General features: G+C 54.4%; 53 protein-coding genes, 5 tRNA genes and 3 pseudogenes (1 of these 61 running past the window's edge). 36 read left to right on the top strand and 25 right to left on the bottom strand.

What is annotated here, in order from left to right; genetic code table 11:
- A protein-coding gene (locus tag ON072_RS15805) for an MFS transporter (RefSeq protein ID WP_234506087.1) crosses the window boundary here: on the top strand, positions 1 to 221 show its final stretch. It extends 1465 nt beyond the left edge of the window; 221 of the gene's 1686 nt are visible here — the last part of the coding sequence; its start codon lies beyond the left edge, outside the window; the stop codon is at positions 219 to 221.
- Here the strand turns inward: ON072_RS15805 and ON072_RS15800 are convergent.
- Entirely contained in the window at positions 218 to 703 is a 486-nt protein-coding gene (locus ON072_RS15800) for a YajQ family cyclic di-GMP-binding protein (protein WP_062793931.1), read from the bottom strand. The genes ON072_RS15805 and ON072_RS15800 overlap by 4 nt on opposite strands.
- Positions 704 to 875: 172 nt before the next feature.
- Here ON072_RS15800 and ON072_RS15795 point away from each other — a divergent pair, with 172 nt between their 5' ends.
- Positions 876 to 1208 (top strand): VanZ family protein, encoded by a 333-nt coding sequence (locus tag ON072_RS15795; RefSeq protein WP_210736175.1) that lies wholly within the window; start codon positions 876 to 878, stop codon positions 1206 to 1208.
- A 4-nt stretch (positions 1209 to 1212) separates the two neighbouring features.
- On the top strand, positions 1213 to 2130 hold the full coding sequence (locus ON072_RS15790; protein WP_261753079.1) for a ketopantoate reductase family protein: 918 nt from the start codon (positions 1213 to 1215) through the stop codon (positions 2128 to 2130).
- Here the strand turns inward: ON072_RS15790 and ON072_RS15785 are convergent.
- The 3 genes from ON072_RS15785 to ON072_RS15775 form a co-directional block, all read right to left on the bottom strand.
- Positions 2116 to 3327 (bottom strand): DUF819 family protein, encoded by a 1212-nt coding sequence (locus ON072_RS15785; RefSeq protein ID WP_028779727.1) that lies wholly within the window; start codon positions 3325 to 3327, stop codon positions 2116 to 2118. The two genes, ON072_RS15790 and ON072_RS15785, sit on opposite strands and share 15 nt — an antisense overlap.
- Positions 3324 to 4232, bottom strand: coding sequence for a LysR family transcriptional regulator (locus ON072_RS15780; RefSeq protein ID WP_261753080.1), 909 nt, complete (start codon positions 4230 to 4232; stop codon positions 3324 to 3326). Before ON072_RS15780 ends, ON072_RS15785 begins: the two co-directional genes overlap by 4 nt.
- A gap of 112 nt (positions 4233 to 4344) precedes the next feature.
- On the bottom strand, positions 4345 to 5361 hold the full coding sequence (locus ON072_RS15775) for a porin (RefSeq protein WP_259663542.1): 1017 nt from the start codon (positions 5359 to 5361) through the stop codon (positions 4345 to 4347).
- A 285-nt stretch (positions 5362 to 5646) separates the two neighbouring features.
- Between ON072_RS15775 and ON072_RS15770 the strand changes: the two genes are divergently transcribed.
- Together ON072_RS15770 and ON072_RS15765 are read left to right on the top strand one after the other, a co-directional pair.
- The gene (locus tag ON072_RS15770; protein WP_028779725.1) at positions 5647 to 7416 is read left to right on the top strand and encodes a flavocytochrome c; all 1770 of its coding nucleotides are present in this window, start codon (positions 5647 to 5649) and stop codon (positions 7414 to 7416) included.
- A gap of 85 nt (positions 7417 to 7501) precedes the next feature.
- Entirely contained in the window at positions 7502 to 8287 is a 786-nt protein-coding gene (locus tag ON072_RS15765) for a substrate-binding domain-containing protein (RefSeq protein ID WP_045283501.1), read from the top strand.
- A gap of 1 nt (position 8288) precedes the next feature.
- Here the strand turns inward: ON072_RS15765 and ON072_RS15760 are convergent.
- The 8 genes and pseudogenes from ON072_RS15760 to hemA form a co-directional block, all read right to left on the bottom strand.
- Positions 8289 to 9047, bottom strand: a pseudogene (locus tag ON072_RS15760) (EamA family transporter); the annotation flags it as partial.
- Between the two features lie 549 nt (positions 9048 to 9596).
- The gene (kdsA, locus tag ON072_RS15755; protein WP_025011695.1) at positions 9597 to 10445 is read right to left on the bottom strand and encodes a 3-deoxy-8-phosphooctulonate synthase; all 849 of its coding nucleotides are present in this window, start codon (positions 10443 to 10445) and stop codon (positions 9597 to 9599) included.
- Positions 10446 to 10489: 44 nt separating this feature from the next.
- On the bottom strand, positions 10490 to 11761 hold the full coding sequence (locus tag ON072_RS15750) for a DUF819 family protein (RefSeq protein ID WP_371872575.1): 1272 nt from the start codon (positions 11759 to 11761) through the stop codon (positions 10490 to 10492).
- Positions 11762 to 11840: 79 nt separating this feature from the next.
- Positions 11841 to 12632 carry a transglutaminase family protein gene (locus tag ON072_RS15745; protein ID WP_025011693.1) on the bottom strand — a complete coding sequence of 264 codons (792 nt, stop codon included), beginning with the start codon at positions 12630 to 12632 and terminating at the stop codon, positions 11841 to 11843.
- Positions 12632 to 13027: a SirB2 family protein gene (locus tag ON072_RS15740; protein ID WP_025889918.1), complete on the bottom strand. Its 396-nt coding sequence runs from the start codon at positions 13025 to 13027 to the stop codon at positions 12632 to 12634. The genes ON072_RS15745 and ON072_RS15740 overlap by 1 nt, the downstream gene beginning before the upstream one ends.
- Positions 13028 to 13183: 156 nt before the next feature.
- Positions 13184 to 14029 carry a peptide chain release factor N(5)-glutamine methyltransferase gene (gene prmC / locus ON072_RS15735; protein ID WP_109248760.1) on the bottom strand — a complete coding sequence of 282 codons (846 nt, stop codon included), beginning with the start codon at positions 14027 to 14029 and terminating at the stop codon, positions 13184 to 13186.
- Between the two features lie 11 nt (positions 14030 to 14040).
- Positions 14041 to 15126, bottom strand: a complete 1086-nt coding sequence (gene prfA, locus ON072_RS15730; protein ID WP_025011691.1) for a peptide chain release factor 1 — start codon at positions 15124 to 15126, stop codon at positions 14041 to 14043.
- A gap of 14 nt (positions 15127 to 15140) precedes the next feature.
- A complete protein-coding gene (gene hemA / locus ON072_RS15725; RefSeq protein ID WP_028779720.1) occupies positions 15141 to 16391 on the bottom strand; it encodes a glutamyl-tRNA reductase in 1251 nt (416 codons plus the stop codon).
- A 238-nt stretch (positions 16392 to 16629) separates the two neighbouring features.
- Between hemA and lolB the strand changes: the two genes are divergently transcribed.
- The 3 genes from lolB to ON072_RS15710 all read left to right on the top strand — a co-directional run bounded on the left by lolB (position 16630) and on the right by ON072_RS15710 (position 19203).
- The gene (gene lolB, locus ON072_RS15720) at positions 16630 to 17301 is read left to right on the top strand and encodes a lipoprotein insertase outer membrane protein LolB (RefSeq protein ID WP_107005975.1); all 672 of its coding nucleotides are present in this window, start codon (positions 16630 to 16632) and stop codon (positions 17299 to 17301) included.
- A complete protein-coding gene (ispE, locus tag ON072_RS15715) occupies positions 17298 to 18176 on the top strand; it encodes a 4-(cytidine 5'-diphospho)-2-C-methyl-D-erythritol kinase (protein WP_261753082.1) in 879 nt (292 codons plus the stop codon). The genes lolB and ispE overlap by 4 nt, the downstream gene beginning before the upstream one ends.
- A gap of 79 nt (positions 18177 to 18255) precedes the next feature.
- Positions 18256 to 19203 carry a ribose-phosphate pyrophosphokinase gene (locus tag ON072_RS15710; protein WP_028779717.1) on the top strand — a complete coding sequence of 316 codons (948 nt, stop codon included), beginning with the start codon at positions 18256 to 18258 and terminating at the stop codon, positions 19201 to 19203.
- 664 nt (positions 19204 to 19867) lie between these two features.
- On the opposite strand, the pseudogene ON072_RS15705 reads toward ON072_RS15710, so the two are convergent.
- Positions 19868 to 19966, bottom strand: a pseudogene (locus tag ON072_RS15705) (transposase); the annotation flags it as partial.
- 176 nt (positions 19967 to 20142) lie between these two features.
- Positions 20143 to 20625 (bottom strand): hypothetical protein, encoded by a 483-nt coding sequence (locus tag ON072_RS15700; RefSeq protein ID WP_208164126.1) that lies wholly within the window; start codon positions 20623 to 20625, stop codon positions 20143 to 20145.
- 3137 nt (positions 20626 to 23762) lie between these two features.
- On the opposite strand from ON072_RS15700, the gene ON072_RS15695 reads away from it, so the two are divergent.
- The 3 genes from ON072_RS15695 (at position 23763) to ON072_RS15685 (ending at position 25847) form a co-directional block, all read left to right on the top strand.
- Entirely contained in the window at positions 23763 to 24896 is a 1134-nt protein-coding gene (locus tag ON072_RS15695) for a pyridoxal phosphate-dependent aminotransferase (protein WP_261753083.1), read from the top strand.
- An 82-nt stretch (positions 24897 to 24978) separates the two neighbouring features.
- Entirely contained in the window at positions 24979 to 25437 is a 459-nt protein-coding gene (locus ON072_RS15690; RefSeq protein WP_025012151.1) for a hypothetical protein, read from the top strand.
- Positions 25434 to 25847, top strand: a complete 414-nt coding sequence (locus tag ON072_RS15685; protein WP_093982420.1) for a hypothetical protein — start codon at positions 25434 to 25436, stop codon at positions 25845 to 25847. Before ON072_RS15690 ends, ON072_RS15685 begins: the two co-directional genes overlap by 4 nt.
- 286 nt (positions 25848 to 26133) lie before the next feature.
- Here the strand turns inward: ON072_RS15685 and ON072_RS15680 are convergent.
- The 8 genes from ON072_RS15680 to ON072_RS15645 all read right to left on the bottom strand — a co-directional run bounded on the left by ON072_RS15680 (position 26134) and on the right by ON072_RS15645 (position 30119).
- Positions 26134 to 26245 (bottom strand) — tRNA-OTHER (locus ON072_RS15680).
- Positions 26246 to 26312: 67 nt separating this feature from the next.
- Positions 26313 to 26389 (bottom strand) — tRNA-Met (locus tag ON072_RS15675).
- Between the two features lie 25 nt (positions 26390 to 26414).
- Positions 26415 to 26489: transfer RNA gene (locus tag ON072_RS15670), tRNA-Gln, on the bottom strand.
- Positions 26490 to 26524: 35 nt separating this feature from the next.
- Positions 26525 to 26609, bottom strand: a tRNA-Leu gene (locus tag ON072_RS15665).
- A gap of 32 nt (positions 26610 to 26641) precedes the next feature.
- Positions 26642 to 26718, bottom strand: a tRNA-Met gene (locus tag ON072_RS15660).
- A gap of 175 nt (positions 26719 to 26893) precedes the next feature.
- Entirely contained in the window at positions 26894 to 27985 is a 1092-nt protein-coding gene (gene ychF, locus ON072_RS15655) for a redox-regulated ATPase YchF (RefSeq protein WP_261753084.1), read from the bottom strand.
- 85 nt (positions 27986 to 28070) lie between these two features.
- A complete protein-coding gene (gene pth, locus ON072_RS15650; RefSeq protein ID WP_221055363.1) occupies positions 28071 to 28658 on the bottom strand; it encodes an aminoacyl-tRNA hydrolase in 588 nt (195 codons plus the stop codon).
- Between the two features lie 192 nt (positions 28659 to 28850).
- The gene (locus ON072_RS15645) at positions 28851 to 30119 is read right to left on the bottom strand and encodes an FAD-dependent oxidoreductase (RefSeq protein ID WP_144167843.1); all 1269 of its coding nucleotides are present in this window, start codon (positions 30117 to 30119) and stop codon (positions 28851 to 28853) included.
- A gap of 152 nt (positions 30120 to 30271) precedes the next feature.
- On the opposite strand from ON072_RS15645, the gene ON072_RS15640 reads away from it, so the two are divergent.
- From ON072_RS15640 to ON072_RS15590, 11 genes are all read left to right on the top strand, one after another.
- Positions 30272 to 30595 carry a hypothetical protein gene (locus tag ON072_RS15640; RefSeq protein WP_025889590.1) on the top strand — a complete coding sequence of 108 codons (324 nt, stop codon included), beginning with the start codon at positions 30272 to 30274 and terminating at the stop codon, positions 30593 to 30595.
- Between the two features lie 97 nt (positions 30596 to 30692).
- Positions 30693 to 32117, top strand: a complete 1425-nt coding sequence (gene miaB / locus ON072_RS15635) for a tRNA (N6-isopentenyl adenosine(37)-C2)-methylthiotransferase MiaB (protein ID WP_025011684.1) — start codon at positions 30693 to 30695, stop codon at positions 32115 to 32117.
- Between the two features lie 129 nt (positions 32118 to 32246).
- Positions 32247 to 33293 carry a PhoH family protein gene (locus ON072_RS15630; protein WP_025011683.1) on the top strand — a complete coding sequence of 349 codons (1047 nt, stop codon included), beginning with the start codon at positions 32247 to 32249 and terminating at the stop codon, positions 33291 to 33293.
- Complete coding sequence (gene ybeY / locus ON072_RS15625; RefSeq protein WP_261753085.1) at positions 33283 to 33744, top strand: rRNA maturation RNase YbeY; 462 nt, start codon at positions 33283 to 33285, stop codon at positions 33742 to 33744. The genes ON072_RS15630 and ybeY overlap by 11 nt, the downstream gene beginning before the upstream one ends.
- Positions 33745 to 33776: 32 nt before the next feature.
- Positions 33777 to 34658 carry a CNNM family magnesium/cobalt transport protein CorC gene (corC, locus tag ON072_RS15620; protein ID WP_025011682.1) on the top strand — a complete coding sequence of 294 codons (882 nt, stop codon included), beginning with the start codon at positions 33777 to 33779 and terminating at the stop codon, positions 34656 to 34658.
- Positions 34655 to 36208: an apolipoprotein N-acyltransferase gene (gene lnt, locus ON072_RS15615; protein WP_261753086.1), complete on the top strand. Its 1554-nt coding sequence runs from the start codon at positions 34655 to 34657 to the stop codon at positions 36206 to 36208. Before corC ends, lnt begins: the two co-directional genes overlap by 4 nt.
- 112 nt (positions 36209 to 36320) lie before the next feature.
- The gene (locus ON072_RS15610) at positions 36321 to 37040 is read left to right on the top strand and encodes a thermostable hemolysin (RefSeq protein ID WP_261753087.1); all 720 of its coding nucleotides are present in this window, start codon (positions 36321 to 36323) and stop codon (positions 37038 to 37040) included.
- A complete protein-coding gene (locus ON072_RS15605; protein ID WP_261753088.1) occupies positions 37037 to 38668 on the top strand; it encodes an AMP-binding protein in 1632 nt (543 codons plus the stop codon). The genes ON072_RS15610 and ON072_RS15605 overlap by 4 nt, the downstream gene beginning before the upstream one ends.
- The gene (locus ON072_RS15600) at positions 38668 to 39339 is read left to right on the top strand and encodes a TenA family transcriptional regulator (RefSeq protein WP_101059431.1); all 672 of its coding nucleotides are present in this window, start codon (positions 38668 to 38670) and stop codon (positions 39337 to 39339) included. Before ON072_RS15605 ends, ON072_RS15600 begins: the two co-directional genes overlap by 1 nt.
- A 14-nt stretch (positions 39340 to 39353) precedes the next feature.
- Positions 39354 to 40199, top strand: a complete 846-nt coding sequence (locus ON072_RS15595; protein WP_107353565.1) for an SDR family oxidoreductase — start codon at positions 39354 to 39356, stop codon at positions 40197 to 40199.
- Positions 40186 to 40839, top strand: a complete 654-nt coding sequence (locus ON072_RS15590; RefSeq protein WP_261753089.1) for a tetratricopeptide repeat protein — start codon at positions 40186 to 40188, stop codon at positions 40837 to 40839. Before ON072_RS15595 ends, ON072_RS15590 begins: the two co-directional genes overlap by 14 nt.
- A gap of 163 nt (positions 40840 to 41002) precedes the next feature.
- Here the strand turns inward: ON072_RS15590 and ON072_RS15585 are convergent, their stop codons facing one another.
- A complete protein-coding gene (locus ON072_RS15585; protein ID WP_039034319.1) occupies positions 41003 to 41503 on the bottom strand; it encodes a zinc ribbon-containing protein in 501 nt (166 codons plus the stop codon).
- Positions 41504 to 41625: 122 nt separating this feature from the next.
- Here ON072_RS15585 and leuS point away from each other — a divergent pair, with 122 nt between their 5' ends.
- From leuS to ON072_RS15525, 12 genes are all read left to right on the top strand, one after another.
- A complete protein-coding gene (leuS, locus tag ON072_RS15580; protein WP_144133335.1) occupies positions 41626 to 44205 on the top strand; it encodes a leucine--tRNA ligase in 2580 nt (859 codons plus the stop codon).
- Positions 44206 to 44222: 17 nt separating this feature from the next.
- The gene (locus tag ON072_RS15575; RefSeq protein ID WP_025011678.1) at positions 44223 to 44732 is read left to right on the top strand and encodes an LPS-assembly lipoprotein LptE; all 510 of its coding nucleotides are present in this window, start codon (positions 44223 to 44225) and stop codon (positions 44730 to 44732) included.
- Positions 44732 to 45763 (top strand): DNA polymerase III subunit delta, encoded by a 1032-nt coding sequence (gene holA / locus ON072_RS15570; RefSeq protein ID WP_144133336.1) that lies wholly within the window; start codon positions 44732 to 44734, stop codon positions 45761 to 45763. The genes ON072_RS15575 and holA overlap by 1 nt, the downstream gene beginning before the upstream one ends.
- 9 nt (positions 45764 to 45772) lie before the next feature.
- Positions 45773 to 46465, top strand: a complete 693-nt coding sequence (gene nadD / locus ON072_RS15565) for a nicotinate-nucleotide adenylyltransferase (RefSeq protein ID WP_101059427.1) — start codon at positions 45773 to 45775, stop codon at positions 46463 to 46465.
- A 91-nt stretch (positions 46466 to 46556) separates the two neighbouring features.
- Positions 46557 to 46886 carry a ribosome silencing factor gene (gene rsfS, locus ON072_RS15560; RefSeq protein WP_025011675.1) on the top strand — a complete coding sequence of 110 codons (330 nt, stop codon included), beginning with the start codon at positions 46557 to 46559 and terminating at the stop codon, positions 46884 to 46886.
- Positions 46886 to 47356 carry a 23S rRNA (pseudouridine(1915)-N(3))-methyltransferase RlmH gene (rlmH, locus tag ON072_RS15555; protein ID WP_039034324.1) on the top strand — a complete coding sequence of 157 codons (471 nt, stop codon included), beginning with the start codon at positions 46886 to 46888 and terminating at the stop codon, positions 47354 to 47356. Before rsfS ends, rlmH begins: the two co-directional genes overlap by 1 nt.
- Before the next feature lie 87 nt (positions 47357 to 47443).
- Positions 47444 to 49288, top strand: a complete 1845-nt coding sequence (mrdA, locus tag ON072_RS15550) for a penicillin-binding protein 2 (protein WP_025011673.1) — start codon at positions 47444 to 47446, stop codon at positions 49286 to 49288.
- Entirely contained in the window at positions 49272 to 50375 is a 1104-nt protein-coding gene (gene rodA, locus ON072_RS15545) for a rod shape-determining protein RodA (protein ID WP_025889581.1), read from the top strand. Before mrdA ends, rodA begins: the two co-directional genes overlap by 17 nt.
- A gap of 11 nt (positions 50376 to 50386) precedes the next feature.
- Positions 50387 to 51382 carry a lytic murein transglycosylase B gene (gene mltB, locus ON072_RS15540; protein ID WP_144133337.1) on the top strand — a complete coding sequence of 332 codons (996 nt, stop codon included), beginning with the start codon at positions 50387 to 50389 and terminating at the stop codon, positions 51380 to 51382.
- On the top strand, positions 51369 to 52160 hold the full coding sequence (locus ON072_RS15535; protein WP_115389893.1) for a septal ring lytic transglycosylase RlpA family protein: 792 nt from the start codon (positions 51369 to 51371) through the stop codon (positions 52158 to 52160). Before mltB ends, ON072_RS15535 begins: the two co-directional genes overlap by 14 nt.
- Before the next feature lie 128 nt (positions 52161 to 52288).
- On the top strand, positions 52289 to 53470 hold the full coding sequence (locus ON072_RS15530; RefSeq protein ID WP_025011671.1) for a serine hydrolase: 1182 nt from the start codon (positions 52289 to 52291) through the stop codon (positions 53468 to 53470).
- A gap of 272 nt (positions 53471 to 53742) precedes the next feature.
- Positions 53743 to 55044, top strand: coding sequence for a DEAD/DEAH box helicase (locus tag ON072_RS15525; protein ID WP_039034330.1), 1302 nt, complete (start codon positions 53743 to 53745; stop codon positions 55042 to 55044).
- 94 nt (positions 55045 to 55138) lie between these two features.
- On the opposite strand, the gene ON072_RS15520 is transcribed toward ON072_RS15525, so the two are convergent.
- Positions 55139 to 55459: a ribbon-helix-helix domain-containing protein gene (locus ON072_RS15520; protein ID WP_054745756.1), complete on the bottom strand. Its 321-nt coding sequence runs from the start codon at positions 55457 to 55459 to the stop codon at positions 55139 to 55141.
- 77 nt (positions 55460 to 55536) lie between these two features.
- Positions 55537 to 56094 (bottom strand): DJ-1/PfpI family protein, encoded by a 558-nt coding sequence (locus ON072_RS15515; protein WP_025889577.1) that lies wholly within the window; start codon positions 56092 to 56094, stop codon positions 55537 to 55539.
- Between the two features lie 295 nt (positions 56095 to 56389).
- Between ON072_RS15515 and ON072_RS15510 the strand changes: the two genes are divergently transcribed.
- Together ON072_RS15510 and ON072_RS15505 are read left to right on the top strand one after the other, a co-directional pair.
- Positions 56390 to 57022, top strand: a complete 633-nt coding sequence (locus ON072_RS15510; protein ID WP_208164137.1) for a DUF2913 family protein — start codon at positions 56390 to 56392, stop codon at positions 57020 to 57022.
- A gap of 291 nt (positions 57023 to 57313) precedes the next feature.
- Positions 57314 to 57671: pseudogene (locus ON072_RS15505) on the top strand (transposase); the annotation flags it as partial.

Raw genomic sequence — 57671 nt, 5'->3', positions numbered from 1 at the left:
CTCAGTATGCACTGCTGTCTTCGGTGATGTTACTGTTTCCCAAGTTTATTGCCGGCTTCTCCGGCGCCTGGGTCAACGCCTTTGGCTATGTGAATTTCTTTGTCAGCGCCAGCATCATAGGCTTGCCCGTGCTGCTGCTGATTTGGCTGGTGCAAAAAAACAGCCCGCCGAAGCGGGCCGATACTGCTCAAGATACGCTCAAGTCGCAGATTAACGACTAGTCGCGGAAGTTATTGAACTGGAACGGCTGGCCCAGCTCGGCATTACGGGCCAGCGCCATCACGGCCTGCAAGTCGTCACGCTTCTTGCCTGTGACCCGTACCGAGTCGCCCTGGATTTGCGCCTGCACCTTTACTTTGCTGTCTTTGATCTGTTTTACCAGCTTCTTGGCCACATCGGCTTCGATGCCTTGTTTGAACTTGACCTTCAAAGAAAACATCTTGCCACTGTGAATCGCTTTCTCATCCACTTCCATCGCCTTGGGATCCACATTACGACGGCTCAGTTGGGTTCTTAAAATATCCACCATCTGATTACACTGAAAGTCAGACTCTGCCGACAGGGTCACTACAAAGTCTTTATACTCCACCGCAAATTCCACCCCGCGGAAATCGAAGCGGGTATCCAATTCACGTTTGCTGTTATCCACTGCGTTACGCAGTTCAACGGCATCTACTTCTGACACTATATCGAATGAGGGCATTTCGTCGCCTTTTACTTATCAGTCAAACCAATAGCGCCAGTCTACCCTAAGTTGAAGCAGAGCTGAATAAATCCAAGTCTGCTGATGACAGCCAGGCTTTATTTTGACTATGATGTTCGCCAAGCTTTCCAACCCTGCGTGATTTGTGATTAACCGACAGTTGCTGTTTAAAATGGCTTTGTTGATTGCCCTGGCGGTGATCAGCTACCTGGTTTTTTCCAAGCCTAACTATCCACAGAGCATCCCTAATCTGGATAAAGTGGGTCATATAGGTAGTTTCTTTGCCCTCGCCTGGCTGACCTATCTGGCGTTCCGCCCCCGCTGGTACTTGATGTTTGCTACCCTGGCCGGCTACGGCATTCTGATAGAGATGGTGCAATCCCGTCTGCCCTACCGCAGCGCAGATGTGGCCGACTTTGTCGCCGATATGGCCGGAGTCGTACTCTTCTACTTCTCACTCTGGGGCTATCGCAGATATTTTCGCGCCGCCATGTTGAGGGAGTAACGGGATGCAGATAGGGATCCTCGGCGTTGGAGCCATAGGGCAACTGCTGGCACAGCAACTGGCCGCAGCCGGGCTTGAACCTTGGTTATTACCAAGAGCCAACACCCCGTCATTGGCTGAGCAGGGCGAAGAGCAAGTCTATACCCTGGAGCTTGGCGACCAGAGTCTGCAAACATCCTTTCTGTGTCTGGCGCAGGACTCGAGCAAGCTCAAGCAGCTCGAGCTCTTGCTGGTCACAGTCAAAGCCTATCAGGTTGAAGCGGCGCTGGAGCCTTTGCTGCCAAGACTTCACCCGAATTGCCGCATCCTGCTGCTGCACAATGGGCTTGGTCCCCATCAAAGCCTGGCCGCCAAGCTGAATGGCCGGCCGCTGAGCCTGGGCACCACCAGCCAGGGAGCGCTGAAACTCAGCAGCAATCATATTCGCCAAACCGGCAGCGGCCTGACCCAGATAGGTGACTTAAGCGGCGCCCCCATGCCAGAGGCGATGAAAACCGTTCTGCTCAATGCCATTCCCGGCAGTCAGTGGAGTGATGCCATTCTCGAAGCCCTGTGGCAAAAGCTGGCGGTCAATGCCGTTATCAATCCGCTGACTGCCATTCACAGAGTCAACAACGGTGCCCTGGCCGCCCCCGAGTTTGAGGGAACAATCTGCGCCATTCTCGATGAGCTGTTACAGGTAGCCAAGCAGGAAGGCATAGCGCTGACGTTCGATACGCTGCACGCCAGAGTCAAGGAAGTGATACGGCTAACCGCCGCCAACTACTCCTCCATGTATCAGGATCTCAAGCACGGCCGCAAGACGGAAATTGACTATATCAACGGTTACCTGCAGCAGCGCGCCGAGCAATATGGGCTCACACTGCCAATCAACAGCGAACTGCTGGCCCAAATAAAGGTGCTTGAATCAAATCTGCTTTAACCACTGGCCGCAGGCCCAGGCAATAAAGTTGGCCCAGGCATAGCCAAATACCGCGATCAGAACCGCAAGAGGCACCAATGCCTGGCGATAGGCGCTGGTGACCACAGGCGCCGAAGCCGCCCCGCCAAGATTGCACTGACTGGCAATGGCGAGATAACCGAATGGAAGTCTCAACACTCTCGCCGCCAGCAGCAACAAGAAGACATGCACCAACAACCAGATAGCCCCGATAACGAAAAACCAGGGCAAAGACCAGAGCATACCGATATCCATCTTCAGCCCCATGATAGCCAACATAAGATAAAGACAGGCATTACCGACTCTGTCGGCGCCATAGGCCGCCAGCCGCCGCGCCGGTGTCAGCGACAGGAGCACGCTGGCCGTCGTTAACCAGACCACCAGCCAGATAAAGGGAGTATGCAGGTGATAGGCTCTGGCCATAGGCCAGTGGCGGACAATCAGCTCCGCCGTCCAATCGGCGCCCCAGTGTGCCAAGCCGCCCAGCATCAGCGGCAGGCAAAAGATCAATAACCAGTGATGGCTCTGTGCCAGGCGCCGTTCCGGCAAGGGCGTATCCAGCATAGTCGCCTGCGGCTCGCGGCTTCGAAGCCAGCGATTAATTTTGGCCTCGTGGGGCGCCAGCGCCAGCAATATTGCCATCCAGATCCCTGAAAGCACCACATTCACAGTAACAAAAACCGCAAAGATACTGTCACCGGCACCGAACAGTTCTTTCATCGCCATCTGATTGGCTGTACCACCGACCCAATTACCTGCCAGGGTCGCCATGCCGCGCCAGAGGCTATCCTCCCCCTGCGGCAGCAAGAGCTCAGGCTGTATGTATCCCACCAACCACAGCGCCAGCGGCCCCCCGACAAAGATCCCCAGGCTGCCGATAAAAAACAGTAGCAGCAGCTTACCGCCACAGCGCCAAATACTGCCGATATCCAGCCCCAGTAGCATCAACACCAGACACATGGGCATAAGGTAATCGACGGCAAACTTGGGTAACTGAGAGTCTTTTACCGCAATCAGCCCCATGGTGTTGAGCAGTGATGGCACGAAATAACAGGCCACCATCACGGGTAAGAACCGATAACAGCGACGCCAGAAAGGGCTATTGAGACCGCTGGTGTAGAATATGCCTCCCAAGATCAGGCAAAGAATGCCAAACAGCTGAAAATCGGTTTGGATCATGCCGGCCGTTGCTCATCGAACTCGCGTTGATCCAACATAAATTCCAGAAAATTGGCCGGTAAAGGGGCAAGCACTTCCTCGGCCCGGCGGATCACCCAATAGTTACGTTCAAAGTCCCAGCCGGGCAGTTCCAACTCCACCAGATCGCCACGCTCCAATTCGGCATCTATCGCCATAAAGGGCAAGATACTGACCCCATAGCCAGTGGCCGTGGCGCGCTTGATGGCCCCCAGAGTTCCCATGGTGATGGTTTGCGATGGCACAATGCCGACGCTGTGCAGTAACTGCAAAGCCCTGACGCGGGCAACCGTCGCGCTTTCATCCAGATACCAGACTTCACGCGACAGGCGCTCGGTATCGACAACCTCTTTAGCCAGAGGGTTATCGGCGCCGCAAACAATGCAGATCCTGTCTCTGAGCCAAGGCTCACAGCAGAGATTGGCCAGCGACGGCTTGGCGTCAACAAAGGCCAGGTCCAGTTCCCGTTCAGAGACCATCCTCTCTATGTGGCTTGAATCTTTGATCATCAAGCGAATTCCTGTGGCCGGAAAACATTGATGGAACACAGGCAAGCGCCGCGATAACACATAGTTTCCCGCAGTTTTACTGGCACCGACCGTCAGTGTGCCACATACGCCACTGGCACTGGCGTGAAATAACTGCTGTACCTGCTGCTCTGACGCCAACATCCCGTTGGCGTATGGCAGCAACAACTCCCCTTGCGGGTTGAGCAGCAAACCTGTAGCACTGCGTTCAAACAGGCGGCACCCCAGCGCTGACTCCAACTCTTTCAGCGCCATACTGACGGCCGGAACCGACATATGCAGCTTCCTGGCAGCACGGGAGATCTGCCCTTCGGCATGTATGCACTTGAATACCAGCAGTTGTTTGAGAGTTATCTTCATCAGGGGAATCGCCGCGGTTTGGGTTGGCGTATTTTAGCAATCCCGTTACCGGGAAAAGTTGATCCAGCCGAGCCTGCGATAAGGCTCGGAAACCAGCTACAAATACTGTGACTCAGAACATGTGTTTCATCGCCAGAGTCACCAGCTTGTCGTCATACTCCGTATAACCTCCTGCGTCGGTAAAATCGCCATCCAGATAGGTGGTTATCAAGCTGAACGTGGTGCTTTTGGAAGCTCGATAGTCCAACCCCAAAGACGCCTGCCAACTGGAGGCATCTGTCACACTGGCTTTATCAGCCAGGCTGGATACCACCTTGCCATTGCCTGAGTTGTCATACAGATATTGCGCCTTGAAACTGTATTGCTGCCAAGGGATCTCCATGCTGGCAAGCAAACTGTTACCACTGAGGTTTTGATATTTCTGCGACTCGGAATGCTGATACATAAACCCCAACTTGGCACCGGCCAAGCGAGCACCGGCAACGGCTCGCACCGCATCCAAGGCATTGAGACTATCGGCATAGGCCAGCGCCAAATACCAAGCCTGTCGTTTCAATTTGGCATCACCCGCTGTCAGGCTCAGTGCATAATTGCCGTTTGAGCCATTTTGCTCCGGCAAGTTATCGGCAAATTGATAGCTCACGCCCAGCTGCACTCCATACCATTTGGGTGAGTAATAAGTAGCTGAATCTCCCAGGCGGTCATTCCCGGCGATAATTTTTGCCATATCACTGGAAGTGATATTGAATAAATCCACCTTACCTTCCGTCTTTTTAAATACAGTATCATTACGACCAAATACCAGTGTACCCAATTGGCTTTCGACACCCAGGTAAGTATTACGGGATTTAAACAGCGAAGAAGTATCAAAGTAGCCGCCGTTATTACCAAATTCCATCACATAAACAATATTGATATTATCGTTGAGTTTTTCTTTACCCTTGACACCGATAAAGGAGGCATAGTTTTCCAGATAAGCACCGTTTTCCTTTCTATCTGACAGCAAACCGCTGTCCGAGTGACTCAGCCCAAGCCAAGCCCGGCCATAAAAGTCGGGTGCAGCCTGGCTGACCAGCGGCAACAGCGAGCAGGTAATTCCAGCAATAATCGTTTTTCTTAGGTTCATCATTTTGTCTCTTTATATTTATGAGTTGAGATATGAGTAAGCGCCGAAATATAGTAAAAACTTTTATACCCATTTGAGCATTGACTGGATCACACACTCATAACAGAGGCATCACTTTCAATTTTATTGAAAATGAATTAAGCGAATTCAAAACCATGAATTAAGAAAACTTGAAACCTATTTCAACAATTAATAACTCGACATCAAACTTGAGCCGCCTCACCTTTTTTTACATTTTATTTGCTCATGCTAATAACGAATCCAATAACAAATATTTTAGGGAGCAATATGAAACTCACTTATCTCAGCGGTCTGCTGGCCTGTTGCCTTTTCGGTGCAGCCGGAGTGCAGGCGGCACCTCAGGATCTAGGCAAATTTCACAGCGACAGCCAGCAAGGCTGCAAAACCTGCCATGTTTCGCCTAACAAGATTGACGACAGCGAGGCCCATGAAAATCAACAGTGCCGCAGCTGTCACGGAGACTACAGCGACCTGAAGAACCCTGCCCTGGAGATAGATCCCCACGGCTCTCACCTGGGTGATATCGCCTGTACCAGTTGCCACAAGGGGCACGAAGCACCCAAATTTTACTGCAATGAATGCCACTCTTTTGAACATAAACCCATGCCCTTTGCCGATGTCAAAGCCAAACCGGCCTGGGACAAAGAATGGGATCAGCAAAAAATTCAGCAGGCTATCGCCGCGGGACCAAAACAAAGCACAGATGTGGTGGTAATAGGTGCCGGCAGTGCCGGCTATAACGCTGCCATCAGCGCCAAACAGGCCGGGGCCAAGGTAGTTTTGCTGGAAAAAGCCCCCTTCTCCGGCGGCAACTCCATGCTGGCGGCCGGTGGCTATAACGCCGTGGGTACCAAACAACAAGCCGCCCACAAGGTGGACGACCAAGTGGCCTGGTATGTGGAAGATACGATGAAAGGCGGTCGCTACGCCAACGATCCCAAGCTGGTGCAAATTCTGGCGCAGCAGTCAGCCGACGGTATCAAATGGCTTGAATCCCTCGGCGCCAATATGGATGACCTCAAACGCTCCGGCGGCGCCCGGGTGGACAGGACACACAGACCATCAGGCGGGCTCAGCGTCGGGCCACATATCATAGATGTACTGCGTAAGGCCGCAGACAAAAATCAGGTGGAAACCCGCCTCAATTCACGGGCAGTGAAACTGGTAGTGAATGACGAGCAGCAGATACTCGGGGTAGTGATCCACGGTAAACACTCTGGCTATTACATGTTGGGCGCCAAATCCGTGGTGCTGGCAACCGGTGGCTATGGCATGAACAAAGAGATGATCGCCTACTATCGCCCAACCTTTAAAGGCATGACCAGTTCCAACAATATTACCGCAACCGGCGATGGCATCGAAATGGCCAAGTCCATAGGCGCCAGCATGACAGATATCGACTGGATCCAGGCACACCCAACCATAGGCAAAGACAGCCGCATCTTAATCTCTGAAACCGTGCGCGGTGTCGGGGCTATCATGGTCAACAAGGATGGCAAACGTTTTATCAACGAGTTGACCACCCGCGACCGGGCATCGGATGCCATTCTCAAGCAACCCGAACAGTTTGCCTGGTTGGTGTTCGACAACCAACTGTACAAAAAAGCCAAAATGGTACGCGGCTATGATCACCTTAAGATGTTGAAAAAGGCCGATAATGTAGCCGAGTTGGCCAAACTCACCGGCATGCAACCTAAGGCACTGGAGCAAACAGTGAGTAGTTACAACCGCTCTTTCAAAGTCGGCAAAGACAGCGAATTCAACCGTGAAAATATGCCGCTTGATCTGACTCAGGCTCCCTTCTATGCGGTGAAAGTTGCTCCAGGCATTCATCACACCATGGGTGGGGTCGCCATAGATGAGAAAGCCGAGGTACTGAACCTGCAAAGCTGGCCCATCAAAGGCCTGTATGCCGCCGGAGAGGTGACGGGTGGGGTACATGGCTACAACCGTCTGGGCGGGAATGCGGTGGCCGATACGGTTATCTTCGGTCGTATCGCGGGTAAGAATGCTGCCGACAATGCGTTAGCCAAATAGGCTCCCTGCAAAGAGTGCCCTCGGCACTCAGAGCCGGCTCGCTCCCGGGCCGGCTCACTCCCAAATACACTAAGGACACACAGATATGAAGCATAAGTTCAAGAGCAAGTTACTGCTGTTGGCCCTGGGCTGTACCCTGAGCTTCGGCAGTTGGGCAGAGACATTGAAAGTGATCACTTCCGGCGGTTTTGCCGGCACCCTGACCGCGATGGAGAAGCAAATAGAACAGGATACCGGGCTGGATTTGATCATCTCATATGGCTCGTCATCCGGTGGTGCCCATGACTCCATTCCGGAGCGGCTCAAACGCAACGAAGCGTTCGATGTGTTGATCCTGTCCCAAAGCTCACTCAACAAGCTGACAGAAAAGGGCTATGTGCTCAGTGACAGCCACAGGGATCTGGTGCGTTCCCGCATAGGCATGTGCGTTAAAGCGGGCACAGCCAAGCCGGACATCAGCACAGAGGAAGCTTTTATCAAGGTGCTGCAACAAGCCGATTCGATAGGTTACTCGGCCAGCGCCAGTGGCACTTATCTGGCCAGCAAACTCTGGCCAGAGATGGGGCTGTGGCAAATGATAGAACCCAAGAGCAAAAGGGTTTTGAGTGAAAGGGTCGCCACCGTGGTCGCCAGAGGAGAATTACAGATAGGTTTTCAGCAGATAAGTGAAATACTGCCTATCGCAGGCGCCGAATTTGTCGGGCCGATCCCGGACAAATTCCAGAAGGTAACCACCTTCTCGAGTGGTATCACCCAAAGCAGCCTGCAACCTGAAGCAGCCAAACGTCTTATTGACTACCTGGCCTCGGATAAACCTTATGTACTCAGCAGCATACGCCACTCAGGGCTGGATCCTGTGGCAGCAGAGTAAATCATCCCCAAAGCACCAATACCGCGGCCAGGGCAATCAGTACCAGGCCGCCCATATCCTTGACCTTGACCCGCTGCTTGAGCCAAAGGCTGGAGATCAGCATCATAAAGAAGACTTCCACCTGCCCGAGCGTTTTCACATAAGGCACGGCCGTGAGCGACATGGCACTGAACCAACCTATTGAACCCAGACAACTGCTGATACTGATGACCAGGGTCAACCTGGGCCTATGCCAGAGTTTTTTAAGGGTCTCTTTATCTTTGATAAGAAGCCAGGCGAGCAGCAACAAGGTCTGCAGCAAAATAACCAACAAGAGTACCCAGGCGGCGCGGTGAGGAAACGGCAAACCCAGCACCAGGCTTGCTTCCCGAACCCAGAGCGAAGTCAGCGCAAAGGCGCTGCCGCACCCCAACCCCAGCAACAGCGTCTTGAAGGACAAGCCTTTGAGCCCGCCGTGGGTACTGAGCAGAAAGACCGCCACTGTACCGACAAGTACCCCCAGCCAGCCGGTGACAGTCAACGCAGTGCCGAAGAACAGACTGCCGAGCACGGCCGCGACCAAGGCTTCACTCTTGGCCAGCCCGGCGCCGACAGCGAAATTCTGCAATTGGAACAGTTTTACCATCAGGGCGGTCGCGAGGATCTGCGCCAAGGCCGCCCCTATGATGTACTGCAGCGCGCCATGCCCAAGCTGCGGCAATCCTGCGTCCTGCCAGGCATAAAGTGACAACAGATATACAGCAGCCAACGGGCCGGCATAGCTAATACCATTCCGCATAGGAGTTTACTCACTCAGCGAGAATGAAAAAACGGGGAGGCAAGTAGAGCGATGGAAGATTCATTGGGATAAATCGACATTGGCCTACGCCGCATACGCGCTTTTTCAACTCGCCCTACGGGAGCTTGTCAGCCACCCGATTACTGCGCCAACTTGCCTCGCCGTAGAATCACTATGTCATCGCCAATCTGGCTTGAACTCGAATGGCTGACACAGCTCTGAGTAGCCCAAACTTCTATAAGGAATGGTATGAACGCGCCAGCGTCACCCCGACAACGACTGAGACGGCTCTGAAACGCGTTGCGCCACGCCTGCATAAAGGCGGCCATCAGGGTAAAGAAGATCCACATGGGTGGCTTGTCCTTAAAATTTGCGCCCGAGAATGCTTGCCCGATGAACCGCAAGCCATGACTGAAACGAAAAACGCCCGCGATTGCGGGCGTTTGAGACTAACACGCTAGCCAGGTGATTCGCTATTCCACCAAAGGCGCAGCTTGCAGCAGCTTAGGTAAGGTTAACCAAGTACTTGGCTCAGCGACTGGTATCCAGCGCCGGGAAAGACTTCACCAGATCATCAACGGCCTTCATCTGGCTCAGATACCCTTCCAGTTGCTGCAGTGGCAAAGCACAAGGGCCATCACACTTGGCATTGTCCGGGTCCGGGTGCGCTTCAATAAACAGCCCGGCCAGTCCCAGCGCCATACCGCTGCGGGCCAGTTCGGTTGCCTGGGCACGACGACCACCGGCAGAATCTTCACGGCCGCCAGGGCGCTGCAGCGCATGGGTGGCATCGAAGATCACCGGGTAGCCGGATTGCTTCATCTCATCCATGCCCAGCATGTCCACCACCAGGTTGTTATAACCAAAGCAGCTGCCACGCTCACAGAGAATGATCTCATCATTACCCGCTTCGTTGAATTTCTTGATGATATGCCGCATCTCATGGGGCGCCAGGAACTGAGGCTTTTTCACATTGATGATAGCCCCTGTCTTGGCCATGGCCACCACAAGATCTGTCTGGCGCGCCAGGAAGGCCGGCAACTGGATGATGTCGACCACTTCGGCCACAGGCGCGCACTGGTAGGGCTCATGTACATCGGTAATCAATGGCAGCTTGAAGGTGTCCTTGATCTCCTGGAAGATTTTCAAACCTTCTTCCATGCCTGGGCCACGATAGGAGTTGACGGATGAGCGGTTGGCCTTGTCGAAGGAGGCCTTGAACACATAAGGGATCCCCAGCTTCTGAGTGACTTCCGCGTAGGTTTCGGCAATGGTCATCGCCAAGTCCCGCGACTCGAGTACATTCATGCCACCGAACAGCACAAAGGGCTTGTCATTGGCTATCTCAATAGCCCCCAGATGTATGGTTTTATTACTCATCGCAACTTCTCTCTTGAATGCCGCTCATGCGGCGTTAACTTAAATCAGCCGGCCACGGCCTGCAGCAACTGGCCACAGAGCCAGGCCATATAAGTGCCTAAAGCATAGCCGAATACCGCCAGCAGTACACCTACGGGTGCCAGTGCCGGATGGAAGGCCGCAGCCACTACGGGCGCAGACGCCGCGCCGCCAACGTTGGCCTGGCTGCCCACCGCCATGTAAAACAGCGGTGCACGGATAAGCTTGGCCACCAGCAGCATCAATCCCGAATGCACCAGCATCCAGATAATGCCCACCAGGAAGTAAATCGGCGTATCCAGAATTTGGGATACATCCATATGCAAACCGATTGTAGCCACCAGTATGTAGAGGTAGGCCGAGGCTATCTTGGAGGCTCCGGCCGCTTCCAAATGACGGGCCGGGCTGAATGACAACAGCAAACCTATGGTGGTCACTATCACCACCAGCCAGAAGAATCCAGAGGTCAGACTGTATTGCTCGGTCCAGGGATAGTTGGTTGCAAACCAGGGAGCCAGCAGGTCGGCGCCGACATGGGCCAGACCGGTAATACCAAAGCCCACAGCCACTATCAGCATAATGTCGCGCAGGCTGGGAATGCGGGCGTTTTCGGCATGATATTGCTCCACCTTGGCCTTGAGGCTTTCAATGGCGCTGGTATCTGCACCTGTCTTGGCATCTATCTCCTTGGCCCTGGATGCCATAAACAGCAGCACGGCCATCCAGATGTTGGCGACTATCACATCGACAGTGACCATCACGGAGAAGATATTGCCGCCCACTTCATAAATCTCTTTCATCGCCGCCTGGTTGGCACCACCGCCAATCCAGCTGCCGGCGAGTGTCGTCATGCCGCGCCAGACTGCGTCCGGGCCGTGGCCAGCGGTCAATGTCGGGTCGATTGCCGACATGATAAGCAGGGCAATCGGGCCACCTATGACAATGCCCATGGTGCCGGTCAAAAACATCACTACCGCCTTGGGACCCAGCCCCAGAATGGCTTTGAGGTCGACGCTGAGGATCAACAATACCAAACAGGCAGGCAGCAGATAACGGGACGCCACATAGTAAAGTTTGGAGGTACTGCCATCGACAATCCCAAAGGTATTGAGCAAGGATGGCAGGAAGTAACACAGCAACAAGGCCGGGATGAAACGGTAAAACTTTTGCCAGAAAGGATGGCTGCTGCTGTTGGTGTAAAAAACGAAGCCGAGAATGGCGGCCAGAATGCCGAGCGCGGTGGCGTCATTGGTCACCAACGCAGTCATTTCAGTGGCCGCCTGTGAGGTACTGCTCATAGGTCCTATCTCCCTTGCGATTGCAATTTATTGTTTTATTTTAATATTTATATTTTTCTCACTGCCCTCACGGGCAGGTTCAATGGAAGGTTTGAGGGTCGTCTCCCAATTCTCTGAGTTGCATCTTCACCAGCTCGACCACGGGGTCGTGCGGGCTGTTGTCGACAAAATACTGCAGATCGGCGCTGGCGACATGAATCGCCCCCAGTTGCTGGGCAATAAAGGCGCGCTCCCGGTGCAGGCTGAGATCGTCGGCATGCCATTCAAGCAGCAAATTGCAGCACTCCATCGCGACTTCAAATTCATGGGCGACTATGGCGCCGGCCTTGAGTTCATGCAGCATGCGGGTCATCAGCCTTTGGGTGCCAACCGGCTTGAGGTAAGACGCCTTCAGCGGTGCACTGTTGCCCAGCTCGCCGCGAACCAGGGCATGCAAGCGCTCTTTGCTGAGGCGCTCCCCCCGAAGCGGGTCGAGATAGATGAGTTCACCGGCCACGTGGCAGGCCAGCACTGTGGTGCCCGGCAGCAGTACAGGGTCGAATTTCAAGTCCAGCTGTTTGCCAAGCAACATAAGCACAGTTGCCAATGTGGTGCTGTTCCCCTGGCGGCTGAGAATACACTGGCCGAGATCGGCCGCCTGCCGGGAAAAATAATCTTCTCTGGGGGCAAACCCCAGATCCTTGTAAAACCAGTTCAGCAGCGCCTGAAAGCGCCGCTGCTGATCGACCAGATAGTGGCTGAGCACTGAGCCGGACAGTTCCAGCCAGGCCCAGTTGGCCTGTTTGGCCAGGCCAAAGCCCAGATATTGGCAAAGCTCAAATGCCGACTCGGGCAGAGAGAGTTCGTCTTGCTTAAGAGAATATTGTTGCATTACCCCAGAATTACCGCTTGTTTGAAGTGTGCCAGTTTTGCCGCATAAACCACCCAGCCCAGAGCACCGAGGAAGGCGAAGATCCGGAAGATCAGATTACGGTTGGACTTGAGCGCCATCACGCCCAGCAGTATGTAAGCGACCACTGCGCCTATCTTCTCCGTCATCCAGGGATCGACGAAAGGATACTGCTTAATCATAAAACACAGAGTCAATCCGGACAGCAGCAGGAAAGTATCGATCACATGCGGACCTACCTTCAGCAGTTTCTTGTCCATAATGGCTGACTGACGCAGCTTAAGCACGAAACGCACAATGAACAGCAATACGCTGACGGCGATCAGGGTCATGTGCAGGTGTTTAACTGCCGGATACAGGCTGTAAAAAGTTTCCATCGGATAGCTATCTGTAGGTGAACAAAGGCGACAGTGTACCCTATCGCAGTGCTCAGCACCAAGGCCAAGCCGCTATCGAAAAGGCGGAATTATGACAGGAAATGGGGACGATATCGGCAGTTTTCAAGCCCGGGAGATAACCCCGGGCACAGACACTCAACCGGGCCAAAAACCCAGGGTGCATCTATCATTGGAGCCAAAGTCGCGCACTGTGGCCACCTGCTGATAACCTAGCTCGGCAAGTTTTTCCCTGAGGTTCACGGCCTGAGCATAACCATGCTCCAGCAGCAGATAACCGCCCGGCAGCAGGTGCTCCCTGGCATGGGCTGCGATATGGAACAGGTCGGCAAAGCCCTGATCGGCGGCGGTCAAGGCGCTGCGGGGTTCGAAGCGCACATCGCCCATCTCAAGATGCTCGTCATCCTCCTCGATATAGGGAGGGTTGGAAACAATCAGCTGGAACTTACGCCCCTGAACCGCCGAAAACCAGTCGCTCTGGAGGATCTCCACCTGCGGCAGTTTCAAATTATCCCGGTTGGCACAGGCCAGCTCCACCGCGGCCTCGACCTTATCAACAGCAGTCACCTGCCAGCCTTGTCGCTCATGGGCCAGTGCCAGCGCGATAGCGCCGGTACCTGTGCCGAGATCCAGCACGGCGATATCATCTGAAAGCGGCAGGTTGAGCGCGGTTTCCACCAGAATTTCGGTGTCCGGGCGCGGAATAAGAGTGGATTCGTTGACAATAAAAGGCAGTGACCAGAACTCGCGCTCACCCACAATATGGGCCACGGGCACGCCTTGGCTGCGACGCAGCACCATCTGGGTGAACTGCTTGTGCTGCTCGGCCGACAAACTTCTTTCGGGCCAGGTATAGATAAAACTGCGGCTCTTGCCCAAGCAATGCAGCAACAGGGCTTCGGCATCTGCATGGGCAGACTCGGACGATGCGGCCAGCATAGAAGAGGCCCATTGCAGGGCCTCGGCAATATTGAGTTTAGTCACAGACAGTCCTTTTATTCGTCGGACAGAGCCGCCAGCATGTCGGCCTGATGCTCTTGCATCAAGGGCTCAAGCAGCTGCTCCAGGTCTCCTTCTATCACCTCGTTGAGACGATACAGTGTCAGGTTGATCCTGTGGTCGCTCACCCTTCCCTGAGGGAAATTATAGGTGCGGATCCGCTCGGAGCGGTCACCGCTGCCCACCAGAGAGCGACGGGTAGATTCTTCGGCGCTGCGGCGCTTTTCGTCTTCGGCCGCCTGCAAACGGGCCGCCAGCACGCTCAAGGCTTGAGCCTTGTTCTTGTGCTGAGAGCGCTGATCCTGGCATTCAACCACCAAGCCTGTGGGCAAGTGGGTAATACGAATCGCCGAGTCGGTTTTGTTAACGTGCTGACCACCGGCACCGGAAGAACGGAAGGTGTCGATACGCAGCTCGGCCGGGTTGATTTCCACCGCCTGGGCCTCGGGCACTTCGTGCATAACGGCCACGGTACAGGCCGAGGTGTGCACCCGCCCCTGGGATTCGGTTTCCGGCACCCTTTGTACCCTGTGACCACCGGACTCAAACTTGAGTTTGCCGTAGACACCGTCACCACTGACCTTGGCAATCACCTCTTTGAAACCGCCATGCTCGCCCTCGCTGGCGCTCATGACTTCGACCTGCCAGCGCTGGCTCTCGGCATAACGGCTATACATACGGAAAAGATCACCGGCAAAGATAGCGGCTTCATCACCACCGGCACCGGCACGGATTTCCAGAAAGGCGTTGCTGGCATCATTGGGATCTTTGGGTAACAGCAGAATTTGCAACTCGCCTTCCAGCTGCTCCAGCTGAGCGCGGGCCGCCTTGATCTCTTCCTGAGCCATCTCTTTCAGCTCAGGATCTTCCTCGGCCAGCATCTCCTGTGCGGTTTGCAGATCCGCCTGCGCCTGCTGGTAGGCCTTAAAGCCTTTGACCACATCTTCAAGCTGAGCATATTCCCGTGACAGGGCTCTGAACCTGTCCTGATCCGCTATGACATCTGCGTCACTGAGCAGGGCCAATACTTCTTCATTACGCTCAAGCAAGCCTTCCAGCTTGCGGATAACGGATTCCTTCATTTAGCTCGCTAACCTTAGTGTTTATCCAAGCCGAGCGCGGTTCTCAATTGACCCAAAGCATTGAGATCACCCTGACGACTGGCTGCAGTCAGGGCCTGGGTCGGAGCATGGATCAGTCTGTTGGTCAGACGGTTGGCCAGTTCCAGCAGCACCTGCTCTGTGTCTGCTCCCTGCGCCAACTTGTTCATTGCCCGTTCAACCAGCTCATCTTTAATCGCCATGCTCTGGGTACGATATTCGCGAATGCTGTCGACCGATTCCAGTGAGCGAACCCACTCCATAAACTGGTGTGAATGCTCTTCGGCAATGACTTCCGCTTGCTCGGCGGCCTCTCTACGGGAGGCCATATTCTGTTCGATTATGCTTTGCAGATCATCGACCGTGTACAAGAAAGCATCGTCCAAATCACCGACTTCTGCCTCAATATCACGGGGAACCGCTATATCAACCAATAACATAGGTTGATGGCGGCGCTGCTTAAGCGCTTTTTCTACCATGCCCTTGCCCAGGATGGGCAGCGGACTGGCGGTAGAGGATATCACGATATCGGCCTTGGGGAGAAAATCTGGTATCTGCTCCAGGGTAATCGCCTGGGCATTGAACTCTTCGCACATGGCTTCGGCGCGGGAAATGGTGCGGTTGGCCACCACCATGCTGGTGACGCCGTTCTCCTTCAGGTGGCGGGCAACCAGTTCTATGGTTTCACCGGCGCCAATGAGCAGCACCTTGGTCGCAGCCAGAGAAGAGAAGATGTGTTTGGCCATGCTGACGGCGGCAAAGGCAACCGAAACCGCCGCAGTGCCGATTTCCGTTTCGGTGCGCACCTTCTTGGCCACGGCAAAAGTATTTTGAAACAGACGATCCAGTGTCAGTGCCACTGTGCCGGATTCCTTGGCCTTGGCAAACGCCTGTTTGACCTGACCGAGGATCTGCGGTTCGCCCAGCACCAGAGAGTCGAGCCCGGATGCAACCCGCATCAGGTGTTGCACCGCGGGTTGACCACAGTGTTGGTACAGGCAAGGGGCCACCTCTTCATGGCTCAGGCCATGATAGTCTTCCAACCAACGCACTACCTGCTCGGCATTTTCCGTGTTGCAGTAAAGCTCGGTGCGGTTACAGGTGGAAACGATGACGGCTTCCCCGCTCTGAGTCTCCTTGGCCAGGCTGCGCATGGCTTCATGGATCTTGTCCGGGGCAAAGGCAACTTTCTCACGCAGGTCAACAGTGGCGGTTTTATGGTTTATACCAATTGCTACAAGGCTCATCTGAACTCGTTCTGGACTCTTGGCGTCGCTGTAGGATGCGGCCATTCTACTGAATTGGCCACCTTAAAAACAGAATACGCTTAACAAAACCGAATAAAGGTCTAACTTCTCAACCAATTTATCAATTAAGCTGAACAGGCGCTGGCAAAAGCCATAAGGGCGACACCACAGGGGTCGGCGCTTATTGGTATTCTGCCAAAGCCCTCGTATCATAGGCGGCCAACACAGTGAACAACAGATGATTATTTTGAAGTACTTCACAAAAACCTGTTTTACACCTCTGTCGACCCTGCGCCTGCTGTTGCCCCTGCTGCTCCTTGGCCTGCTCAGCGCCTGTAGCAGCCTGCCCGATGCCCGCTGGCAGGCGACTCAAGTCAAGCACGCAGAGCAAGCCAAGGCCTGGGAGCTGAAAGGCAAGCTGGCGGTAAAAACTCCCGAGGAAAAATTCAGCACCAATCTTTATTGGCTGCACACCCCAACGACAGAAGAGCTGAGACTCACCACCATGTTGGGCACCAGTGTAATGCTGCTGAAAAGCGGCCCGGACGGCGCCTTACTGGAGTTGGATGGTGAAGTCTACCGCGACCGAGACCCGCAGCGTTTACTCGATGGCCTCAGCAGTTGGAGCATACCCCTTAACGCCCTGCCCCGCTGGGTGCTTGGCCTCAGCGCCGCTGACACTGAACTCCTGCTCACAAACAATGACGGCAATCCCCAGAGCCTGGAAGATGGCAGCGTCAGCCCTCCGTGGCAGGTGAAGTATCTCAGCTGGCAGCAACAAAGCGGTGCCGATATTCCGCGCCTTCTTAAACTCAATCGCGGCGCGCTCGAACTCAAGATCCAGTTGACCGAGTGGCAGGCACTCGAAGCCCAGAGCACAATCACCACCAAGGAAAGCCAGCAGCCATGAGTTCTCTAGACCAAACATCCAAACCCAATAGTCTTTCGCTTGGTTGGCCGGCCCCGGCCAAGCTTAATCTGTTTTTGCATATCAATGGTCGCCGGGAAGATGGCTACCATGAACTGCAGACCCTGTTTCAGTTTCTCGACCATGGCGATCTGTTGGACTTTAAAGTTACCGCCAATGGCGAGCTCAAACTGCACTCCAATCTCGGCGCTGCTGTCCCGGATAGCGATAACTTAATTCTCAAGGCCGCAAAATCATTGCAGCAAGCCAGTGGTTGTAAACTGGGAGCCGAGATCTGGCTCGACAAGAAACTGCCCATGGGCGGCGGTCTGGGGGGCGGCTCGTCGGACGCGGCCACCACTCTGGTGGCCCTCAACGCCCTGTGGCAAACCGGCGTGAGTGAAACTGAACTTGAGCAAATTGGTTTAAAACTCGGCGCTGATGTTCCTGTTTTCATTAACGGTTTGGCGGCCTTTGCCGAAGGGGTCGGCGAAAAACTTCAGCCGGTGGAACCGGCCGAACCTTGGTATCTGGTGCTGGTTCCCGAGGCCCATGTCTCCACTGAAAAAGTGTTCCATGATCCTGATTTGCCAAGAGATACTCCTAAGCTTTCTCTGGAGCAACTGCTGAGCGCCCCTTGGCAAAACGACTGTCAGGCACTGGTATGTCGCCATTACCCTCAAGTTGCCAAGGCCTTGGGCTGGCTGCTAGAATATGCGCCGTCCAGAATGACCGGAACCGGTGCCTGCGTGTTCGGGGAGTTCGAAAAACAGCAACAAGCTCTCGATTGTCTGGCACAGCTGCCACCATCTTTCAAAGGCTTTGTTGCCAAAGGGATAAATAGATCGCCGCTTCAGAGTCGACTGGCTCGCCTCTGAACAGTTTCTTCCGGGATGAAGCGGTCCGCCGTTTTTTGTCCCAGCCACTAAAATAAAGCAAACGCCTGAGGTTCTTACAGTGCCCGACATCAAGCTCTTTGCTGGGAACGCTACCCCCAGTCTCGCCAAAAAGATAGCCGACCGTCTTTTTTGTAAACTCGGAGACGCAGAGGTAGGCCGTTTCAGCGATGGTGAAATCAGTGTCCAGATAAACGAAAATGTACGTGGTGCTGATGTGTTTATCATTCAGTCCACCTGCGCACCAACCAACGACAACCTGATGGAGTTGATCGTAATGGTTGATGCCCTGCGCCGCGCTTCAGCCGGCCGTATCACAGCCGTTATCCCTTACTTTGGTTATGCCCGTCAGGACCGCCGTGTCCGCAGCGCCCGTGTACCCATTACCGCCAAAGTGGTTGCCGATTTCCTCTCCAGCGTGGGTGTCGACAGAGTACTGACCTGCGACCTGCACGCCGAGCAGATCCAGGGCTTCTTCGATGTACCGGTAGACAACGTCTTCGGTAGCCCAGTGCTGCTGGAAGATATGCTGGCCAAGAAACTGGATAACCCTGTTGTTGTTTCCCCCGATATCGGTGGTGTTGTTCGCGCCCGCGCCGTAGCCAAACTGCTCGACGACTCAGATCTGGCGATCATCGACAAGCGTCGCCCACAGGCCAACGTGGCTCAGGTAATGCACATCATAGGTGACGTTCAAGGCCGTGACTGCATCATAGTTGATGACATGATCGACACAGGTGGCACTCTGTGTAAGGCTGCTGAAGCCCTGAAAGAACACGGCGCCAACCGCGTCTTTGCTTATGCAACCCACCCGGTATTCTCCGGCAACGCGGCCAGCAACATAGTAAATTCAGTGATTGACGAAGTCATAGTCACTGACACTGTGCCTTTGAGCCCAGAAATGCTCAAGACAGGCAAAGTGAGCCAACTGACCATGTCAGCGGTACTGGCCGAGGCTATCCGCCGCGTCAGCAATGAAGAATCTATCTCTGCCATGTTCCAGCACTAAGCTGACATGCAGAGTTAACAAGAAACGCACCTTAAGGTGCGTTTTTTTATGCTTGATATTTGGGTTGCCATAACGTGACCCATCAGCTACGGTGCGGATAGGCAGGAAGCCTGAATGCCGTGAAGAGCAAGATGTTCGAGAACGGCCCTTTCGCACAGGCGATACGGTGACATGGCGAGAGTTGCATAGCAACACCACGAATTTAGGCCACTGGCACAGTGGCTAGCATTGCTTTAAGCCTTAAATCCCTCGTCAATACTTGCCGGGCTTTTGACCACATGTGTAACCCATCACCTGCGGTGCGCCTTTCGCACAGGCGATCCTGTGACTCGCTGTAAACCCATCCCTGGGCGCTCGACGAAAACGTCCCTATTTTCGACGGTCACAGTTCCGCCTGTGCCTGGAAAATAGGCGTATGTCTTTGGGTATATAAGCAACTTCAAGCAACACTATTCTTGAAGAATTACACCAATTCCCGCTCGAAGCGGCCGCAGGGCGTTGATGACAATCGCGTAGCGAGGCATGGCCGTTCACGGGCTTCCTGCCCTTCACGGCATTGGGACTCCTGTCCGGCAGATGCTGACGCAGCTCAGTCAAATCAGGGGCGAGTGTCGCCTAGCGACGAGCTAACGAGCGCGAAACAGGATGTTGAGCTGGGTAGGTCGTCATCACCACACAGAAAGGCACGCCGCACCACTCGGCTACAACAATGATAGTAAGGTGTATCTTCAAGGCTGATTTGAGTTCGGTGAGGGTGCGGCATAATAACCTCCTTGTTAAATGCCTAAACAAAGCATAGTCGGGGTTTACTTCCGTGCCATTAATACTGGGTGTCCATTTTTTACTCTGTGCAAGTGTCGGCCTCCAAAATAAGGACACTCATAATTCTTGCTCAGCTAATGCTGGGCGCCCATTGTTATCACCTTGTTATATATCAATTTATGTTTTTGATCTTATTAGGGAAAAACCGTCATCTACATGGATTCGAAAGTTATTATCGAAGCCACTTTTAATTGTAACGTCAGTTAGCGTACTACATAATTGCTCTTTAGGGCATAGTGAGTGGACAAGCTCAAAAACATATCCACCTTGTGCGAGGTAAATTGTGATTTCCTCGCTCATATTCAACCACACCACATAGTTTCCATCTATTTTAAGAAAAACAGTAGCTAGAGAACCACGTAAACCTACATCCCTAGTGATTTTTACTGGAATAGTCCGAGTTTCATCCGGCTTATATAGGTTTTGGTCGTATAATCTATCTTTAGGTGCGAGCTTTATATCCTCTGCTTTTGGAGGTTGAGTAGCACAACCTGAAAGCATTGCTGAAAGAATAATAAATGGTAATAGTGCTTTTTTCACAAAATATCCTTTTTCTATTTTATTTAATGTAACTGCCAGATGATAAAGGCATATAGACATAATGATTCCCTGTGCAGATGTCGGCCTCCGTGTTTTCTCGTGGATTAGTTAAACCAGAGCCACACTGTTTGTTGATCCAATAGGCAAACAATCACAAGAGGCCGACATGTCTAAAGCTAACACACTTTTTATCGGGTTGGACGTACACAAGGAGACCACTGACGTGGCCTGGGTTTCTGATAAGTCTGCTGAGACTGTGCATTACCATGGCACAATCCCAACCAACCTGCGTTTATTTGATAAACTCATTAAAAATCAGCAAGGCTCATGTGGCGAACACAAGTAATGCGAATAACCAAACTCGCGCGGTTCTATTCAAAAGAGTGCAAGGTCAACCGCCGACACTTACTCGCCAAAGTCCGACTGTCAGAGTGTCCTTACCGAAGATTTTTTGGGTCTCCGGTAAGGACACTTTTACCTATTTGACAAAGGGAATAATATCAACGCCCCAAGCAGCGGCGCGCGTTAGCGCGTCCAGCCCGCAGGGCGATGCTGCCTTTGTTTGTTATGTTTTTGAACATGCCAAGTCCTGCGCAACCGCCAACCTAACTTGATTCATTCTACTTAGCCTAAGCAGATAAGACTTTAGCTCGTGTCTCTGTGCTATTGTGCTCTTAGAGCCGTCGTACTTATCGATTTCTACGTCAACTACGTAAGTCCCACCTACCAACACTGTGTATAGGTCTTCGAGCTGCTCAGGGACGTAATGCAGAACATAAGAATTTATGTAGTCATGACCTTCAGACTCTAGTGCCATTCTTAACTTGGAATCACGGGCTTGAAGCGCCTCGTTGGATCGGATCAACTCTTCACGGAAGTCACTTTCCATTTTACTTCCAATAAGCTTCATTTACTCGATCCCTGTCGAAACATAACGCCCCGCGCATGCGCGCGAGCTTGTGAGCGTCGCAGGGGCCGCAGGCCCCGAATGACGCGGTTTGTTAGCTTTGTTTATTTTGTGGTAATTAATGTTGATGTTGGCCACAAGTAAACACCGTTATTTATGTAATATGACTTTAAAACGGTCATTTTACGCATTTTGAAAATAGCCGGTACGCCGCCAAATCGTTTCTCGAAAACTGCAACGGCTTTGAGTCTGCGCACACGCCAAACATAAAACTCAGAGCTGCCTTGCTTTAACTTTGCAGCTTCTTTGGTAGCAAACCTGTGAATCAAAGTTCTAAGTTGCCTCTGTGGTAAATTTTGCCACACAAACACACGAAGCAATGGGCTGCCTTTTTCCAATTTCCATATGCGATGCAGGTCGAATTACTCCGTAAAGCTAACAGCTGTATAGTGCGCATGCGCGTTTTAGTCCTCGGAGGAGTGTAAACGCGTATCGCTATCTGTTTGTATTAGCTGGATATAATACAATTTAGTCCAAATATCCCTTGCAGCCCAACGCGCATGCGCGGTTTCTAAACCTATTATCTACCAGCTGTATTTTTAACATTATGAATTTAATGTTATTTTCTAAAATGTTACAGAAATAACGCGCAAATTTCCGACATGTTGTCCAGAACGTCAATAATACTGTATAAAAATCAGTTATGAGGTGCTTGTCATGAGCACTTCAAGCCGCACAACCAAGGGCCCTACAACCAGGCCCTACAAAAAGCGTTAAGTAAAGCCATGGCTACCGCACGGGTCCAAACTCTGTTCGTCCCTGCATTCCGCTGAAAAAGGAAAAATGCTACTACCTCCAACCTTAAGCTTAAGGAAGTGCTAAAGCTAAGCGATTGAACTGGTTATACAATAGCCAGTACTGAATTTGAAAACAATTAGCCAAAGGTCAAGTTTTGACAAAGGCAACAAAACCCTGATTTGGTTTGTTTTTACAACAGAATTGACTGGGTTGGAACCCAAAACGACACGACTTTAAGCCGCTGGCACAGCGGCTATCATAGCTTCCAGCTAAAAGTTCCTAAGTTAGTACTGGCCGAGCTTCCGGCCACGGTGTAGTCCATCACCTGCGGTGCGCTTTTCGCACAGGCGATCCTGTGACACGGCGTGAATACGTCCATGTAGCCTCGACGAAAACGTCCCTGTTTTCGACGGTCACAGTCCCGCCTGTGCCTGGAAAATAGGTGTATGTCTGCAAACTCTTCAGATGTTTCAAGCTACTCGGTACTAACAGAATTGCACCAATTCCCCCTTCGGAGCCGCCGCTGGCGTTGTTGTAAATTGGCGTAGCCGAGACAGGGATGTCGAGGCTCGAAGGTCGAGCAAGGAGGCGAGTCCTGAGTGTAGCCAATTTGCTTCATAAGCCAGCGGGGATTTCGGCTACGTCGGGGTGTCCTTGGGGATGCAAGGGGCTTTGCCCCTTGCCCGGTGTGATTTGGCGAGAGTTGCGTAGCAACGTGCTTTCGAGCGAGAGCCAGGGATGGCGAGCTGGCCCTTATGCATGGAGGCATTTACACCACGACTTTACGCCGCTGGCACAGCGGCTATTTATGGCTTGAAGCCAAAACTTACCAATGAACTTGCTCCTAGCGGCTAGCTATAACCCATCACCTGCGGTGCGCCTTTCGCACAGGCGATCCTGTGACACGCTGCGAGTACGTCCCTGTAAGCTCTGCCTCGCCATCCCTGGCTCGGAAGGTCACAGTTCCACCTGTGCCTGGAAAATGGGCATATGTCTGCAGCCTAAAACGACTCTGTGTGGGAAGAATTGCACCAATTCCCCCTTCGGAGCCGCCGCTGGCATTGTTGCAAATTGGCGTAGCCGAGACAGGGATGTCGAGGCTCGAAGGTCGAGCAAGGATGCGAGTCCTGAGTGTAGCCAATTTGCTTCATAAGCCAGCGGGGATTTCGGCTACGTCAGGGGTGTCTTTGGGGATGCAAGGGGCTTTGCCCCTTGCCCGGTGTGATTTGGCGAGAGTTGCGTAGCAACGTGCTTTCGAGCGAGAGCCAGGGATGGCGAGCTGGCCCTTATGCATGGAGGCATTAACACCACGACTTTACGCCGCTGGCACAGCGGCTATTTATGGCTTGAAGCCAAAACTTACCAATGAACTTGGTCCTAGCAACTAAAACCCAAAGAATAACAAGCTTCAAATAATGAATAAAAATTCATTTATTTTCTCTCTTCCTCTGGGTAGACTGAGCGCCCTCTTATCCAGAACATCATAATAAACATGCAATTAAGTCGTAGGCATTTTATTCAGGCCGGTTTAGCCGGTACCGCACTGGGGCTCAGTGGCTGCAGTAATTTCTCTTTATCTTCTCAGGAGCAGGCCCAGGCTACTGCCTCCAAGGGTCCCCTGGCGCTGAACTTCAATGAAAACCCGCTGGGGATGCCAAACAGTGCCAGAGAAGCCATTATGCAACATATGGGTGAGGCACACCTGTATCCCGACAGTGCCCGTCAGGCTTTGCTCAAGCGCCTGGCAAGCTACCACGGTGTCAGCCAAGAGCAGCTCATCTACGGCAATGGCTCTTCCGAAGTACTCAAGTTCGCCATAGATGCCATGGCCAGCGCTCACTGCCAGTTGGTGATGCCCAAGCCCACCTTTGACATAGTGGCCGACTATGCCAAGGCTCGGGGACTCAAGGTAACTGAAGTGCCGCTCACCGCCGAGCTGCAAACCGATATCGCCGCCATGCAGGCCGCCGTGGCCGCACACCCTGGCCCTTCCATTGTCTATCTGTGTAACCCCAACAACCCAACCGGCCTCTTGCTGTCCAAGGCGCCGGTTGCACAGTGGCTGGCCAAGGCCAGTCCCGAGCTGCAGTTTATTATTGATGAGGCCTACGGCGAGTATGCCGGTAGCGATTTCCAATCCGCGCTGCCGTTCATCCAAAATGGCCAGAAACACACAGTGCTGACCAAGACGTTCTCCAAAGCATGGGGAATGGCGGGACTAAGGGCCGGTTATGCCATTGCCGCTCCGGAAATGATAGCCGCCATGCAGGCCCAGGCGAGTTTTGACAACGCCAACCTGTTTGCCCTCTATGGGGCGGCAGCAGTGTTGGATGACAGCGCCTGGCTGGCGCAGACCCGCAGCAACAATTTAGAGGCCGGTGCCATTATCATTGCCACGCTCAAACAGTTGGGGCTCGACTATCTGCCGCTCAACGCCAGTTTTATTTTCCACCGCATCAAAGGCAATAATGAAGACTATCGCAAGCGGATGCAGCAGGCCGGCATTCTGGTGGGCCGCACCTTCCCTGGGCTTGAAGGCTGGAATCGCTTGACCTTGGGCACGCCAATGCAGATGCAACAAGTCGCCAAAGAGATGCAACGTCTGCGTTTGGAAGGTTTGCTCTAATTCCTCTTTCAAGCGCTCTTTCAAGTGCCTTGGCTTTTCGCTAGACTCGGACTTTCACAGCCTTTTTCAGAAGGATTCTGATATGCAAGTCCAATCCATTCTGGGGGCGTTATTCGCCCTCGGTTTCTCCCTGTCGTTGCAAGCCGCCCCCGGCGAGCTGGTCATCAACAAAAATGCCAAACCCAAATCCTCAAACAGCTATATCGAAGCCGTTCATAAAGAGATCCCGGTAGCGGGAGCCAGTGAGGCCCAGGTTCGTTATGCCATTCTCGAAGGTATGCTCAGCACCAAGGGCTTTGCCTGGGTATACGAGGGCGAAGGTGAGGGCTATATCCTGGCCCGTTTCGACTATCGTGGCGACACTAATGTGATGCGCATTGAATACGACGCCAACTATATTCAGCTTAAATACCACGCCGCCCTGGGGGATTTTGTCTGCAAGAAGCTGATTGATGATATCTGCTACAAGAATGGCCGCGGCTATTACAACTACATCAAGAATCTGCGTCTCTCCATCGCCCAGGAGCTGAAAAAATCATGAAACGAATACTACTGCCGCTGCTGCTGAATCTGTTATGGCTGAACCCGGCTTCCGCCGAGACTGAATATCAATTGCAACGCTGGCAAAACCCAGTACCCACAGGTGGCTATGTGCAGGATATCCCCGCGATGTTGCAGCGGGCCGTTACCCGGGATAGCTGGGAACTGGAAACTGCCACAGATGGCACCTGGCTCGCCCGGCTCAATAACTACAAGGGATACACGGTCGAAGTAGAAGTAGCACGGCAGGCACAGGAACTGCAGCTTAGCCTGCTCTCCAGCCGCTGCGATTGCAAAATGGACCAAGCCAAAATCGACAGTTGGTTAATTCGCCTCAGGCGCAATATCGCTCTCGAAGTCACCAAGGCCGCCAGAGATGAGAGTCTGCGACAGAAGCTGAAAGTCGAGTAGAAGCTTGATAGCTCAAGGCAGGTATGACTCTGGATCGGTGAAATCTTGGCACTAGTTTACAGGCATACACAAGTTTACAGGCATACATGGATTTCCAGGCACAGGCGGAACTGTAGCCATCCTTGGTTGGTGCTCGAAAGAACGCTGCTACGCAACTCTCGCCATGTCGCAGGAACGCCAGTGCGAAATAGCCGGGATCCTGGCCGATGCGCCAATAGCAGACAAGTTCAAACGATGAAAAACAGATACAAAAAAGCCCGTCTATGACGGGCTCTTTCGTTGAATATGGCTGGGGTACCAGGATTCGAACCTGGGAATGCCGGGATCAAAACCCGGTGCCCTCGAACCTGGGAATGCCGGGATCAAAACCCGGTGCCTTACCGCTTGGCGATACCCCATCAGGGTCGGTGTTTACCGATACGAATCTTAAGACTCGTGAAGACCAAGTTTGCTGCTAAAGAAACATGGTAGCTATGGCGGGACTTGAACCTGCGACCCCAGCATTATGAGTGCTGTGCTCTAACCAGCTGAGCTACATAGCCACTGTATTTTTCTCTTTAGCGTTTATGGCTGGGGTACCAGGATTCGAACCTGGGAATGCCGGGATCAAAACCCGGTGCCTTACCGCTTGGCGATACCCCACCAATAATCAAAGTTAGTTCAATAAGAGACAAATATGGTACGGGAGGAGAGACTTGAACTCTCACACCTTGCGGCACCAGAACCTAAATCTGGCGTGTCTACCAATTTCACCACTCCCGCAGTGTCTCTTGTTTTTGACATCCCAAGAAGGATGGTAGCTATGGCGGGACTTGAACCTGCGACCCCAGCATTATGAGTGCTGTGCTCTAACCAGCTGAGCTACATAGCCACGATAACTTTGTTGTTCCCCGTGCCGAGGAACGGGGCGTATTATGCTTATTCAGGTTATTCAGGTCAACAGCTTTTTTAGGCTAAATCCCGCCGCCCCAGCTGTTTGCCTATAAACCCATCAAACTGGGCAACAGATACGCAAATCCGTGTTCTATCGCCCATTTAGAGTCGCTTTACACGTTAAACAGGAAGTGCATCACGTCGCCGTCTTTGACGATATAGGTTTTCCCTTCCACCCGCAGCTTACCCGCTTCCTTACAACCGGCTTCGCCCTTGAACTGAACAAAGTCATCATAGGCCATAACCTGAGCCCGAATAAAGCCGCGCTCAAAGTCGGTGTGAATTTTACCGGCCGCCTGCGGTGCGGTAGAACCGACAGTCACAGTCCAGGCACGAACTTCTTTCACCCCGGCAGTAAAGTAGGTTTGCAGTGTCAGCAATTCGTAACCGGCGCGGATCACCCGATCAAGCCCTGGCTCTTCCAGGCCCAGCTCTTCAAGGAACTCGCTGCGCTCTTCCTCATCCATTTCCGCCAGATCTGACTCGATAGCGGCGCACACAGGCACCACAACGGCATTTTCTTTTTCGGCAATGGTACGCACTGTATCCAAATGCGGGTTATTGTCGAAACCATCTTCAGAAACGTTGGCAATATACATGGTTGGCTTGAGCGTCAGCAGGTTCAGGTAAGCCACGGCTTCCAGCTCCTCTTTGCTCAAATCCAGGGTACGCAGCATATGGCCTTCGTCCAGTACCGGCTTGAGTTTTTCCAGTACTTCGACTTCAAATTTGGCATCTTTATCACCACCCTTGGCGCGCTTTTGCTGACGCACTATGGCACGCTCAACACTGTCGAGATCCGCCAGTGCCAGTTCGGTATTGATCACTTCAATATCACCGGCCGGGTCAACCTTGTTGGCCACGTGAACAATATTGTCGTTCTCGAAGCAACGTACCACATGGCCGATAGCATCGGTTTCACGGATGTTGGCCAGGAACTTGTTACCCAGCCCTTCGCCCTTGGATGCCCCGGCAACCAGACCGGCAATGTCCACAAACTCCATGGTGGTTGGCAGTACCCGCTCAGGCTTAACGATTTCAGCCAGGGCGTCCAGACGAGCATCCGGCACTGGCACCACACCTGTGTTGGGTTCTATGGTACAGAAGGGAAAGTTTGCCGCTTCGATGCCAGCCTTGGTTAACGCATTGAACAGAGTTGACTTACCGACGTTTGGCAGACCAACGATGCCGCATTTAAAACCCATGATGTTTACCTTTCTCTCTAATTTGAGTCCGGCGCACTCGGCCCCGGACAGGATAATGAAACAGGCGTCAGACGCCTGGATAATCTTAGACCGCTTTAAAGGAGTGCAGCCTGTGCATCGCCTTGGTCATATCCTCGGCAAAGAGGATATCCGTGGCGCGCACCGCTTCATCTACCGCGGCATCTATCAGCGACTGCTCAGTACTCGGCGCCTTGCCAAGCACATAGCCGCTGACTTTGTTCTTGTCCCCGGGGTGACCTATGCCAATCCGCAGACGATAAAAATTCTTGTTGTTGCCCAGCTTGGCAATAATGTCCTTAAGGCCGTTATGGCCGCCATGACCACCGCCAAGCTTGAACTTGGCCACCCCCGGAGGCATGTCCAGCTCATCGTGGGCCACCAAAATCTCCTCCGGTTGAATACGGAAGAAGTTCGCCAATGCCGCCACCGACTTGCCACTCAGGTTCATATAAGTGGAAGGGATCAGCAGGCGCACATCGCGCCCCTTGAGCGTAACTCTGGCAGTCAGGCCAAAATACTTGCTGTCGGCACCGAGCTGGGCACCGCAACCTCTGGCCAGCTCCTGCACATACCAGGCGCCGGCGTTATGGCGGGTCTGGGCATACTCGGCGCCGGGATTGGCCAGCCCGACGATAAGTTTAATCTCTGTCATCAGTCTCTATCAGTCTGTTTATTCAACGAGAAGTTCTGCGAAGGCCGGACAAGGCCAGGCACATATTCACCGCTCTTGAAGCTTGGCCGTTACAGGCCAAAACACTGCGTGAAAGCCAATGAAAAATGCCGCATTCTTGTAAAAACGCGGCATTTTAGCACTCTCTTGCGACAATCAACAAATCGACCGGGGTTATCTCAGCCCCAGCGCATACTTGAGCACTTGCTGCTTGACCGGGGTATTGATATCCGCCAGCTTGAGTCCGGCGTTACGCAACAGTTTAAGTGGCAGCAGATCGTTACTGAAACCGGCATAGAAGAGATCCATGCCTGTCATCATCAACTGATTGTCAAACCAACGCTGCTTTTGGAACCCTTCAAGCACTGTGGCCTTTGACCAGTCTTCGCCCTTCTCCAGCGCCTGGGTGATTGTCGCTATCAAGGCTTCGACGTCTTTAAAGCCCAGGTTAACCCCCTGCCCCGCCAGCGGGTTAATGGTGTGAGCCGCATCCCCCAGGATCACCAGATTGTCGCGGTAGTATTGCTGCGCATGGCGCCGGGTCAGCGGGAAACTGCCCTTGGCCAACACTTCGAAGTGGGGATCCAGCCTATCGGGGAAGTGGTTGATGATCGCCTGCTTCAGTTGGCTGTCGCTTAGCTGCATCAAACTGCGAATTTGTTTGGCATCGTCATACCAAACCAAGGAAGCATTTTTGCCCGGCAATGGCAGCAAGGAGCGCGGCCCTTGCGGAGTAAACTGTTGCCAGGTCACATCCTGCTCATCACACTCGGTGGCGATATTGATCAGCATGCAGGACTGGGAATAATCCCAACCACTGATGCCAATTCCGGCCCATTGACGCACTCTGGAGTTGGCACCATCGGCGCCCACCAGCAAGCGGGCATCGAACACCCGACCATCGTCCAGACTCACCTCTATACCCACACTGGAGCGCACCATGCGCCCGACCCGGGCCGGGCAGCAGAGGGTCAGATTGGGGTAGTTGTCGAATACCTGCCACAGTGCCAGCTGCACCAAACGGTTTTCCACTATGTGGCCGAGACGTTCGGCCTTGATCTGACTGGCATGGAAACGGGTAATGCAGCCTTCCATTTCCCAGGTTTCCAGGCCACGATAAGCCACATGGCGCATTCCGAGCAGAGTATCGAATGCTCCCAGGCGCTCGAGTAGCGCCTCCGATGCCACACTGATGGCCGAGACCCTGACATCCAGAGGTTGCGAGGCATCGAAGGCCTCGGGTTCAAAGGCCTCCACCAGCGCCACTTCCAGCCCGAGTTTGGCCAACCCCAGCGCCGTCGCCGCGCCCACCATACCGCCACCTATGATGACGATATCCTTGGTCTCATGTTGTTCTGTCACTATGCCTTTCCTGCTGTCTCTCTTCTCTGCCGCCTCGGCCACAGAGTTGTGTTCAATGGTAACTGTTTTGGCTTCAATCATGAGCAAATGTTGCTGCCGGCCCTCCTGAAACACCTGCTTACAAGCCGACACACGAGCCTTGGCAACCTTAGGCTAGCCTCTGAGTGTCCAAGCAGTATCTGTCATGGCAAACACCGCATATGCGGTTATCGACATCAACAAGTGAGGATACCATGCGCAAACTTACCAGCAGCCTGATAGCCGCAGCCCTTGTCGTCCCGGCTGCCTTTACTTCTGGTCATGTTCTGGCCGCCACCACGGCAGACCAGATGGAAGTGATAACTGTAACCTATCGCTCGTCGCTGAATTATGCCCTATATCAACAAATCACGGAAACCATGGCCGGCTTTCATTTGGATGTGTTGGAGGACATCTATGCCCAGGCCCGTGGCAGCAACCTGGAGATGGCCGAGCAGTTCTACCAGCAGCAAAATATTCAGGTGGCCGCCAACCGTTTACCCGCACAGGTCGAAAGGGTATTGCAGCAACCAGAGTAATTCTCAGCCCTGGCGTTCAAAAGCTGGTCAGCGGACTTAACAGCAGGTAAAATGGCGCGCTATTTTTTAAGTGGTTCCGAAGAGCGACGCAAAACTGATGAGTAAAAAACTCCATATTAAAACCTGGGGCTGTCAGATGAATGAGTACGACTCATCCAAGATGGCCGATCTGTTAAACGAATTTCAGGGCTACACCCTGACTGAAGAGGCTGATGAGGCAGATATTCTGCTGCTCAATACCTGTTCTATTCGTGAAAAAGCGCAGGAAAAGGTATTCCATCAGCTGGGCCGCTGGAAAACACTCAAAGACAAGAATCCTGAGCTGATCATTGGCGTGGGTGGTTGTGTGGCTTCGCAGGAAGGCAAGGCGATAAAAGAACGCGCCCAGTGCGTGGATATTATCTTCGGCCCCCAAACCCTGCACCGTCTGCCAGAGATGATCAACCAGGTTCGCAGCGGCGACCAGGCGGTGATTGACGTCAGCTTCCCGGAAATCGAGAAGTTCGACCGTCTGCCCGAGCCCCGCGCCGAAGGCCCCACCGCCTTTGTCTCCATCATGGAAGGTTGCAGCAAGTACTGCTCTTTCTGCGTGGTGCCCTATACCCGCGGCGAGGAAGTCAGCCGACCACTGGATGACATCATCCTGGAAATCGCTCAACTGGCCGAGCAAGGGGTGCGTGAAGTCAACCTGCTGGGGCAAAACGTTAACGCCTATCGCGGCCTGACCCATGATGACGAAATTTGCAGCTTTGCCGAGCTGCTGCGTTATGTGGCCGCCATCGACGGAATCGACCGCATCCGCTTTACCACCAGCCACCCGATAGAGTTCACCCAGGACATTATCGATGTCTATGAAGACACTCCTGAGCTGGTCAGCTTCCTGCACCTGCCGGTGCAATCGGGTTCAGACCGCATTCTGACCCAAATGAAGCGCGGCCATATGGCAATCGAGTACAAGTCGATCATTCGCCGTCTGCGTAAGGCGCGGCCGGATATTCAGATAAGCTCCGACTTTATCATCGGCTTCCCCGGCGAAAGCAAAGAAGATTTTGCCGACACCATGAAGCTGATTGAAGAAGTGGGCTTCGACCACAGCTTCAGCTTTATCTACAGTGCCCGTCCCGGCACCCCGGCGGCCGACTTGCCGGATGATGTGGATATGGAAGAGAAAAAGCAGCGCCTGGCAATCCTGCAGGACAGGATCACCCAACAAGCGCAGCGCTACAGCCGCCAGATGCTGGGCACAGTGCAGCGTATTCTGGTGGAAGGCCCATCGGTCAAGAACCCCATGGAGCTGCGCGGCCGCACCGAAAACAACCGGGTGGTCAACTTCGAAGGCCAGCCCAAGCACATAGGCAGCTTCGTGGATGTGGAAATCGTCGATGTCTACACCAACTCGCTGCGCGGCAAGTTTGTTCGCGGTGAAGATGAGATGGACTTGCGCAAGAGCCTGCGCCCCAGTGATATTCTGGCCAAGCATAATCAGGAAGACACCCTGGGCGTGACTCAGTTCACCCCGTAAGCGCCGAGACTTCCACGGCGGCCCGGCTCTTCTGACCCGGGCCGTTTTATTTTAGGCTCGATTTTCCGTTAGCATTTATGCCTTCACGCTCGTAAACTGATCAAAGATGACATCAACAGGAGTTTTTGTTTGTCTCACAAATTAACCACCATGAATCTGTATCTCGAACCGGCCGACAGCCGCCGTCTGGCGTCTCTGTGTGGTCCGTTCGATGACAATATCAAGCAGCTCGAACGCCGGGTGGGCGTCGAGATAAGCTACCGCAACAACCATTTTCAGATTGTCGGCCAGCCGCGTAACTGCCTCACGGCCAACAACCTGCTGAAACAGCTCTATGTCGAAACCGCGCCGGTAAAAGGCTCGACCCCGGATCTGGAGCCCGAGCAGGTGCATATCGCCATTCAGGAAGCCATTGCCCTGGAAGCCGACGACAGCGGTGCAGAACCCAAAGAGCACTATATCAAGACCCGCAAAGGGGTGATTAAGCCGCGCAATCCCAACCAGACCCAATATGTGGCCAACATAGTGCGCCATGACATCACCTTCGGCATAGGCCCCGCCGGTACCGGCAAGACCTACCTGGCCGTGGCCGCCGCCGTGGATGCGCTGGAACGTCAGGAGATCCGCCGCATTCTGCTGACCCGCCCTGCGGTGGAAGCCGGTGAGAAGCTGGGGTTCCTGCCCGGCGATCTGAGCCAGAAGGTAGACCCTTACCTCAGGCCTCTGTATGACGCCCTGTTTGAGATGCTCGGGTTTGAGAAGGTCGAGCGACTGATAGAACGCAATGTTATCGAGGTCGCGCCGCTGGCCTATATGCGTGGCCGCACCCTCAACGATGCCTTTATCATTCTCGATGAGAGCCAAAATACCACGGTGGAACAGATGAAGATGTTCCTCACCCGTATCGGCTTCAACTCCAAGGCGGTGATCACCGGCGACATTACCCAGATAGATCTGCCGCGCAACGCCAAGTCCGGCCTGCGCCACGCCATTGAAGTACTGAGCGAAGTGGAAGAGATCAGCTTCAACTTCTTCCAGGCCCAGGATGTGGTGCGCCACCCGGTAGTGGCCCGCATAGTGGAAGCTTATGAAGCACACGATCAGCGCCAGCAGGCGGCCAAGGCCCAACGCGACAGCCAATATCAACTGACAGAGGCCGGCGCCCATGAGTCTTGATCTGCAACTGGACCTGCAACTGGCCACAGAAGCGCAAAACCTGCCATCCCAGAGCGATTTCGAGCTCTGGGCCCGTACTGCCATAGGCAATAGTATGGAGCAGGCCGAGCTGACCATACGCCTGGTGGACAGTGAAGAGAGCCAGCAGTTGAACCGGGACTATCGCGGCAAAGACAAGCCCACCAATGTGCTGTCATTTCCGTTTGAAGCGCCACATGGAATAACCCTGCCATTACTCGGGGATCTTGTCATTTGCGTTTCAGTCGTTGAAAATGAAGCCCGTGAACAGCATAAACCGCTACAGGCGCACTGGGCACATATGGTTGTGCACGGTTGCCTGCATCTGCTAGGTTATGATCACATCGAAGATGCCGAAGCCGAAGAAATGGAGTCGCTAGAGACCCAACTTATTGAAAGCTTAGGTTTTACTGACCCATACAAGGAGCAATAATTGCCAGGGTTCGCCCTGTCATGAAGAACACTATGAGTGACGATATCCCCCCGAGTACCAGCGCCCATAAGAAAGGCTGGTTTGACCGAGTAAGCCAGTTATTCCAGGGCGAACCTCAAAATCGCGAAGATCTGGTTGAGGTGATCCACGATGCCGAGCAGCGTGAGCTCATCACAGAAGATACCCGCGAGATGATAAAAGGTGTTTTAGAGGTATCTGATTTGCGTGTAAGGGACATAATGATCCCCAGAGCGCAGATTGTCGCCATCCAATTCAATGACTCTGTTGAGGAACTGCTCAACACTGTCATCAACTCTGCTCATTCCCGCTTTCCTGTGGTCAATGAAGACAAAGACCATATCGAAGGCATACTGCTGGCCAAAGATCTGCTGAAGTACGGCTTCAACAACAGTGAAGAACCCTTCTCACTGGAAAAAGTGATCCGCCCGGCCGTTGTGGTGCCCGAGAGCAAGAGAGTGGATGTGCTGCTCAAAGAGTTCCGTTCCCAACGCTACCATATGGCAATTGTGGTCGATGAATACGGTGGTGTTTCCGGCCTGGTCACCATTGAAGATATTCTCGAAGAGATTGTCGGCGATATCGAAGATGAGTTCGATCACGACAACAGCGACGAGTCTGAGATCCGTAAAGCCGGTAACCGGGTTTACATGGTCAAGGCACTGACCGAGATTGAAGATTTCAACGAAACCTTCAACACCCATTTCAGTGATGAAGAGTTCGACACAGTCGGCGGATTGGTGTCCCACGCCTTCGGTCACTTGCCGGAGCGCAACGAGAAGATCGTCATCGACGGCATTGAATTTAAAGTCATCAGTGCCGATACCCGCCGTTTATTGCAACTCAGGGTGAAACTGCCCGATCCCAACGATACTGAAGACAGTAACGACCAGTGAAGTCCACATTAGCGGCGCTACAACGCCACCCCAAGCTGCGTCTGGTACTGGCCTTTTTGGCCGGTGCCAGTACAGCACTTTCCTTTGCCCCCTACGATCTCTGGCCCATCTACCCGCTGGCGCTGGCCTTTGGCCTTTGGCAAAGTGACAAGCTTTCCCCCAAGGCCAGTTTTGGCTATTGGCTCAGCTTTGGCTTTGGCGCCTTTGCCTTCGGGATCAGCTGGGTGCATGTCAGCATGGACAGATTCGGTGGCTTGCCGCTGATTGCTTCCATAGGCCTGATGGCCCTGTTGGCCCTCTATCTGGCCTTGTATCCGGCGCTGGCCGGTGCCCTGCTGGCCCGACTGGCGCCCAAGCGTCATAACTGGCAACTGCTGGGGCTGTTTCCGGCGCTCTGGACCCTGTGTGAATGGTTGCGGGGCTGGGTGCTCACCGGCTTTCCCTGGCTCTGGGGCGGCTATAGCCAAACCTCGGGCCCCTTGAAGCCACTGGCCTCAATGATAGGCACTTTGGGGCTCAGTTTTACGGTGGCGCTGCTGGCAGCAAGCCTGGTGCTGCTACTCAAACGCCGCTGGCTCAGCCTGGTGGTGAGCTCAGCGCTACTGGCCCTGCTCGTATGGCAGGCGCCGCGATTTTCAACGGTTGAGCGCACCGGTGAGATCCTCAGCGTGGCGCTGGTGCAGGGCAATATTCCCCAAAGCATGAAGTGGGATCCGGACGCACTCTGGCCGACTATGCTCAAATATATGGATCTCTCTCGCCCGCATCTGGACAGAGACCTGGTGATCTGGCCCGAGGCCGCGATACCGGCCCCCGAAAGCATGGTGGCCGAGTTTCTCGACAACGCCAACAAAGTTGCCAATCTGCGGGATGCCGCCATCATCACAGGTATCATCAGCCAGCGAAATGGCGACTTCTACAACTCGCTGATTGTGCTGGGGAATCATCATCAGAAACAGCAGGACAGCGCCGACTATAGCGCAGCGGGTGACAACCAGTTCCGTAAGCATCACCTGCTGCCCATAGGCGAGTTTGTGCCCATGGAGTCGCTGCTGCGGCCACTGGCGCCCTTTTTCAACCTGCCCATGTCCTCGTTTGCCAGAGGCAGTTATCAGCAAAACAACCTGACGGCGCTGGGTCATACGCTGGCACCGGCTATCTGTTATGAAATCGCTTTCCCCGAGCAGCTCAGGGCCAACGTCGCCGAGGATACCCAGGTGTTGCTGACCGTCTCCAACGATGCCTGGTTCGGTGAGTCCAATGGCCCGTTGCAACACATGGAGATAGCCCAGATGCGCTCGGCCGAGTTGGGCCGGCCTCTGCTGCGGGCCACCAACAACGGCGTCACCGCCGTGGTGGATGAATTTGGCAATATCAGCGCCAAACTGCCGCAGTTTGTCGAGGGCGTGCTCACGGCTGAGGTGCCGCTGGTCGAGGGCCAGACCCTGTTCAGCCGGGTCGGTCAATGGCCGGTACTCGGGCTGAGTGGCTTGCTGCTGCTTTTGGGGCTGTTGTATTGCCCCAAACGGCGAAAGAGCAATAAAAGCTAAAACCAACCAATTGATTTTTATCTAATTGATAAAATATTAATGGATACATAAGTATTTCTTAAGACTGCTTTTCTAGGCTCTGGATACTGGTTAACAGATCCGGAGTATCTCTATGGTCAAGCAGTTTCCCCTGTCTGCCCTGGAAAAGGACGTCCCAAGCTCTGCCAACCCACCTCATTCGCTTCCCGAGTGTCGCCTGTTCCATGAGCAGGCAGAGGGCCGCACTGAGGTCGAAGACTATATCGCCGCCAAGTACTTGCAGGTGCATGGTGCCAAGCTCAAGGAATTTTTGCCTTTCTTACTGCAGCTGAGCATGAAGGGACAGCCTCAGGGTGCCTTCGGCCTCAGAGCCGGTTGTTACTACCCCTTGTTTCTGGAGCAATATCTCAAGGATCCCATAGAGCAGCAAGTGGCGCTGCTGACCAAACGCCCGGTGGACAGGGCTTCCTTGGTAGAGGTGGGCAATCTGGCACTGACCAACAAGAGTTCAGGGCCACTGCTGCTGGTACTGCTTGCCGCCACTCTGGCCAGAGCCGGTTTTGAGTATATGGTCTTTACCGTCACAGAGCAGGTGGAGGCGCTGATGAAACTGCTGGGCTTTTCGCCCATGCTGCTCTGTAGCGCCGATCCTGAGCGACTGGAAGGTGACAGCGCCATCTGGGGCAATTACTACCGCAACAACCCCAGAGTCATGATTGGCGATCTGCGCCTCGCCCAAGAGGTAATAGACACCAGCCCCCGCTTGAGACGACTGGCACAAAGGCACGAATCGGATATCAGCACCATGGCGGCCGAATTGGCTTATGCCAGAACCCGGGAGCCAAGCCTATGACTCCATCGCCTCAATTAAGCCAAGCCAATACCTCTGAGTCAGGCGCTGGGACAAACCTTGATTGGGATGTCCTAAGCAAACTCAACGGCGAAGATCAGGCCATTGCCCTTAGCGATGCTGAGCAGCAACTCAGCTACCTTGAACTGAAAACAGAAATCCGCCGCTATAGTGATTTCCTCAAACGCCTGAATATCCGCAGCCTGGCACTGCATGCCGGCAACAGTGTGCAGTGGGCGATACTGGATCTCGCCTGTCAGCAGGCGGGAGTTCTTTGCCTGCCCTTGCCGCTGTTTTTCTCCCAAGAGCAGTTGGCAAACTGCCTTGAACAAACCTCGGTTGAGCTGGTACTGAGCGAAAGCCCACAAATTCAGCCTTGTTTGCCAAAGGGTTTCGCGCCTTACCAAGGTCTCAGTGAACTGGGCTGCAATCTATACGGCTGGCATTTATACGGCAGGCAGTTATACGACGAGCAGCTATCTGAGGGACAGCTCTGCGACGGGCCTCCGGGCCAACAGAATGTTTGCGCCGAGAGTACGGCGGCTTTTCCGCAAGTCCCACAGGGCACAGCCAAAATTACCTTTACCTCAGGCTCTACCGGTAACCCCAAGGGGGTGTGTCTCAGCAGCGAGCATCAATGGCGGGTGGCCGAATCGCTTGCAAAAGTCACGGCCCTGCCCAGCCCCAGGCATCTTTGTCTGTTGCCCTTGAGCACCTTGCTGGAAAACATCGCCGGTATCTACAGCCCCTTGCTGTGCGGCGGCACTGTGCTGCTGCCCTCGGATAAGGTACGCGACATGCACGGCAGCTCGAGACTCGACAGCCGGGCGCTGCTGCAGACCATAAGCCGAGCGCAGCCGAGCAGCATGATCCTTATTCCTCAGTTATTGACACTGCTGGTCGGTGCCTGTGAACAAGGGTGGCAAGCGCCAAACTCACTGCGCTTTGTAGCCGTCGGTGGCGGCAAGGTCGCCCCCGAGTTGCTGCTGCGGGCCAGGGAGCTTGGATTGCCGGTTTATGAGGGTTACGGCCTGTCGGAATGTGGCTCTGTCGTGGCGCTCAACACCCCGGATAAAGACACTCCCGGCTTTGCCGGCACTGTGTTGCCTCACTGCAAAGTCACCACTCGCGGCGGCGAAATCCATGTCGGCGGCGCCAGTCACCTGGGGTATCTCGGCCAACCCGAGACTTGGGGTCAGGGAGAAATCGCCACCGGCGACCTTGGCCAACTCGATAAAGGTGTGCTCACCATTAGCGGGCGCCGCAAGCATCTGCTTATCAGCTCCTTTGGCCGCAATATCAGCCCTGAGTGGGTGGAGTCGGCGCTGATGGCCAAACCGCTGCTGAGTCAGTGTATGGTGCTTGGTGACGCCAAGCCCTGGCTCAGCGCGCTGGTGTGCGCTCCGCTCCAAGTCAGCAATGAGCAGCTCCAGGCCTGGCTGGATGCTGTCAATGCCACACTGCCCGACTATGCCAGGATCAAACGCTGGATAAGACTGAATGAAACCGAGCTCAAGCCTCACACCACAGCCAATGGCAGGGTCAAGCGCGCCTCACTGCTGAACGCCCTGGCCGCTCAAATAGAACAGCTCTATCTATCCGAAACCCCATATCTTGAGGGAGCCCTATAATGAATTTCTACGACCAATTACAACAAGCAACCCAGAGCGGCCGCGAGTATCTGCTGGCCAGTCCCATCATAGGCAAATGTCTGCAAGGCGAGATAAGCCTGGAGGAATATGTCGCCTTCCTGCACCAGGCCTATCACCATGTGAAGCACACTTCGCCGCTGCTCATGGCCACTGGCGCCAGACTGCCGGAAAGCAAGGAATGGCTCAGGGTGGCGGTAGCCGAATATATCGAAGAGGAGCAAGGCCACCAGGAGTGGATCCTCAATGACATAGCCGCCTGCGGTTTTGACAAGGAAAAGGCCAGACGCAGCACACCGCTGTTTGCCACCGAGGTCATGGTGGCTTACGCCTACGACATGGTGAATCGGGTAAGTCCGCTGGGCTTTTTCGGCATGGTCAATGTACTGGAAGGCACCAGCATTAATCTGGCGCTGCTGGCGGCCGAGAAAGTGCAATCGCGCCTGGGGCTGCCGGATTCGGCCTTCAGTTATCTCAAGTCTCACGGCGAGCTGGACAAGCAACATATCCATTTCTTTGAGGGGCTGATGAACCGGATTGAGGATCGCGAAGAACAGGCCTTGATCATTCACGCCGCCAACAACTTCTACCGCCTCTACGGCAACATCTTCCGCGAGCTGGCGCCGGCCCAGGCCTTGGCGCTGGCCTCCTGAAAACGGTGACCAATATGGAACTCAAGTATCTGAATGTCATCATCACCGGCGCCAGTGGCGGCATCGGCAGCGCCATCGCCAGGGCGCTGGCCGCCAAAGGCGCCAGACTGCTGCTCTGCGGCCGGGATCAAGCCAAGCTCGATGCCCTGAAACAGAGCCTTGCCGGGGAGCATCACACCTTAAGCGCCGATCTGACCAGCAGTGGCGGTCAGTGTCAGCTGCGCCAGGCCGCCGGAGTGTTCAGCCCCAAGGTATTGATCAACTGCCTTGGGGTCAATCAACTCAGCATGTTGGAAGCCAGCGACACCTGTGATACCCGCGCCATGATGGCGGTGAACCTGGAGGCGCCCATCAACTGTTGCCGCACCCTGCTGCCCTTGCTCAAACGTCAGTCCGAGGCCGCCATCATCAATGTCGGCTCCATTCTCGGCAGCATAGGCTACCCGGGTTCCAGTCTTTACTGCGCCAGCAAGTTTGGCCTCAGAGGCTTTACCGAAGCACTGGAGCGGGAGTTGGCCGACAGCAAGATTAAGGTGCTCTATTTCGCCCCCAGAGCCACGGATACCGAACTCAACACTGAGTCGATGCGCCAGCTCAATTCAGCGCTCGGCAACCGTCAGGACAGCCCTGAGTGGGTGGCCGACATCCTCTGCCGCGATCTGGCCGATAATCGCCGGGGCCGCCGCTTTATCGGTTGGCCGGAAAAGCTGTTTGTGCGGATAAACGCCCTGCTGCCCGGCCTGGTTAACAATGATACCCGCAAGAAACTGCCACTTATCCGCCAGTTTTGCCAAAGGGCCATGCCAATACAAGACACGGCCAACCCCATCACCGAAGGAGAGAAACATGAAGCCATTTAAACTCTTGTGCCTGAGCGCAGCGCTGCTGGTGAGTCCTTCGCTCTGGGCCGATGACGCCAGCGATCTGGCCGTCAAACAGTTGCAACACGACTGGGCCATCAACAACTATCAACTCAGCGGCGACGAGCAGGAAAAAGCCTTTGTTAAACTGCTGAAGCTGGCAGATGAGTCGGTGAAGTCCCACCCCCAAAGTACGGGCGTGCGCATCTGGCACGGGATTATCAACTCTACCTATGCCGGGGTCAGCGGCGGCCTCGGTGCCCTCAAGTATGCCAAGCGGGCTCGCAGTGACTTTGAGCAGGCGCTTAAGCAAGATCCCACCGCGCTCAAGGGCTCGGCCTATACCAGTCTCGGGGTGCTTTACTACAAGGTGCCCGGCTGGCCGCTGGGCTTTGGGGACGATGACAAGGCTGAGGAGTTGTTGAAGCAGGCGTTGGAACTCAACCCCGATGGCATAGACAGCAACTACTTCTACGGCGACTTCCTGCTGGAAGAGGACAGGTATGACGAAGCCCTGCCTTTCCTGCAAAAGGCGCTCGAAGCCGCCCCAAGGCCAGGGCGCGAGCTGGCAGATGCGGGTCGCAAGCAGGAAATCAAGGCAGCACTTGCCAAAATCGCCGCCTATCGCGATAACAGTTGATCACAACCTGTGTTGAGAAGCGGCACATCTGCAGCCAAAACCTGCCAGTCTCAAACGGTATAAACAGCATAGAAAACGCAGGCCGGAGCCTGCGTTTTTATGTCTGTGGGTTTGAGGGTTTTCCCTTGAGCTCCAAGCCATTGAAAGCCTGAACATCTATGACTCAGGGCGCCAGCGCTTCACGGGTAAATTCCGAGTGGTCACACTCGGGGCAATCGGGAATGATGCCTGGGAACTCGAAGTCCATCTCATGGCCGCAGTTACTGCAGACCATCTTGCCCTGACTGACGATATCGCCGCTCTGATAATAACCATGGTGTTTGAACTCATGGGCCAGTTCGTGCCATTCCACCTGGCTGCGGTCGCTGATTTCGCCCAGCCAATGCCAGAGGGTGTTTTCCAGTGTCAGCATAGTGGGGCTGTAACTGATGTCATCTTCCGTTTGGCTCTGGATATAACTGGCGATATCCCGCTTGAGGAACTCCTCGACCAGAGACAGCTCGGCCTCACCGGCCTGCTGCTTGATGGCCAAATACTCTTTCCCTTCCTTGATAGAATTAAATAAGCTCTTCACTGTCAATGAGTTATCTTGGTCATACTGTTGTTTGACTCTGTCAATCAAGGCCTGATACAGCGCCAGTAACTCCGTACTTCTCTCACTCATGGCCAATACTCCTTTAAGACGAACCTTTCTTAATGACTCACTTCTGGTTTATTCTATGCAGATCTAAACGGCGCAGTATAGCGCGCATGTCAAAATAATGGGCGGCATTGCCGAAAAACCTGATGCAAGAGCAATATAATCCCTCAGAAATCGAAGCCAAAGTGCAAACGCACTGGGCAGAAAAGAAAACTTTTGAAGTCACCGAAGATCCGAGTAAAGAGAAGTTCTACTGCCTCTCTATGTTCCCCTATCCTTCAGGTCGGCTGCATATGGGACACGTGCGTAACTACACCATAGGTGACGTAGTTTCCCGTTTCCAGCGTCTGCAGGGTAAAAATGTGCTTCAGCCCATCGGCTGGGATGCCTTCGGTCTGCCGGCAGAAAATGCCGCGATCAAGAACGCCACTGCGCCGGCGCCTTGGACCTATGAAAACATAGATTACATGAAGAACCAGCTGAAAATGCTGGGTTTCGGCTACGACTGGAGCCGTGAGATTGCCACCTGTACCCCGGAATACTATCGCTGGGAACAGTGGTTCTTCACAAAACTGTATGAAAAAGGCTTGGTGTACAAGAAAACAGCTTCAGTCAACTGGTGCCCCAATGACCAGACTGTACTGGCCAACGAGCAGGTTATCGATGGTTGCTGCTGGCGCTGCGACACTGTGGTTGAGCAGAAAGAGATCCCTCAGTGGTTTATCAAGATCACTCAGTACGCCGAAGAGCTGCTGAATGATATCGATACCCTCGAAGGTTGGCCTGAGCAGGTCAAGACCATGCAGCGTAACTGGATTGGTCGCTCCGAAGGGGTCGAGATGACCTTCAAGGTGGCCGGTTCCGACGATAGCTTCGACATCTACACCACACGTCCGGATACAGTGATGGGCGTGACCTATGTGGCCATTGCCGCCGGTCACCCGCTGGCCGAGAAAGCCGCCGCCAACAACCCGGCGCTGGCAGCCTTTGTTGAAGAGTGCAAGCAGAGCACCGCCTCCGAGGCCGAGCTGGCCACCATGGAGAAAAAAGGTGTCGATACCGGCCTCAAGGCGATCCACCCGCTGACAGGCGAAGAAGTCCCGGTTTGGGCCGCCAACTTTGTCCTGATGAACTATGGTACCGGAGCCGTGATGTCGGTTCCCGGCCACGACCAGCGTGACTATGAGTTCGCCACCAAGTATGGCCTGGCCATCAAGGGCGTGATTAAGCCTGCCGACGGCGAGCTGGATATCTCTGAAGCCGCTTACACTGAAAAAGGCATACTGTTCAACTCAGCCGAGTTCGATGGTCTGGACTTTGAAGCCGCCTTCAACGCCATCGCCGACAAGCTGAGTGCCGAAGGCAAAGGCAAGCGCCAGGTTAATTTCCGTCTGCGCGACTGGGGCGTCAGCCGCCAGCGCTACTGGGGCGCACCTATCCCTATGGTGACTCTGGAAGACGGCACTGTGATGCCTACGCCGGAAGAGCAACTGCCGGTCATTCTGCCGGAAGACGTGGTCATGGATGGGGTACAAAGCCCAATCAAGGCCGACAAAGAGTGGGCCAAAACCACAGTCAACGGCCAAAATGCCCTGCGCGAAACCGACACTTTCGACACCTTTATGGAGTCCAGCTGGTACTATGCCCGCTACTGCTCGCCCAAGGCCGATCAGATGCTGGATCCAGCCAAGGCCGACTACTGGCTGCCGGTAGATCAATACATAGGCGGTATCGAACACGCCTGTATGCACCTGTTGTACTTCCGTTTCTTCCACAAACTGTTGCGTGATGCCGGTTTGGTTAACTCCAATGAACCTGCCAAGCGTCTGTTGACTCAAGGCATGGTACTGGCCGATGCCTTCTACTACAGCAACGAGAAGGGCGCCCGCGTTTGGGTATCGCCACTGGAAGTGACTGTGGTTGAGAAAGACGACAAGGGTCGGATCCTCAAGGCCGTGGACAATGAAGGCCATGAGCTGACTTACACCGGCATGAGCAAGATGTCCAAGTCGAAAAACAACGGCATCGATCCGCAAGTGATGGTGGAGAAGTACGGCGCCGATACTGTGCGACTGTTCATGATGTTTGCCTCACCACCGGAGCTGACATTGGAATGGCAGGAGTCCGGCGTGGAAGGCGCCCACCGCTTTATCAAGCGTCTGTGGAAACTGGCCCATGACCATATCGCCAAAGGCGCGGCTCCAGCGCTGGATATAGCGGCACTGACCGGCGAGCAGAAAACGCTGCGCCGCGAACTGCACAAGACCATAGCCAAGGTGACCGACGATATCGGCCGCCGCCAGATGTTCAACACCGCCATTGCCGCCGTGATGGAACTGATGAACGCGCTGCAGAAGGCTCCGCAGGAAACCGAGCAGGACAGAGCCCTGATGGCCGAAGCCCTGTCTGCCGTGGTGCGTCTCTTGTACCCCATCACCCCACACCTGAGCTTCAACCTGTGGCAGGAGCTGGGCATGGAAGGCGATATCGAGTCAGCCAGCTGGCCTGAAACCGACGAATCTGCACTGGTCGAAGACAGCAAGCTAATCGTGGTGCAGGTCAACGGTAAGCTCAGAGCCAAGATCACTGTGGCGGCCGATGCTGCCAAGGAAGAGGTCGAAGCCCTGGGTCTGGCCGATGAACAGGTGATCAAGCACACCGAAGGCAAGACCATCCGCAAGGTGATCTATGTTCCAGGTAAACTGCTGAACATAGTCGCCAACTGAGAAAAAACAGGACATCCATGCTGAAACTATCTTTAAGCGTGAAGCAGTTGATGTTCGCCCTGCTGGCACTGGTCGTTATGACCAGTGCCGGTTGCGGCTTTCAACTTCAGGGAAGTTATTCCATTCCGCCCGAGCTCAGCAAGCTGAGCCTGGAGAGCAGCGACAAATACAGTGAACTGAGCCGCCTGGTGCGTGAACGCCTGCGTCTCAACAATGTCGGCATAGAGGAACCCGCCAAGGGCATTCCCCGGCTGGTGCTGCTGAGCGACACTCTGGAGCGCTCAACCTTGTCGCTCTACCCCACAGGCAACGTCGCCGAATATGAACTCATCTACCATGTGCGTTTTGCCGTGTCTTTGCCGGGCAAGGAAGCACAGCCTTTTGATGTGGAAATCCGCCGCGATTATCTCGACGACCCCCGCACCGCCTTGGCCAAGAGCCGCGAGATGGAGTTGCTGGTCAAAGAGATGCGCATTCAGGCCGCCGATAACATCATCCAGACTCTGGCCGCCATCGAGGTGAACTGATGCGGGTCTATCCGGATCAGTTACACCGGCAGTTGTCGCCGCTGAAATCCTGCTATCTGCTGCTGGGCGACGATCCCTATCTGCTGGACAGCAGCAAGCGGCAAATCCTGGCTGCCGCCCGCAGCCAAGGCTTTGAAGAAAGGTTGCAACTGACTCAGGAAGCCAACTTCAACTGGCAGGATCTCGCCAACGAATGGCACGCCATGAGCCTGTTCGCCAGTCGCAGAATCATAGAGCTCAACCTGCCCCAGGCCAAGCCGGGCGCCGATGGCGGCGCCATGCTGCAAAGCCTTATTGCTGAACAAAACCCGGATATAGTGTTGATCATCGACGGCCCCAAGCTTGGCCGCGATCAGCAAAACAGCAAGTGGTTCAAAGCCCTGGACAGCCAGGGTCTTTATGTTCCTTGCGCCACACCCGAAGGGGCCCAGTTCCAGCGCTGGCTCGACGGCCGTATTCAATACTATCGGCTCAATCTCAAAAACGATGCCAGAGCCATGCTGTATGCCCTTTACGAAGGCAATCTGCTGGCGGCCGATCAGGCGATGCAACTGCTGCAGCTGCTGGCCGGTGTCCGTCCTGTGGACAGCGAAGAGCTGAGCCGCTACTTCGAAGATCAATCCCGCTTCAGCGTGTTCCAATTGACCGATGCCCTGCTGGCTAACCAACAGGATAAGGCCCAGCATATCCTCGCCCAGCTCAAGGCCGAAGAAACCGCCATGCCCATTATCCATTGGGCGCTGCAAAAAGAGCTGACCTTGCTGCTGACGCTGCAATCGGCCCGCAGTCAGGGCGAGAGCCTCAATAGCCTGTTCGGCAAGCATAGAATTTGGGACAAGCGCAAGCCGCTCTATCAGGGCGCCCTCACCCGGCTGAGCCTGGAAGCCATAGAGTCCATGTTGGCTATCGCCTCCAAGCTGGAGCTGGCACTGAAACAGCAAGGCCAGGAAAACTGGACCGGCCTTTCCCATCTGTGTTTGCTGTTCGATCCCAAGGCGGCACGCCACCTTGGCCATATTGAGTTCGACTGAGGAGACAGGATGCGTATCGGGCTGATGGGCGGTACTTTCGACCCAGTTCACTATGGTCACCTCAAACCCGCGGCCGAAGTCAAAGCCCGGCTAGAGCTGGATAAGCTCTGGTTGCTGCCGAACCATATTCCGCCGCACAAGGCCAAGGCCACCGCCAGCAGCGAGCAGCGCCTGACCATGCTTAAACTGGCCTGCGACGAGTTCCCCGATATGGACATTTGCGATATCGAGCTCAAGCGCAATGCCCCCTCCTATAGCGTTGCGACGCTGGAAGCGCTGCAGCAGGCTTTCCCAGGCGCCGAATTTCAATTCATCATGGGTACTGATTCCTTGCTGTCACTGCCGAGCTGGCATCAATGGCAGCGGCTGTTTTCCCTGTGTAACCTGGTGGTTTGCAAGCGCCCGGACTGGCACCTGCCAAAGGACGCCGAAATCCAAACCGAACTGGCCCAAAGAAGCTGCTCGGTCACCCAGGCCTTGGCGGCAAGAGCCTGTGACGATGAAAAAGGCAATGGCAGTAGCAGTGGCATTGAAAATGCGCAATACGGCAAAATCATCAGCCTCCCGGTCGAGCCGCAGCCCTTTTCCTCCACGGCTATTCGCCGCGCCATCGCCGCCGGTGACATTAATGCCTGCCGCGCCGCCATGCCCAAAGCCGTGCTCGAGTATATAGTTGCAAACCGCCTCTATCTTGGCGGTTAACTGCGGTGGATGGGCGATAAATGCTATGGGACTTGCCCGCCAGCGCTGATATACTACTGCGCTTGATCAAAAACATGAGAGGATCTTCAGCGTGCAAGGCACAGAACTGAAACAATTTGTTGTCGACAAGGTCGATGATCTCAAGGCTCGGGACATAGTCGTGCTGGATGTCAGCAAAAAGTCCAACGTGACCGACTTTATGGTTATCTGCTCAGGCACATCCAAGACCCATGTTCGCGCCATTGCTGAAAATGTGGTTGCCGAAGCCAAGCAAGCCGGCATGCAACCTCAGGGCGTAGAAGGCCGCGACAGCAGCGACTGGGTTCTGGTGGATCTGGGTGATGTGATTCTGCATGTGATGCAGGAGCAAACCCGCGAACATTACCAGTTGGAAAAACTCTGGTCTGACGCCAACGCCTGATGAAACTGCAACTCGTTGCCGTAGGCACCAAAATGCCGGACTGGGTCAGCAAGGGTTTCGCCGAGTACCAGCGCCGCTTCCCCAGGGACATGGCGCTGGAGCTGGTTGAAATTCCCGCCGGCAAGCGGGGCAAGAATGCCGATATCGCCCGTATTCTGCAAAAAGAAGGCGAAGCCATGTTGGCCGCGATTCCCAAGGGCAACCATATCGTCACTCTGGATCTGCCGGGCAGGAACTGGACCACTCCGGAGCTCGCCTCTGCCATGGAAAAATGGCAGCTCGATGGCCGGGATGTCAGCCTGCTGATAGGCGGCCCGGAAGGCTTGGCTCCCGCCTGTAAACAAGCCGCCAGCCAAAGCTGGTGTCTGTCGGCCCTGACCCTGCCCCACCCTTTGGTGAGAGTCGTGGTGGCCGAGAGTCTTTACCGGGCCTGGAGCATCAACAACAATCATCCCTACCACAGGGAATAAGGCGCCCAAGAGCCACTTGCATTAGCTGACTTTGCATTAACTGTTTGAGCCGGAGAGAATCCATTGCCGCGTAGAAAGCGAATAACCATGCATGATCACGCCGCCGAGGCGGCACTGTTCAAACGCCGGGCGCTGTTTACCTTTGTCTGCGTGGTCGCTTTGCTCAGCCTGTTGCTAGGCAACCTCTACTATCTGCAGGTAGTGTCTTTCAAAGACTACGAAACCCGCTCCAATGATAACCGTATCCGAGTGGTACCGCTGGCGCCCAGCCGCGGCCTGATCTATGACCGTAACGGCAAGCTGCTGGCAGAGAACCTGCCCTTCTACACCCTGGAAGTGATCCCTGAGAAGGTGAAGAACATGCAGCAGACGCTGGATGAACTCTCAACCGTTATCGACCTCAGTCAGGATGAGCGCGACAGCTTCACCGAGTCACTGAAATATCACCGTCGCTTCAAGCCCTTGCCGCTCAAGACCCGGCTGACGGAAGACGAGGTGGCCCTGTTCAGTGTTAACCAACACAGGTTCGATGGTTTCTATGTCGATGCCGGTCTTAAACGCCACTACCCCTACAGCAGCCTGCTGACCCATGTGCTGGGCTATGTCGGCAAAATCAACTCCAGGGACAGAGACGCGCTGGAACGCTCCGGCAGTTGGAAAAACTATGCCGCCACCAAAGACATTGGCAAACAGGGGATAGAAAAGTTCTATGAGAGCCTGCTCCACGGCCTGCCCGGGCATCTGGAGGAAGAGGTCAACAACCTGGGGCGTAGTGTTCGCACCCTCAAGGTGACCCAGCCCGAGCCCGGACAGGATATCTACCTGACACTGGATCTGCAGCTGCAGCAAAAGGCCACCGAACTGCTGGATGGTCGCCGCGGCTCAATCGTGGCAATAGACCCAAGAGACGGCGGGATTCTGGCCATGGTCTCCAGCCCCAGCTATGACCCGAACCAGTTTGTGCACGGGATCAGTTCCAAGGCATACAGCGAGCTGCTCAACAGCCGCTCACGCCCCTTGATTAACCGCGCAACCCAAGGGCAATATGCCCCGGCCTCCACGGTCAAGCCACATCTGGCGCTCTTGGGACTGGAAGATCAAACCATTAGCGAGAAGACCCGCATCTGGGATCCCGGCTTCTGGCAGATCCCTGGGGTCGATCGTAAATATCGCGACTGGAAACGCTGGGGCCATGGCTGGGTGGATGTCTATGACTCCATAGTTCACTCCTGCGATACCTTCTACTACGACATGGCCTACAAGGTAGGCATCGACAAGATTTCCGGCTTTATGGATCAGTTCGGCTTCGGTCAGAATACCGGGGTGGATATCTTCGAAGAGTCTGCCGGGGTGATGCCATCAAGGGACTGGAAACGCCTCAAGTACAACCAACCTTGGTACATAGGCGACACCATCTCGGTCGGGATTGGTCAGGGTTACTGGACCACCACGCCGTTGCAGCTGGCCAATGCCACGGCCATTTTGGCCAACCGCGGCAAGCGTTTTACTCCGCACCTACTCAAGGCCATCAAGGACAACACAGCCCGCATCGAGACGCCGGTGGATGAAAGGCCGCCTATAGTGCTGAAAAACAAAAACAACTGGGAGATCATCAACGAGGCCATGCGCCGCACCGCGCAGAAGAGTCGCTTCACTGATGCCAGTTATACCGCGGCGATGAAGACAGGTACCGCACAGGTTTTCAGCGTTGCCGAAGATGAGAAATATGATGCGGACTCCATTGACGAGCATCTGCGCGACAACGCGCTGATCATCGCCTATGCCCCCTACGAAAATCCGAAAATAGTGCTGGCGGTGGTACTGGAAAACGCCGGTTGGGGTGGCGCCAACGCCGGGCCGGTTGCCCGGGCCATGCTGGATGAATATCTGCTACGGGATACCTGGGAGTTGAAACATGAGCCACAGCCGTAAACCCAATATCTGGCAGAAGATGCATATCGATCTGCCGCTGCTGCTCGGCATCCTGGGCCTGATGGGCTTTGGCCTGTTCGTCATCTATTCTGCCAGTGGAGAAGACCTGGCCATGATGGAGCGGCAGCTATTCCGTATGGGGCTGTCTCTTGGGCTGATGCTGTTTATCGCCCAGATTAACCCCGAGGTGTTTCGCCGTTGGGCTCTGCCCATCTATATTGCCGGGGTCGCCCTGTTGCTGGGGGTGCATTTCTTCGGTGAGATCAACAAGGGCGCCCAACGCTGGCTCAACCTGGGCTTTATGGAGTTTCAGCCGTCTGAGCTGATGAAACTGGCCTTCCCTATCACCATGGCCTGGTTTATCTCCAAGTTTCCCTTGCCGCCGAAGAAGCGTTATCTGGCCGGTGCAGGGGTGATTTTGCTGATCCCCACTCTGCTTATCGCCAAACAGCCGGATCTCGGCACCTCAATTCTGGTGGCCGCCTCGGGGATCTTTGTACTGTTTCTCTCCGGCATGAGCTGGGCCATTGTCGGCGGTTTTATCGCCGCCGTGCTGGCGCTGCTACCGATTCTGTGGTTCTTTTTGATGCACGACTACCAGCGCAATCGAGTGATGACCTTGCTGGATCCCGAGGCCGATCCGCTCGGTACCGGCTACCACATCATTCAGTCCAAGATTGCCATAGGTTCAGGCGGACTCTGGGGCAAGGGCTGGCTCGATGGTACTCAGTCGCAGCTGGAGTTTTTGCCGGAGCGCCACACCGACTTTATATTCGCCGTGATCGGTGAGGAGTTTGGCCTCATCGGCAGTCTGCTGCTGCTGGCACTCTATCTCTATGTAATCGGCCGCGGCCTGGTGATCGCCTCCAGGGCTCAAACCAGCTTTGCCCGCTTGCTGGCCGGCTCGCTGACCCTCACCTTCTTCGTTTATGTGTTTGTGAATATCGGCATGGTGTCCGGTATTTTGCCCGTAGTGGGAGTCCCACTGCCGCTGATAAGTTATGGCGGCACCTCTATGCTGACATTGATGGCCGCTTTTGGCATTCTAATGAGTATTCACACCCATAGACGCTTCATCGACAGATAGGAACGCCTTACATGCCGACATTCAAAAAGCTGCTCGCACCTCTGGGCCTGCTGCTGAGTCTCAACCTCAGCGCCTGTGCCACCGCCGAGGTGCCCTCTCCCGAGCAGCTCAAGCAGGATTTTATCAAACAGCAACGGAGCCAGGGATTTAGCCAAGAAGAAGTCGAAAGCTTCCTCGCCTCGGCCCAGAAAAACCAGGCGGTATTGGATGCCATCTCCAGTCCTTGGGAGGCCAAACCCTGGCATCAGTACTACCCCATTTTTCTGACCGAGAAGCGCCTCGAAGCCGGGCTGAGTTTCTGGCAGCAGCACGAACAGACCATAGCGCGCGCCGCCAAGACCTATGGCGTGGATCCGCAAATCATAGTGGCCATTATCGGTATTGAAACCTTCTACGGCGGTTACATGGGCAAGTACCCGGTGATCGATGCCCTCTATACCCTGGGATTCTACTACCCGCCACGGGCGACTTTCTTTCGCGGCGAATTTGCCAAGCTGATGACGCTGCTTAAAGAGGAGCAACTCAATAAGGAAACCCTCCTGGGCTCCTACGCCGGCGCCATGGGCTATGGCCAGTTTATTCCTTCGAGCTATCTGGCCTACGCCGTCGACTTTGACGGTGACGACAAGCGGGATCTGCTGGGCAGTGTCGACGATGCCATAGGCTCAGTAGCCAACTATTTTCACCGTCACGGCTGGAAAGCCGGTGAACCGGTGGCGCTGGAACTGAGCACCTCAGCCACGCCCAAGGCCAAGGTCTGGAAGGGAGAAAAGCTCAATTACCAAGTGGCCGATATCCTCTCTCCCGAGGTGGCACTGAAGGAAAACCGGGATCTGGATGCCAGCCAAAAAGCGCTGCTTATCGAGCTGGAACAGGCCGATGCCAAAGACTATTGGCTGGGGCTGAACAACTTCTATGTGATCACCCGTTACAATCGCAGCCCGCTGTATGCCATGGCGGTTTATCAATTCAGTGAACAACTCAAAGCCCACCATGACAAGACTTAAACTATTGCTGCCACTGACCGCTTCGATTCTGCTGGCCGCCTGTGCCGGCAACTCGGGCCGTTACGCCATAAAAGATGACCGGCCTCCGGCCGATGCCCCGGATGTCTCCAAGGTGGAAGATGCCCACCCCAGGTTCGAGCCCTACAGCAAACAGGGCAACAAGGATTACCAGGTCAGAGGCAAATCCTACCAGGTGATGCCGTCCGGCAAAGGGTACAAGGTTGAGGGGCTGGCATCCTGGTATGGCGCCAAGTTTCACGGCCATCTGACCTCCAACGGTGAAACCTATGACATGTACTCGATGTCGGCGGCGCACAAGACATTGCCACTGCCCAGTTATGTCAGGGTCACCAACCTGGCCAACAACAAGAGCGTGGTTGTCAGGGTCAATGACCGTGGCCCCTTTCACCCCGACAGAGTGATAGATCTGTCCTACGCCGCGGCTTACCGGCTGGACATGCTGAAGACAGGCACCGCCAGGGTGAGGCTGGAAGTCCTGTTTGAGGACAGTGAAGAGAGCCAGACCATGGCCGAGCTTCGCAGCGACAATTTGCACTATGTGCAGGTGATGGCATCCGGCTCGCGCGAGCGTCTGCTTGAGTTGGCTTCAGAGCTTGAAAACAAGTATCAGGTCAAGAGCCGGATTACCGATGCCAAGCCGGTATACAGGCTGCAACTCGGCCCGGTCAGCCATGAAGGTATTGCCGCCAAATTGCTGGAAAAGCTGAAGCAGGAAGGCTTCCCGAGCAGCTATATGGTGACTGAACCAAAATCATAAGCGTCCAAAATTCCACCATATTTTTAACTAATTAAGGAACCTTAACTGAAATCTCCGGTCGACTAATGTTATACTCGCTGCGAATTTCAGCATATTTTCCGACTCCAACCAGAAGACGTATTCAGGTAATGATGAATTTTGTAAAAAGTCCCGCGAAAGCCTTTCTGTTGTTCGCCTGTGCCTCAGTTTCCGCCGCACAGGCCAACAATGCCCCGATAGTCGTCCCAGATGCACCGGATGTTGCCGCCAAGGCCTATGTCTTGATGGATTACAACTCAGGGCGCTTACTGGCGGAAAATAACGCCTACGAAAGCCTCAACCCTGCCAGCCTGACCAAGATGATGACCAGCTATGTCATAGGTCAGGAGATCAAGGCGGGTAATGTCTCTCCCGATGACGATGTGACCATCAGCAAGAACGCTTGGTCGAAGAACTTCCCCGACTCCTCCAAGATGTTTATCGAAGTCGGCAAGACGGTTAAAGTCTCGGATCTGAACCGGGGTATCATTATCCAATCCGGTAACGATGCCTGTGTTGCCATGGCCGAGCACATTGCCGGAACCGAAGGCGCCTTCGTCGATCTGATGAACTCCTGGGCCAAACAGCTGGGCATGCGTGACAGCTACTTTGAAAACTCCCACGGCCTGGATTCGGACAACCACAAATCCACCGCCTATGATATGGCGCTGCTGGGCGCGGCCCTCATCCGTGATGTACCCAACGAGTACGATATCTACAAGGAAAAATCTTTTACCTACAACGGTATCAAGCAGTACAACCGTAACGGCCTCTTGTGGGATAACAGCCTCAATGTCGACGGCATCAAGACAGGCCACACCTCGGGTGCCGGCTATAACCTGGTATCCTCAGCCACCAAAGACGGCATGCGCCTGATTGCCGTGGTCATGGGCACCAAGAGTGAAGCCGCCCGTAAGGCCGAGAGCAAGAAACTGCTCAACTATGGCTTCCGTTTCTTTGAAACCATCACCCCTTACAAGGCCGGTGACAGCTTTGTCACTCAGAAGATCTGGTACGGCGACCGTGACACAGTGGACTTGGGTGTAACCACTGACACTCCTGTCACCATTAACCGGGGTCAGGCTAAAAACCTGCAGGCCAACTTCGAACTGACCAAAGAGCTGACCGCACCGCTGGCCAAGGGTGAAGTCGTCGGCCGGGTATACTTCCAGCTTGATGGTAAAGACATTGCCCAGTTCCCACTGGTGACATTGGAAGAAGTCAACGAAGGCAGCTGGTTCAGCAAGCTGATGGACTACTTCAAGCAGATGTTTGCCGGCTGGTTCAGCTAAGCCAATAAATCGTGAGAGAATGCCGCCTGCGGGCGGCATTCTTGTATCTGCAAGAGACAGTGATATCCGCAGCGCCTCAGGGCATTTATCCTTGCAGCGCAAGAATAAAGCAGAAATGAGCGGGCCTTGATGGATTTTTTTGCTATACTCCGCGCCCGCCCGGGTTATCCCGGCACTTGGCGTTTACTCAGGCCTGAGCTTCCGGCATTTGGGCCGCCGACACCCGAAACAGCTAAGACACACGCCAAGCGGTTGAATACAGGAATATCGAGATGAAGTTTGAATCTTACAGTTTTGCCCCCGAAATACTCCGCGCGCTCAAAGAGTGCGGTTATGAGAGCATGACACCGATTCAGAGACAGGCCATCCCTGCGGTTCGCCGCGGTCAGGACGTGCTGGCCAGCGCCCAGACGGGCACAGGCAAGACAGCCGCCTTTGTGCTGCCTATTTTGCAGCGCCTGCAGGATAACCCGCTCGAACTCAAACCCGGCAATATCCGGGCCCTGATCCTGGCACCGACCCGTGAGTTGGTGTCCCAGGTTGCCGACAATGCCCGCCAATACGGCAAATACCTGCAACTGTCGGTGGCCACTCTGTTTGGCGGCGTCAAGTCGGCATCTCAGGTCAACAAGCTCAAGCAAGGCGCCGACATAGTGGTGGCCACTCCGGGGCGTTTACTGGAACAACTGCTGGCCGGTAACCTGAGCCTGGGCTCGCTGGAAGTGCTGGTGCTGGATGAAGCCGACCGTATGCTGGATATGGGCTTTATCAACGATATCAACAAAATACTTCAGAGCGCCGCCAAGCAACGGCAAAATCTGATGTTCTCGGCCACCTTCTCTGGCGCGGTAAGGCGCCTGGCCGATGAGATAATGAACAAGCCCAAGGTCATCACGGCCGACCGCCAAAACACCACAGCGGTGACCGTCAGCCAGGTGGTCTACCCGGTAGAGCAGCGCCGCAAGCGTGAACTCCTGTCTGAGCTTATCGGGCGCAAGAACTGGCAGCAGGTGCTGGTGTTTACCGCCACCCGTGAAGATGCGGATCATCTGGTCAAGGAACTGAATCTCGACGGTATCGCCAGTGCCGTGGTGCACAGTGAAAAAGCCCAGGGCAGCCGTCGCCGGGCGCTCAGAGAATTCAAGGAAGGCAAGGTACGAGTGTTGGTATCCACCGAAGTGGCCGCCCGCGGCCTGGATATTCCGGATCTCGAGTATGTGGTCAATTACGATCTGCCCTTCCTGGCTGAGGACTATGTGCACCGTATTGGTCGCACCGGCCGCGCCGGCAAGACGGGGGTCGCCATCTCTTTTGTCAGCCGCGAAGAAGAGCGCACCCTGGCCGACATCGAAAAACTGATAGGCCAAAAACTCAAGCGCATCATGATGCCAGGCTATGAAGTGAGTAATCGCGATCTCCTGCTCAAGCAACTGCAAAAGCGCCGCAGCTTCGCCAAGAAAAAGCCGGGCGCCAGCAGCGCCTCGGAGCAGGTCGCAGCGGAAAAGAGCATGTCCGGCCGCAGAGTTAAGGTTAAAGTCGGCTCCAGCGGCATCAAGCCCAAGAAGCTCAAATGAGCCGCCCCGCATGACGGGCTTTAGCTCCTATGTTGAATCATTAAAAAGCCGCGCACTGCGCGGCTTTTGGCTAGTTGGGTTTTAGCTGGATTTTTCACTGGCTGGAAACACTTGCATTCTCGGCGGCAAAGCTTGCTCCCCTAAGGGACAAGCGCTCACCGCGATTGAGATAGGTGGTGCAAGCCACCCGCAGCAAGGATGCAAAATTGCTGACTCGCCCTTCCTTGCAGCAGGCCTCTTGGTGGATACGGCTGAGGCACTCACCGAGACTCAACCCCGCCTCGGCAGCGATATCCTCCAGCAACTGCCAAAAAATCGCTTCCAGGCGAATACTGGTGACGACGCCACCCAAACGCACCGAGCGGGTTTTCAACTCAAACAAGGCGGGAGCCGCCCCGGAATAGATTTCACACATAGCATCTCCGGCCAAGTGAAAGACCCGTTAAGATGACCTTTGGCCGTCAGAGCGGACAAGGCCCTGGGCAGTGGAATTCAGAGTAAGGCGTGGAACTGCGCCAACCACTGAGGATGGGCAGGCCAAGCCGGCGCTGTAACCAACTTGCCGTCAGTAATCGCTTCTGTCACCTCGATATCGGCATATTCACCACCGGCTTGGCGTACTTCGGGGGCACAGGCGGGATAAGCCGACACCTTCTTGCCCTGCACCACTCCGGCGGCGGTCAGCAGTTGCGCCCCATGACAGACGGCGGCAATCGGCTTATCCGCCTTGGCAAAGGCCCGAACCAGCTCAAGAACTTCATCATAGAGACGCAGATACTCGGGTGCTCGGCCGCCGGGGATCAACAGCGCATCAAAATCATCGGCACTTATCTGTTCAAAGTCACCGTTGAGAACGAAATTGTGCCCAGGTTTTTCACTGTAGGTTTGATCGCCTTCAAAATCATGAATAGCCGTCCTGACAGTATCACCGGCCTCTTTGTCAGGGCACACGGCAGTAACCTTATGGCCCACCATCTGCAGCGCCTGAAACGGCACCATGATTTCATAGTCTTCCACATAATCACCGGCAAGGATCAATACGTTAGCCATTGTCTTCTCCTGTTATTCCATCGACTCACCATCAGACTCATCTTAACCAAGCCCATAGAGGCAGAGGTAACAACCGGCTACTACCTCACTCTGTTCATTAAACAACCCGGTTGCCCGGCAGACAAGAGATATCCTTGAGATTGGAAAATTTACAGTAAGATAGCTGCGAAGACAGATCGGGTAACTGTCTTACTGATAACCATTGTGGTGGTTTTTCTTTGTCTACCTGATATAGAAAACTGCAGCTTAGGGTATACTCAGCGCCCCATCCATATCTCTTATACGCGGAAAAACAATGACAGAACAAAGCTACAATAAGGCTTTGCTGGCATTAACCCAGGCCGGCCTCGCTGCTTTGGCGGAACGTAACCATGCCGCTGGCAGCATCAAGACCCCGGCGGCGGAAAGTCATTTTCTCTGCAACTGGATGGTGCAGTCACTAAAAGAGAAACGTTTCTCAAAGTTACTGGCAGAAGATCTCACTCGCTGGATAAGAGCGGGACGAAGCCTGGGGGCCGGTGCCAAGTTACCCGAGGTGCTTCAACGTATCCAGGCGCAGTATCTGCCAGCCATCAATAATGCCGCAGTGGGGCAATCGCTCCAGAACCTGATTGCCGAGCTCCAAGCCGAAGGCTGGCTCGTCATCCTCGACTGTGAAGTAAGCGGTAAACTCAAATTAGACAGCCAGGGGCAAAACAGCTTGGTGATCTCCGCCGAGCAGTATCAGCAGCATCTGCTCGATGGCAAATTGATAAAACCCATCACCCTTTACATCCGCGCCGACGAGCAGTTGATTGCCCAGTTTGCTGTCAAACATGCGCTTCTATTCAGCCAGGGGGATAAGCAAGCCAGTTGCATCAAGCACCATAAGGCTTATCGACTCTATCCTGATAACCAACAGCCCGCATTGGCATTGCTCAAGGCTTAACTTTCAGCATCGGAAATGACCTTGGAAATGGCACTGGCGAACACTATCACCGCCTGAGCCATTTCCCGGTTTATCAGAACCTTGCCCAAGTTCGCTGAATCCACCTTGTGTTCAATCATGGGATTGTTAGCCAACAGAATGAGGGTTGCGACTTTCGGCCGCGGCCACAGCGGCTATCACACAGCTAATAATGGGGGTCTTTGTTGTTTTTAATCAAGGCTGCGCGAAACATCAAAAAGATATGGCTGTCCTTTATTCTGCGCTGTATTCTCCGGCCCCGAATACTAAACTAAAAATACCCTCTTACAAAGCGTACCTGGTATCGGCAATATCGCCGCTGCGTCTATCATCAGCAATGTGCCTGAGTTAGGCTACATTACCAACAAGCAAGCAGCTTCACTCATCGGCGTCGCCCCTATTACACGTGAAAGCGGACGCTACAAAGGGAAACGAGTCATCCAAGGAGGCCGCGCACAGGTGAGAACCGTTTTGTACATGGCCATGATGTCAGCCATGCAATGTAACCCTGTTTTCAAGGACACTTACGCTCGATTACTCGAAGCTGGAAAACCAAAGAAAGTGGCGATTATTGCTTGCGTTCGCAAGATGGTGGTCATCCTAAACTCTATGCTTCGAGATGGCATCATGT

It is taken from the genome of Shewanella sp. K8, assembly GCF_028823715.1.
Lineage (GTDB): Bacteria > Pseudomonadota > Gammaproteobacteria > Enterobacterales > Shewanellaceae > Shewanella > Shewanella algae.
Note: the sequence above shows the minus strand (reverse complement) of the source record. Positions and strands in the feature narration are given on the sequence as shown.

Coding starts and splice junctions, on each gene's coding strand:
- ON072_RS15800 (WP_062793931.1), bottom strand. CDS start 703: ATGCCCTCATTCGATATAGTGTCAGAAGTAGATGCCGTTGAACTGCGT.
- ON072_RS15795 (WP_210736175.1), top strand. CDS start 876: ATGGCTTTGTTGATTGCCCTGGCGGTGATCAGCTACCTGGTTTTTTCC.
- ON072_RS15790 (WP_261753079.1), top strand. CDS start 1,213: ATGCAGATAGGGATCCTCGGCGTTGGAGCCATAGGGCAACTGCTGGCA.
- ON072_RS15785 (WP_028779727.1), bottom strand. CDS start 3,327: ATGATCCAAACCGATTTTCAGCTGTTTGGCATTCTTTGCCTGATCTTG.
- ON072_RS15780 (WP_261753080.1), bottom strand. CDS start 4,232: ATGAAGATAACTCTCAAACAACTGCTGGTATTCAAGTGCATACATGCC.
- ON072_RS15775 (WP_259663542.1), bottom strand. CDS start 5,361: ATGATGAACCTAAGAAAAACGATTATTGCTGGAATTACCTGCTCGCTG.
- ON072_RS15770 (WP_028779725.1), top strand. CDS start 5,647: ATGAAACTCACTTATCTCAGCGGTCTGCTGGCCTGTTGCCTTTTCGGT.
- ON072_RS15765 (WP_045283501.1), top strand. CDS start 7,502: ATGAAGCATAAGTTCAAGAGCAAGTTACTGCTGTTGGCCCTGGGCTGT.
- kdsA (WP_025011695.1), bottom strand. CDS start 10,445: ATGAGTAATAAAACCATACATCTGGGGGCTATTGAGATAGCCAATGAC.
- ON072_RS15750 (WP_371872575.1), bottom strand. CDS start 11,761: ATGAGCAGTACCTCACAGGCGGCCACTGAAATGACTGCGTTGGTGACC.
- ON072_RS15745 (WP_025011693.1), bottom strand. CDS start 12,632: ATGCAACAATATTCTCTTAAGCAAGACGAACTCTCTCTGCCCGAGTCG.
- ON072_RS15740 (WP_025889918.1), bottom strand. CDS start 13,027: ATGGAAACTTTTTACAGCCTGTATCCGGCAGTTAAACACCTGCACATG.
- prfA (WP_025011691.1), bottom strand. CDS start 15,126: ATGAAGGAATCCGTTATCCGCAAGCTGGAAGGCTTGCTTGAGCGTAAT.
- hemA (WP_028779720.1), bottom strand. CDS start 16,391: ATGAGCCTTGTAGCAATTGGTATAAACCATAAAACCGCCACTGTTGAC.
- lolB (WP_107005975.1), top strand. CDS start 16,630: ATGATTATTTTGAAGTACTTCACAAAAACCTGTTTTACACCTCTGTCG.
- ispE (WP_261753082.1), top strand. CDS start 17,298: ATGAGTTCTCTAGACCAAACATCCAAACCCAATAGTCTTTCGCTTGGT.
- ON072_RS15700 (WP_208164126.1), bottom strand. CDS start 20,625: ATGTCTATATGCCTTTATCATCTGGCAGTTACATTAAATAAAATAGAA.
- ON072_RS15695 (WP_261753083.1), top strand. CDS start 23,763: ATGCAATTAAGTCGTAGGCATTTTATTCAGGCCGGTTTAGCCGGTACC.
- ON072_RS15690 (WP_025012151.1), top strand. CDS start 24,979: ATGCAAGTCCAATCCATTCTGGGGGCGTTATTCGCCCTCGGTTTCTCC.
- ON072_RS15685 (WP_093982420.1), top strand. CDS start 25,434: ATGAAACGAATACTACTGCCGCTGCTGCTGAATCTGTTATGGCTGAAC.
- ychF (WP_261753084.1), bottom strand. CDS start 27,985: ATGGGTTTTAAATGCGGCATCGTTGGTCTGCCAAACGTCGGTAAGTCA.
- pth (WP_221055363.1), bottom strand. CDS start 28,658: ATGACAGAGATTAAACTTATCGTCGGGCTGGCCAATCCCGGCGCCGAG.
- ON072_RS15645 (WP_144167843.1), bottom strand. CDS start 30,119: ATGATTGAAGCCAAAACAGTTACCATTGAACACAACTCTGTGGCCGAG.
- ON072_RS15640 (WP_025889590.1), top strand. CDS start 30,272: ATGCGCAAACTTACCAGCAGCCTGATAGCCGCAGCCCTTGTCGTCCCG.
- miaB (WP_025011684.1), top strand. CDS start 30,693: ATGAGTAAAAAACTCCATATTAAAACCTGGGGCTGTCAGATGAATGAG.
- ybeY (WP_261753085.1), top strand. CDS start 33,283: ATGAGTCTTGATCTGCAACTGGACCTGCAACTGGCCACAGAAGCGCAA.
- corC (WP_025011682.1), top strand. CDS start 33,777: ATGAGTGACGATATCCCCCCGAGTACCAGCGCCCATAAGAAAGGCTGG.
- ON072_RS15610 (WP_261753087.1), top strand. CDS start 36,321: ATGGTCAAGCAGTTTCCCCTGTCTGCCCTGGAAAAGGACGTCCCAAGC.
- ON072_RS15605 (WP_261753088.1), top strand. CDS start 37,037: ATGACTCCATCGCCTCAATTAAGCCAAGCCAATACCTCTGAGTCAGGC.
- ON072_RS15600 (WP_101059431.1), top strand. CDS start 38,668: ATGAATTTCTACGACCAATTACAACAAGCAACCCAGAGCGGCCGCGAG.
- ON072_RS15595 (WP_107353565.1), top strand. CDS start 39,354: ATGGAACTCAAGTATCTGAATGTCATCATCACCGGCGCCAGTGGCGGC.
- ON072_RS15590 (WP_261753089.1), top strand. CDS start 40,186: ATGAAGCCATTTAAACTCTTGTGCCTGAGCGCAGCGCTGCTGGTGAGT.
- ON072_RS15585 (WP_039034319.1), bottom strand. CDS start 41,503: ATGAGTGAGAGAAGTACGGAGTTACTGGCGCTGTATCAGGCCTTGATT.
- leuS (WP_144133335.1), top strand. CDS start 41,626: ATGCAAGAGCAATATAATCCCTCAGAAATCGAAGCCAAAGTGCAAACG.
- ON072_RS15575 (WP_025011678.1), top strand. CDS start 44,223: ATGCTGAAACTATCTTTAAGCGTGAAGCAGTTGATGTTCGCCCTGCTG.
- holA (WP_144133336.1), top strand. CDS start 44,732: ATGCGGGTCTATCCGGATCAGTTACACCGGCAGTTGTCGCCGCTGAAA.
- nadD (WP_101059427.1), top strand. CDS start 45,773: ATGCGTATCGGGCTGATGGGCGGTACTTTCGACCCAGTTCACTATGGT.
- rlmH (WP_039034324.1), top strand. CDS start 46,886: ATGAAACTGCAACTCGTTGCCGTAGGCACCAAAATGCCGGACTGGGTC.
- mrdA (WP_025011673.1), top strand. CDS start 47,444: ATGCATGATCACGCCGCCGAGGCGGCACTGTTCAAACGCCGGGCGCTG.
- rodA (WP_025889581.1), top strand. CDS start 49,272: ATGAGCCACAGCCGTAAACCCAATATCTGGCAGAAGATGCATATCGAT.
- mltB (WP_144133337.1), top strand. CDS start 50,387: ATGCCGACATTCAAAAAGCTGCTCGCACCTCTGGGCCTGCTGCTGAGT.
- ON072_RS15535 (WP_115389893.1), top strand. CDS start 51,369: ATGACAAGACTTAAACTATTGCTGCCACTGACCGCTTCGATTCTGCTG.
- ON072_RS15530 (WP_025011671.1), top strand. CDS start 52,289: ATGATGAATTTTGTAAAAAGTCCCGCGAAAGCCTTTCTGTTGTTCGCC.
- ON072_RS15525 (WP_039034330.1), top strand. CDS start 53,743: ATGAAGTTTGAATCTTACAGTTTTGCCCCCGAAATACTCCGCGCGCTC.
- ON072_RS15520 (WP_054745756.1), bottom strand. CDS start 55,459: ATGTGTGAAATCTATTCCGGGGCGGCTCCCGCCTTGTTTGAGTTGAAA.
- ON072_RS15515 (WP_025889577.1), bottom strand. CDS start 56,094: ATGGCTAACGTATTGATCCTTGCCGGTGATTATGTGGAAGACTATGAA.
- ON072_RS15510 (WP_208164137.1), top strand. CDS start 56,390: ATGACAGAACAAAGCTACAATAAGGCTTTGCTGGCATTAACCCAGGCC.